This window comes from Chthoniobacterales bacterium (assembly GCA_039930045.1).
Lineage (GTDB): Bacteria > Verrucomicrobiota > Verrucomicrobiia > Chthoniobacterales > DASVRZ01 > DASVRZ01.
Genome location: JBDSQB010000002.1, coordinates 514,936 through 571,291, shown reverse-complemented (window position 1 = coordinate 571,291; position 56,356 = coordinate 514,936). Strand labels below are relative to the sequence as shown.

56 protein-coding genes (2 of these 56 running past the window's edge) are annotated in these 56,356 nt (G+C 57.6%); 22 read left to right on the top strand and 34 right to left on the bottom strand.

Annotated features, from left to right (window positions below):
- Positions 1-1,647: the 5' portion of a tetratricopeptide repeat protein gene (locus tag ABIT76_02795; protein ID MEO7932065.1), read on the bottom strand. Its footprint begins 477 nt before the window's first position; 1,647 of the gene's 2,124 nt are visible here — the first part of the coding sequence; it begins with the start codon at positions 1,645-1,647; the stop codon falls past the left edge of the window.
- A gap of 183 nt (positions 1,648-1,830) precedes the next feature.
- Here ABIT76_02795 and ABIT76_02790 point away from each other — a divergent pair, with 183 nt between their 5' ends.
- Both ABIT76_02790 and ABIT76_02785 read left to right on the top strand, forming a co-directional pair.
- Positions 1,831-2,445: an HNH endonuclease gene (locus ABIT76_02790; protein ID MEO7932064.1), complete on the top strand. Its 615-nt coding sequence runs from the start codon at positions 1,831-1,833 to the stop codon at positions 2,443-2,445.
- Positions 2,446-2,541: 96 nt separating this feature from the next.
- Complete coding sequence (locus ABIT76_02785) at positions 2,542-3,435, top strand: MBL fold metallo-hydrolase (GenBank protein ID MEO7932063.1); 894 nt, start codon at positions 2,542-2,544, stop codon at positions 3,433-3,435.
- 321 nt (positions 3,436-3,756) lie between these two features.
- Here ABIT76_02785 and ABIT76_02780 read toward each other — a convergent pair whose 3' ends face one another.
- Positions 3,757-4,671 (bottom strand): YIP1 family protein, encoded by a 915-nt coding sequence (locus ABIT76_02780; GenBank protein ID MEO7932062.1) that lies wholly within the window; start codon positions 4,669-4,671, stop codon positions 3,757-3,759.
- 9 nt (positions 4,672-4,680) lie between these two features.
- Positions 4,681-5,439 carry a ChbG/HpnK family deacetylase gene (locus tag ABIT76_02775; GenBank protein ID MEO7932061.1) on the bottom strand — a complete coding sequence of 253 codons (759 nt, stop codon included), beginning with the start codon at positions 5,437-5,439 and terminating at the stop codon, positions 4,681-4,683.
- A 31-nt stretch (positions 5,440-5,470) separates the two neighbouring features.
- On the opposite strand from ABIT76_02775, the gene ABIT76_02770 reads away from it, so the two are divergent.
- Entirely contained in the window at positions 5,471-6,472 is a 1,002-nt protein-coding gene (locus ABIT76_02770) for an NAD-dependent epimerase/dehydratase family protein (GenBank protein ID MEO7932060.1), read from the top strand.
- Entirely contained in the window at positions 6,469-7,530 is a 1,062-nt protein-coding gene (locus tag ABIT76_02765) for a glycosyltransferase (GenBank protein MEO7932059.1), read from the top strand. The genes ABIT76_02770 and ABIT76_02765 overlap by 4 nt, the downstream gene beginning before the upstream one ends.
- Here ABIT76_02765 and ABIT76_02760 read toward each other — a convergent pair.
- Positions 7,523-8,128 carry a tetratricopeptide repeat protein gene (locus tag ABIT76_02760; protein ID MEO7932058.1) on the bottom strand — a complete coding sequence of 202 codons (606 nt, stop codon included), beginning with the start codon at positions 8,126-8,128 and terminating at the stop codon, positions 7,523-7,525. The genes ABIT76_02765 and ABIT76_02760 overlap by 8 nt on opposite strands.
- Before the next feature lie 116 nt (positions 8,129-8,244).
- Between ABIT76_02760 and glgA the strand changes: the two genes are divergently transcribed.
- A complete protein-coding gene (gene glgA, locus ABIT76_02755) occupies positions 8,245-9,681 on the top strand; it encodes a glycogen synthase GlgA (protein MEO7932057.1) in 1,437 nt (478 codons plus the stop codon).
- A gap of 8 nt (positions 9,682-9,689) precedes the next feature.
- On the opposite strand, the gene ABIT76_02750 is transcribed toward glgA, so the two are convergent.
- The 8 genes from ABIT76_02750 to ABIT76_02715 all read right to left on the bottom strand — a co-directional run bounded on the left by ABIT76_02750 (position 9,690) and on the right by ABIT76_02715 (position 17,271).
- Positions 9,690-11,510 (bottom strand): tetratricopeptide repeat protein, encoded by a 1,821-nt coding sequence (locus tag ABIT76_02750; GenBank protein ID MEO7932056.1) that lies wholly within the window; start codon positions 11,508-11,510, stop codon positions 9,690-9,692.
- Between the two features lie 42 nt (positions 11,511-11,552).
- On the bottom strand, positions 11,553-11,657 hold the full coding sequence (locus tag ABIT76_02745) for an AURKAIP1/COX24 domain-containing protein (GenBank protein ID MEO7932055.1): 105 nt from the start codon (positions 11,655-11,657) through the stop codon (positions 11,553-11,555).
- Between the two features lie 21 nt (positions 11,658-11,678).
- On the bottom strand, positions 11,679-12,563 hold the full coding sequence (gene hisG / locus ABIT76_02740; GenBank protein MEO7932054.1) for an ATP phosphoribosyltransferase: 885 nt from the start codon (positions 12,561-12,563) through the stop codon (positions 11,679-11,681).
- A 51-nt stretch (positions 12,564-12,614) separates the two neighbouring features.
- Positions 12,615-14,381 (bottom strand): DNA polymerase/3'-5' exonuclease PolX, encoded by a 1,767-nt coding sequence (gene polX / locus ABIT76_02735; GenBank protein MEO7932053.1) that lies wholly within the window; start codon positions 14,379-14,381, stop codon positions 12,615-12,617.
- Between the two features lie 377 nt (positions 14,382-14,758).
- Positions 14,759-15,229 carry a DUF192 domain-containing protein gene (locus tag ABIT76_02730; protein MEO7932052.1) on the bottom strand — a complete coding sequence of 157 codons (471 nt, stop codon included), beginning with the start codon at positions 15,227-15,229 and terminating at the stop codon, positions 14,759-14,761.
- A gap of 1 nt (position 15,230) precedes the next feature.
- Positions 15,231-16,121: a bifunctional methylenetetrahydrofolate dehydrogenase/methenyltetrahydrofolate cyclohydrolase FolD gene (gene folD, locus ABIT76_02725; GenBank protein ID MEO7932051.1), complete on the bottom strand. Its 891-nt coding sequence runs from the start codon at positions 16,119-16,121 to the stop codon at positions 15,231-15,233.
- A 14-nt stretch (positions 16,122-16,135) separates the two neighbouring features.
- Positions 16,136-16,597 (bottom strand): cyclic nucleotide-binding domain-containing protein, encoded by a 462-nt coding sequence (locus ABIT76_02720; GenBank protein ID MEO7932050.1) that lies wholly within the window; start codon positions 16,595-16,597, stop codon positions 16,136-16,138.
- Complete coding sequence (locus ABIT76_02715) at positions 16,594-17,271, bottom strand: ABC transporter ATP-binding protein (GenBank protein MEO7932049.1); 678 nt, start codon at positions 17,269-17,271, stop codon at positions 16,594-16,596. Before ABIT76_02715 ends, ABIT76_02720 begins: the two co-directional genes overlap by 4 nt.
- 27 nt (positions 17,272-17,298) lie before the next feature.
- On the opposite strand from ABIT76_02715, the gene ABIT76_02710 reads away from it, so the two are divergent.
- Complete coding sequence (locus ABIT76_02710; GenBank protein ID MEO7932048.1) at positions 17,299-18,078, top strand: RluA family pseudouridine synthase; 780 nt, start codon at positions 17,299-17,301, stop codon at positions 18,076-18,078.
- 228 nt (positions 18,079-18,306) lie between these two features.
- On the opposite strand, the gene ABIT76_02705 is transcribed toward ABIT76_02710, so the two are convergent.
- From ABIT76_02705 to ABIT76_02670, 8 genes are all read right to left on the bottom strand, one after another.
- On the bottom strand, positions 18,307-19,542 hold the full coding sequence (locus tag ABIT76_02705; protein ID MEO7932047.1) for a DUF4910 domain-containing protein: 1,236 nt from the start codon (positions 19,540-19,542) through the stop codon (positions 18,307-18,309).
- Positions 19,543-19,553: 11 nt separating this feature from the next.
- On the bottom strand, positions 19,554-20,102 hold the full coding sequence (locus ABIT76_02700; GenBank protein MEO7932046.1) for a dTDP-4-dehydrorhamnose 3,5-epimerase family protein: 549 nt from the start codon (positions 20,100-20,102) through the stop codon (positions 19,554-19,556).
- A complete protein-coding gene (locus ABIT76_02695; protein ID MEO7932045.1) occupies positions 20,099-21,130 on the bottom strand; it encodes an SDR family oxidoreductase in 1,032 nt (343 codons plus the stop codon). Before ABIT76_02695 ends, ABIT76_02700 begins: the two co-directional genes overlap by 4 nt.
- 12 nt (positions 21,131-21,142) lie before the next feature.
- Positions 21,143-23,146: a glycosyltransferase gene (locus ABIT76_02690; GenBank protein MEO7932044.1), complete on the bottom strand. Its 2,004-nt coding sequence runs from the start codon at positions 23,144-23,146 to the stop codon at positions 21,143-21,145.
- A gap of 89 nt (positions 23,147-23,235) precedes the next feature.
- Positions 23,236-24,498 (bottom strand): dihydrolipoamide acetyltransferase family protein, encoded by a 1,263-nt coding sequence (locus ABIT76_02685; GenBank protein ID MEO7932043.1) that lies wholly within the window; start codon positions 24,496-24,498, stop codon positions 23,236-23,238.
- 35 nt (positions 24,499-24,533) lie between these two features.
- Positions 24,534-25,508, bottom strand: coding sequence for an alpha-ketoacid dehydrogenase subunit beta (locus tag ABIT76_02680; GenBank protein ID MEO7932042.1), 975 nt, complete (start codon positions 25,506-25,508; stop codon positions 24,534-24,536).
- A gap of 67 nt (positions 25,509-25,575) precedes the next feature.
- Positions 25,576-26,673, bottom strand: coding sequence for a thiamine pyrophosphate-dependent enzyme (locus ABIT76_02675; GenBank protein MEO7932041.1), 1,098 nt, complete (start codon positions 26,671-26,673; stop codon positions 25,576-25,578).
- 33 nt (positions 26,674-26,706) lie between these two features.
- Positions 26,707-27,288: a DUF6580 family putative transport protein gene (locus ABIT76_02670; GenBank protein MEO7932040.1), complete on the bottom strand. Its 582-nt coding sequence runs from the start codon at positions 27,286-27,288 to the stop codon at positions 26,707-26,709.
- 133 nt (positions 27,289-27,421) lie between these two features.
- Here ABIT76_02670 and mnmG point away from each other — a divergent pair, with 133 nt between their 5' ends.
- Positions 27,422-29,320, top strand: coding sequence for a tRNA uridine-5-carboxymethylaminomethyl(34) synthesis enzyme MnmG (gene mnmG, locus ABIT76_02665; protein MEO7932039.1), 1,899 nt, complete (start codon positions 27,422-27,424; stop codon positions 29,318-29,320).
- A gap of 82 nt (positions 29,321-29,402) precedes the next feature.
- On the opposite strand, the gene ABIT76_02660 is transcribed toward mnmG, so the two are convergent.
- Positions 29,403-30,617, bottom strand: a complete 1,215-nt coding sequence (locus ABIT76_02660; protein ID MEO7932038.1) for a type II secretion system F family protein — start codon at positions 30,615-30,617, stop codon at positions 29,403-29,405.
- Between the two features lie 91 nt (positions 30,618-30,708).
- Positions 30,709-30,930, bottom strand: coding sequence for a hypothetical protein (locus ABIT76_02655; GenBank protein MEO7932037.1), 222 nt, complete (start codon positions 30,928-30,930; stop codon positions 30,709-30,711).
- A 105-nt stretch (positions 30,931-31,035) separates the two neighbouring features.
- Here ABIT76_02655 and trmD point away from each other — a divergent pair, with 105 nt between their 5' ends.
- The 3 genes from trmD to ABIT76_02640 all read left to right on the top strand — a co-directional run bounded on the left by trmD (position 31,036) and on the right by ABIT76_02640 (position 36,057).
- The gene (gene trmD / locus ABIT76_02650) at positions 31,036-31,743 is read left to right on the top strand and encodes a tRNA (guanosine(37)-N1)-methyltransferase TrmD (protein MEO7932036.1); all 708 of its coding nucleotides are present in this window, start codon (positions 31,036-31,038) and stop codon (positions 31,741-31,743) included.
- 100 nt (positions 31,744-31,843) lie between these two features.
- On the top strand, positions 31,844-33,964 hold the full coding sequence (locus ABIT76_02645; GenBank protein MEO7932035.1) for a DUF6600 domain-containing protein: 2,121 nt from the start codon (positions 31,844-31,846) through the stop codon (positions 33,962-33,964).
- 137 nt (positions 33,965-34,101) lie between these two features.
- Positions 34,102-36,057 (top strand): S8 family peptidase, encoded by a 1,956-nt coding sequence (locus ABIT76_02640; protein MEO7932034.1) that lies wholly within the window; start codon positions 34,102-34,104, stop codon positions 36,055-36,057.
- A 69-nt stretch (positions 36,058-36,126) separates the two neighbouring features.
- Here ABIT76_02640 and ABIT76_02635 read toward each other — a convergent pair whose 3' ends face one another.
- Both ABIT76_02635 and mutY read right to left on the bottom strand, forming a co-directional pair.
- Entirely contained in the window at positions 36,127-36,657 is a 531-nt protein-coding gene (locus tag ABIT76_02635; protein MEO7932033.1) for a peptidoglycan-binding domain-containing protein, read from the bottom strand.
- A gap of 87 nt (positions 36,658-36,744) precedes the next feature.
- A complete protein-coding gene (gene mutY / locus ABIT76_02630; protein ID MEO7932032.1) occupies positions 36,745-37,734 on the bottom strand; it encodes an A/G-specific adenine glycosylase in 990 nt (329 codons plus the stop codon).
- A 50-nt stretch (positions 37,735-37,784) separates the two neighbouring features.
- Here mutY and rnhC point away from each other — a divergent pair, with 50 nt between their 5' ends.
- The gene (rnhC, locus tag ABIT76_02625) at positions 37,785-38,771 is read left to right on the top strand and encodes a ribonuclease HIII (GenBank protein MEO7932031.1); all 987 of its coding nucleotides are present in this window, start codon (positions 37,785-37,787) and stop codon (positions 38,769-38,771) included.
- A 126-nt stretch (positions 38,772-38,897) separates the two neighbouring features.
- On the top strand, positions 38,898-39,233 hold the full coding sequence (locus ABIT76_02620; protein ID MEO7932030.1) for an HU family DNA-binding protein: 336 nt from the start codon (positions 38,898-38,900) through the stop codon (positions 39,231-39,233).
- Here ABIT76_02620 and ABIT76_02615 read toward each other — a convergent pair.
- Genes ABIT76_02615 through ABIT76_02590 form a run of 6 tightly spaced genes read right to left on the bottom strand, consistent with a single transcriptional unit; the run spans position 39,230 to position 43,596 of the window.
- On the bottom strand, positions 39,230-40,612 hold the full coding sequence (locus tag ABIT76_02615; protein ID MEO7932029.1) for an ATP-binding protein: 1,383 nt from the start codon (positions 40,610-40,612) through the stop codon (positions 39,230-39,232). The genes ABIT76_02620 and ABIT76_02615 overlap by 4 nt on opposite strands.
- Positions 40,609-41,286, bottom strand: a complete 678-nt coding sequence (locus ABIT76_02610; protein MEO7932028.1) for a response regulator transcription factor — start codon at positions 41,284-41,286, stop codon at positions 40,609-40,611. The genes ABIT76_02615 and ABIT76_02610 overlap by 4 nt, the downstream gene beginning before the upstream one ends.
- A gap of 6 nt (positions 41,287-41,292) precedes the next feature.
- On the bottom strand, positions 41,293-41,742 hold the full coding sequence (locus ABIT76_02605; protein MEO7932027.1) for a DUF2231 domain-containing protein: 450 nt from the start codon (positions 41,740-41,742) through the stop codon (positions 41,293-41,295).
- 10 nt (positions 41,743-41,752) lie between these two features.
- Positions 41,753-41,995: a hypothetical protein gene (locus tag ABIT76_02600; GenBank protein ID MEO7932026.1), complete on the bottom strand. Its 243-nt coding sequence runs from the start codon at positions 41,993-41,995 to the stop codon at positions 41,753-41,755.
- Between the two features lie 17 nt (positions 41,996-42,012).
- Entirely contained in the window at positions 42,013-42,300 is a 288-nt protein-coding gene (locus ABIT76_02595; protein ID MEO7932025.1) for a cytochrome c, read from the bottom strand.
- A gap of 15 nt (positions 42,301-42,315) precedes the next feature.
- The gene (locus ABIT76_02590) at positions 42,316-43,596 is read right to left on the bottom strand and encodes a hypothetical protein (GenBank protein MEO7932024.1); all 1,281 of its coding nucleotides are present in this window, start codon (positions 43,594-43,596) and stop codon (positions 42,316-42,318) included.
- A gap of 142 nt (positions 43,597-43,738) precedes the next feature.
- On the opposite strand from ABIT76_02590, the gene ABIT76_02585 reads away from it, so the two are divergent.
- Positions 43,739-44,830 carry a zinc ribbon domain-containing protein gene (locus ABIT76_02585; protein MEO7932023.1) on the top strand — a complete coding sequence of 364 codons (1,092 nt, stop codon included), beginning with the start codon at positions 43,739-43,741 and terminating at the stop codon, positions 44,828-44,830.
- 1 nt (position 44,831) lies between these two features.
- Positions 44,832-45,872 carry an anthranilate phosphoribosyltransferase gene (gene trpD / locus ABIT76_02580; GenBank protein ID MEO7932022.1) on the top strand — a complete coding sequence of 347 codons (1,041 nt, stop codon included), beginning with the start codon at positions 44,832-44,834 and terminating at the stop codon, positions 45,870-45,872.
- Positions 45,873-46,021: 149 nt separating this feature from the next.
- Here the strand turns inward: trpD and ABIT76_02575 are convergent, their stop codons facing one another.
- A complete protein-coding gene (locus ABIT76_02575; GenBank protein MEO7932021.1) occupies positions 46,022-46,786 on the bottom strand; it encodes a rhomboid family intramembrane serine protease in 765 nt (254 codons plus the stop codon).
- An 87-nt stretch (positions 46,787-46,873) separates the two neighbouring features.
- Here ABIT76_02575 and gcvT point away from each other — a divergent pair, with 87 nt between their 5' ends.
- The 7 genes from gcvT to ABIT76_02540 all read left to right on the top strand — a co-directional run bounded on the left by gcvT (position 46,874) and on the right by ABIT76_02540 (position 51,403).
- The gene (gene gcvT / locus ABIT76_02570) at positions 46,874-47,956 is read left to right on the top strand and encodes a glycine cleavage system aminomethyltransferase GcvT (protein ID MEO7932020.1); all 1,083 of its coding nucleotides are present in this window, start codon (positions 46,874-46,876) and stop codon (positions 47,954-47,956) included.
- On the top strand, positions 47,953-48,333 hold the full coding sequence (gene gcvH, locus ABIT76_02565) for a glycine cleavage system protein GcvH (GenBank protein MEO7932019.1): 381 nt from the start codon (positions 47,953-47,955) through the stop codon (positions 48,331-48,333). Before gcvT ends, gcvH begins: the two co-directional genes overlap by 4 nt.
- Positions 48,334-48,519: 186 nt before the next feature.
- On the top strand, positions 48,520-48,729 hold the full coding sequence (locus tag ABIT76_02560) for a DNA-directed RNA polymerase subunit omega (protein MEO7932018.1): 210 nt from the start codon (positions 48,520-48,522) through the stop codon (positions 48,727-48,729).
- A gap of 24 nt (positions 48,730-48,753) precedes the next feature.
- Positions 48,754-49,239, top strand: coding sequence for an SsrA-binding protein SmpB (gene smpB, locus ABIT76_02555; GenBank protein ID MEO7932017.1), 486 nt, complete (start codon positions 48,754-48,756; stop codon positions 49,237-49,239).
- Positions 49,240-49,295: 56 nt separating this feature from the next.
- Positions 49,296-49,478 (top strand): DUF3008 family protein, encoded by a 183-nt coding sequence (locus ABIT76_02550; GenBank protein MEO7932016.1) that lies wholly within the window; start codon positions 49,296-49,298, stop codon positions 49,476-49,478.
- 90 nt (positions 49,479-49,568) lie between these two features.
- Positions 49,569-50,882 carry a DUF2157 domain-containing protein gene (locus ABIT76_02545; GenBank protein ID MEO7932015.1) on the top strand — a complete coding sequence of 438 codons (1,314 nt, stop codon included), beginning with the start codon at positions 49,569-49,571 and terminating at the stop codon, positions 50,880-50,882.
- Entirely contained in the window at positions 50,879-51,403 is a 525-nt protein-coding gene (locus ABIT76_02540) for a GDYXXLXY domain-containing protein (GenBank protein ID MEO7932014.1), read from the top strand. The genes ABIT76_02545 and ABIT76_02540 overlap by 4 nt, the downstream gene beginning before the upstream one ends.
- A gap of 116 nt (positions 51,404-51,519) precedes the next feature.
- On the opposite strand, the gene ABIT76_02535 is transcribed toward ABIT76_02540, so the two are convergent.
- The 3 genes from ABIT76_02535 to rimO form a co-directional block, all read right to left on the bottom strand.
- Positions 51,520-51,903, bottom strand: a complete 384-nt coding sequence (locus ABIT76_02535; protein MEO7932013.1) for a helix-turn-helix domain-containing protein — start codon at positions 51,901-51,903, stop codon at positions 51,520-51,522.
- A gap of 247 nt (positions 51,904-52,150) precedes the next feature.
- The gene (locus ABIT76_02530; protein ID MEO7932012.1) at positions 52,151-53,398 is read right to left on the bottom strand and encodes a hypothetical protein; all 1,248 of its coding nucleotides are present in this window, start codon (positions 53,396-53,398) and stop codon (positions 52,151-52,153) included.
- A gap of 23 nt (positions 53,399-53,421) precedes the next feature.
- Positions 53,422-54,861: a 30S ribosomal protein S12 methylthiotransferase RimO gene (rimO, locus tag ABIT76_02525; GenBank protein MEO7932011.1), complete on the bottom strand. Its 1,440-nt coding sequence runs from the start codon at positions 54,859-54,861 to the stop codon at positions 53,422-53,424.
- Between the two features lie 304 nt (positions 54,862-55,165).
- On the opposite strand from rimO, the gene ABIT76_02520 reads away from it, so the two are divergent.
- Positions 55,166-56,356 carry the 5' portion of a bifunctional UDP-3-O-[3-hydroxymyristoyl] N-acetylglucosamine deacetylase/3-hydroxyacyl-ACP dehydratase gene (locus tag ABIT76_02520; GenBank protein MEO7932010.1) on the top strand. It continues 129 nt past the right edge of the window, so only the first 1,191 of its 1,320 coding nucleotides appear in the window; its start codon is at positions 55,166-55,168; the stop codon falls past the right edge of the window.

The window sequence follows — 56,356 nt, the reverse complement described above, 5'->3', positions numbered from 1 at the left end:
GGCGCGCTCGGCGTCCTCGAGTTTGCCTTGTTCGAAGAACTTCTTGGCGCGGCTGACAAGCGACGCGTATTTGTCTGGAACGGTGAGGTTAGGAGTGGGGCTGGCGGAAGCCGATTTGCTGCCTGGACTGGCCGCGGGTTTGGTGTTGCCGCCAGCGGGGAGTTTGGGACGAACATTGTCGGTGTCCGTCTGCGTCATTTCCACGGAAAGTCCCGGATCGGTAGCGTCGAGGGCGGCCAGTTCGGGTTCCTTGAAAAGTTTTCTTTCGTCGTCGCTGAGCTGGAGCGTGGCTGCTCCCAAGACATCGACTTGTTCGAGCAAAGTCTGGGATTTGCCCTCGATGCGGGAGAGTTCCTCGGCAACGATTTCGCGAGCTTGGTTGCGTTTGACCTGATCTTTGATGGTTCGGAGAACGATGCCGCGAAGCAGATCGTTCTCGCTCTTGAGTTGGGCAGTTTCCTCGTTGTTGCCGTTTTTCTGGCGGGCTTCCTCCAAGGCTTTGTTGGAGGCCTCGAGCTGGCCTTTGAGCTCCTCGATGTTTGTCGCGTCGGCCTTGGTTTTATCCTGGGCAGCGGCGAGTTGCGTTTGAATGTCGGCCAGTTGCTTCTTCAGCGCTTCGACGTCGGCGGCTTGCGGGCGCTGGTTCAGCTCGGTGATTTGTTTTTCCGCCGCATCGAGTTTGGCAGTGAGCTCGGCATTGCTGGCAATGGCTTGGTCGGCGGCGGCCTTGTCTAAACGAGTTTTTTGCAGATCAGCCAGGGCGGCATCGCGAGCTTGAAGCGCATCTTGTTTTTCTTTGACAGCGGAATCGCGCTCCTGCACAGCGGCGTCGCGGCCTTTGTCTGCGTCAACGGCGCGTTGATTGGCTTCGGCGACGGTTTTGGAAAGGTCGTTCGCCTCGTCCTCGACGAGGTTCGCATCGGCGGCGCGCTCGGAAAGCTGCCGCTGCAAGGAGGCGACACTTTTCTTGAGCGTGTCGATGGCCGCGGCGTCCTTTTTCTGGGCGTTGGTCGCGCTGCGGAGGCGGTCCTCGGCTTGGGCGACTTGCGAGCGTAGCTCGGCCACGGCGACGCGGCTTTGGTCCACTTTTTTCAGCGCATCGCGGAGGTTGCTCGAGGTCAGCTCGTACTTCTGGGTGAGATCGTTGTTAATAGCCCGGAGCCGCTTGATTTCCAGGCGAGCCTCGGAAACCTGACGCCGCAATTCCGCCGCCTCGGCGCTGCCAGCGGGTCCGGTCGCAACTTCTGCGGGTGTTTCATCCGGCAAAGGCTCCGGCGTCGGCTGGCGGCTCGGGGTGGCACCGGGAATGAGAGTGTCGTCCGGGCCCGGCGGCACGAGCGTCTGGTCGCGCGCGGCGGTGGACTCCAGATTGGCGATAAACTCGGCTGTCTTTTTGGCGCGGTATTCGCGGACCAACGGCTGCCATTTCGGGGAATCGGATTTGATTTGATCAAGAAGACCGGCGGCGAAACGAAACTTCACCAGCGCCTCGCGAGTCTTGCCGTCAGCAGCCAGTTTTTCCCCGGATTGACTGGCCAGCAACGCCTGCACGAAGATGTCCGACGGGTCCTGCGCCGCAAAACACGGAGTGGCGCTCCAGAGGCAGGCTGCCAGGAAAATGGGATACAAAATGCGAGGGCGCTTCATAGAGGCGGCGGCAAAACTAGCCTATCGCCCCCGGCTTGGCAACCAGCCAAAAGGATGCGAACAAAGCTTGTTGTTGCCCGTTTTGCAGTCGAGTTTGAACACAATGGAGCGGCCATTTGACACCCCGCGAGGCGGATGTTAGCATCTGCGCATTCCCATCGGGAAAATCGCTGAGCAATTTTTATGCAGGCAACGTTCGACCATCCGGTGCTAGTGCTGAACAGGCTCTGGCAAGCTGTGAATATTTGTAGCGTAAAACGTGCGTTTACGCTGCTTTTTCAACGGCAGGCGCAAGTCGTCTTCGCAGAGACGGGCAACAATTTCGCCACCCATGATTTCGAGAGCTGGCGCGATGTCTCCGACCGCAATCCCGAGGACGAAATGGTCCATACGATCCATTTCAAAATCCGCATCCCGCGGATCATTGTTCTGATGATGTTCGACCGGATGCCGAAGAAAGAGGTGAAATTCACGCGGCACAACATCTTCGAGCGCGACAAAAACACCTGCCAGTATTGCGGCAAGGTTTTCGAGCGCAAGGACCTCAATCTCGACCACGTCATCCCGCGCGACAAAGGCGGCCTGACGACTTGGGAAAACATCGTTTGCTCCTGCATCCCGTGCAACACGCGTAAGGGCAACCGCCTCTATTACGAGGTGAACATGCATCTCATCAAGAAGCCGAAGCGCCCGAAATGGAAGCCGTTCGTCAACCTGACTTTCAGCGGACCTCAGCACGAAAGCTGGCGGCATTTCATCGATCTCGCCTACTGGAACGTGGAGCTGGGCGACTCGTAGCGAGCCAGCTGGAAAACTCCCTCGCGCCCAGATTGGAGTTAGGCTTCAACCTTTTTTAACTTGGTGACTTCGCGTCTTGGTGGTTAACTGCCCGCGATGTTTAGCGTGACGATTCTGGCCAGCAGCAGCGGGGGAAATTGCGCGCTGCTGACGACGAAACGCCGCAAATTCCTCGTCGATGCCGGCCTCAGCGCCCGGCAGATTGCCCTCCGACTCGAATCACTCGGCGTCCAGCTCGCGGACCTCGACGGGATTTTCCTCACGCACGAGCACATCGACCACGTCGCCGGCCTCCCGGTGCTTCTGAAAAAGACCGGACTTCCAGTCTATTGCAACTCGCAAACCGGCAACGCCCTGCGCTCCAGTGTGGGCGATTTCAATCGCTGGAATTTCTTCCAAACCGGCGCCGAATTCACCGTGGACGATCTCACGATCCAGACATTTCACATCCCGCACGACGCGGTCGATCCGGTCGGTTTTGCCTTTCATTGCGGAGACGATTGCATCGGCTTTCTGACCGATCTGGGTTACGCCACCGCGCTGGCCATCGAGCGGGTGCGCGACGCCCACACGCTCGTCTTGGAAAGCAATCACTGCGAAAAAATGCTTCAGGATTGCCCAAAGCGTCCGTGGTCGTTGAAGCAGCGCATTCTTTCCCGCCACGGCCATCTTTCCAATGCGGCTGCGGCCAACGTCATTCACCATTTGCTCGAGCGAAATCTGCGCCAGCTCATTTTGGGTCACCTTAGCCGCGACTGCAACACGCCCGAGATCGCCCTAACCACCATGCGCAACAAGCTAGCCGCGCTCGGCGTCGAGAATGTCGCCGTGCATTGCGCCTCGGCGGTGGAAGTCAGCCCGCGATTTGCCATGCCCGACCGGCAGTGTGCAGACGAGATACAGCCAGTTCGCCAGGAACAAAATCACCGCCGCGCCACGGACTACGTGGCCGAGCTTTTCCGGGAATTTGCCGCATCGGACGCGGCGTAACCGAAACGCCACCACCACAGCGGAGTAGGCGAAAATTCCCGCGCCCGCGAGGAGCGCGAGGAACAGGAGTGGGTTTAAGGCGAACGCATCGCTGGCATTTCCGTCCAAAACCGCCTGCACCAGACGCGTCCCACCACAGGTCGGACACGGCAGCCCCGTCCAATGCGCGAATGGACATTCCGGCAACGGCAAATGCCAGCGCAGCCAGAAAATTCCCAAACTTGCGGAGGCCAGCGACACCGCCACCCAGAGAAATTCCGCGTCCGTCTCCCCGGGAGCCAACGGTCGCAGATAAAGCTTCATCGGACTTTCAGTCGAATCTCAGTGATGCAGCGCCTTGTTGAAGGAGTTCATAAACTCTGGGTTCGACGCCAAGGATTGCCACAAAAAGTAGAAGCCCACGCCGCAAACGCCGCAGCAAAAGACGAGCGGCAGGAGAATTGCCGCGACTGCCTTGCCCGTGCTGATCTCGTGGACCTTGGACAAACCGATGGCACCCGCCACGACCCGCCAGACTAGGGCGGCGATGCCTCCGCAGCACGGCACCAGATTCACTAGGGCGGTCGAGCCGAGCACATAACAATAGACGCGATACGTCGCCTCATAAGGTTTCCGGGCACCGCCGACAATCATCAGGCCCACATGCCAGATCGCGGCACCAACGAAGGAGCCGACAAACAGGAAAATGGGAACGAGAATCAGCATGACGAGGAGCATCGCGCTCATCCCGATGCCTTGCGCGGCAAGGACTTGGGCGACCTGCGGGTTCTGCGAGGCTGCAAACGATCCCAGCACCCCCTGCATGGCGAGTTGCACGCCCATCGTCAAGACCACTCCCAACCCGGCTGCAATAAGCATATAAAAGAACGGTGTGGCGAACCCGCCGGTCTCCTTCATTCGACTGAAAGTCGCGGCGGGCTCGGTGAGGACTTCCTTCACTGTTGAGCCGAATGCAGGAAAGAATCCGATCTCACTTTTCTGCTCCCACGACGGTAGATTTTTTTCTCCGTCGGCGGTGACGAAGCCGGCTCCAACAGGCAGCGGTGCGATGATTGGAGGGACGTTTACCGGTAGCGAAAAATCGGCCCATTGGCCGAGCGGCTTCCAGTTTTCCATGCCGGCGCGCCAGGCGAGGTCGGTGCCGAGAAAACGACCGGTGTCGAGGCCGGTCTGCACCTCCGTCTGGGTAAAAATGCCGAGGTTTTGGCCGGCGCGGTTAATATGGATGTCGCTCATGCAAACTGCTTAACGAGATTCGCCGATGCCGTCAACGCTGGCGAGTTCCGCCTGCCAGTTCGTCAGCCGCAGAGCGGAATCCAACTCCGCCCGCGCTGGTCCATCGACTCCAGGATGATAATAAATCTCGGCCAGCCCGGCAGCGGCGGCGCGCTGTTGCATTTGGATGAAACTCGCATCATCCACACAGCCCGTTTCGCGGAGACCGAAGGTGCGCTCGGCGTGCTGAATGCCACCTAACTGCCGCCTGGCGCTCTGGCTGAGGCGATTAAAAATCCATCCGAGAAAACCCGCGTTCTCCGTCTGCACCAGCCGTACCGCGCCAAAACCGTGCGCCTTCGCCACCGGCAACGTCTCCCCAAAAACCACCGGATGCAGATGCAAATGCGTGTGGCCGTCCCAATAAACCGGTGGAAAACCCTCTGCTAGAAACTGCCCAAACTGCTCCTCGATCTCGGCGCGAATCGCTCGGCGCAGACGCGAGTTCCATTGATATCTGACTCCCGCCACAGCCGGGCTCGGCTCGAAGTTTCCCTGGGCATCGGTCAGCCCCGTGCGACCGACGCGTGACCCGGCGCAGAGAGTGAGATGAAGCCCGACGCAGAGCCCCGGATGTCGCTGCGCGATGCGTTTCGCCTCGGCGACTTCGCGACCGTGAATCATGAGACTTGCCTGACTCAGCCGACCCGCCTGATACTGCGCCTCGACGGCCTCATTGACTGCGTGACTCGATCCAAAATCGTCGCCGGTGATGAGCAAACGTGTCATTCGCCGCCCACTACATCACGCTCCAACTCGAATGGAAAACCTCTTTCGCGATCAAGTCGTCGTCGTCACTGGCGCGCGCGGATTCATCGGCAGCCATGTCGCGGATCAGCTCGTTCGCGCTGGCGCTCGCGTTCGTGGAATCACCCGTTCGCTGGATGCGCCGAGGGGAAACGCGCGGGAGTTGCAGTGGTATGCGGGCGACGTCACCCGGCCGGAAACGCTCGAGGTGCCATTTCGCGATGCACGCTACGTTTTTCACGTCGCGGGCGACTACCGGTTCTGGGCCCGCAATCCGCAGGACATCTACGCCAGCAACGTCGCTGGAACGGAGAACGTCCTGCAAATTGCATCGCGAGTCGGCGCGGAAAAAATCGTCGTCACCAGCACCCAAGGCGTGCTCCAGCCCGGCACTCTGGAAAATCCAGGCGACGAAACCCGGCTCGTTTCCGCGCATCACGGCCCCTACAAATCGTCCAAGCTCGCGGCCTGGAAAGTCGTCCAGCGGCATCTCCTGCGCGGCGCGCCGATCGTTTCCGTGTTGCCTGGCGCGCCGATCGGCGAGAACGATTTGCGCCCGACTCCGACCGGCGCGGTGATCGTGCAATTTTTGCGCGGCAAACTCCCGATGCTGGCGAGAACTGGGTTGTCCTTCGTCGATGTGGCCGATGTGGCGCAGGGACATTTGCTGGCCATGCAGCAGGGGAAAATCGGCGAGGATTACCTGCTCGCCGGACGCAATCTCTGGCTCGGCGAGTTTCTGCAACTCCTCGCGCCGTGGTCGCGGCATCCGGTTCCGACCCGTTATGCGCCGCATTGGCTGAGCCGGATGGCCGCCGCTGGTTGCGAAATGTGGCATCAAATCCGGCGCAGCGACGACGAGCCCTTCATCACCCGGGAAAGCGTCCGCATGTCGGAGCGCCCCTATTTTTTCTCCTCGGAAAAAGCGATGCGCGAGCTCGGCTACCAGCTTGCGCCGTTGGAAAACGCGGTCGAGCGCGCCGTCCGCGATTTCACCCAGCGCGGCTTGGTATGAACTGGGTTTGGCTCGTCCTCATCGGAGTTGGATACGACTGGATGACCTTGATGTGGCTGAAACGCTGGCTCGTTCCGCTGAAAGGAGGCGCGCCGTCGGTGCCGGTGACCATTTTCCGTCCGCTGAAACGGGGCGTGCCGGAGATTGGAATGAAACTCCGCTCTTTTTTGCAAGCCGTGCAGCCGGATGACCAGATTCTCATCGCCGTTTACGAAGACGACATTCTCACGAAAAACGAAGCCCGCGCCGCGCTTGCCGACTTTCCGCTGCTCGACGTGCAAATCATTTCCTGCCGCAGCGACGCCGCCCTGAATCCGAAGATCAACAAGCTCCTCCAGCTCGCTCCCCTCGCCCGCTGCGATCATTGGATCGTCCTCGACAGTGAATTTTTGGACGCGGCGACGTTCCTCCCGCAGTTCCGATTTGAATGGAACTCGCTTCAGTTTCCGGTGCTGAGCGCGCCGTATCGTTTTCGGAAACTGACGTTGAGCACGGCGCCAGTGCTCCACACGTTGCTGCCGGGGCTGGCCGTTCTCCAGCGTTTTGGAAAAATCGCCAATACGCTCGGGGCCGCGCTGGCTGTGACTCGCTCGCAAATCGAAAAACTCGGCGGCTGGGAATCACTCGCCTACGAACTCGCCGAAGACTTTCAACTCGGCCATCGGCTCGCCGCCATGGGAGTTCCAGTGCGCTTGTCGCGGGCCGTCGTCACGCTCGACAACGACCCAGCTTCACTCGTCTCCAGCCTAGGCCAGTTGCATCGGATCAGCGCCACGTATCGCCGCTGCCAGCCGGCTGGATTCGCCGGGTCCATCGTGCTGCATTCCGTCACCTGGAGCTTGTTTCTGGCCGTTTTCCATCCGTTCGGCTGGATAGGATTCCTACTCGCCTCACTTTCCCGAATCATTGTTTGCCAACAACGCGCCCGCGCATTGGGCTGGCCTATTTCCTACGGACGATGGCTGCTGATTCCAATTTCGAGTTTGTTAGAAACGGTCTTCTGGATCGCCGCCTGGCTGCCGCTGCCCGTGCATTGGGCGGGTCGGCGTTTTAAGTAGTTTCCAACTCGTGCAGGAGATGCTCGGCGTTGCGGGCCTGCGCCGTGCCGGGCCAGGCTTCCATGTTTTCGAGCAGAAGCTGGCGGGCCTGATCCATCGCGCCGCTGCGACCGTAGATTTCGGCCAGTTTGCAGCGGAGAAACGCCTGTTCATCGATGGGCCAGTGTTTCTCCAATTCCTTGATGAGCAACTCCGCCGCGGCTGCCGGGTCACCGAGATGTTTCATCTGCACATTGGCGATGCCATCGATGGCGGCGGTGTCGTCGGGATCGGCCGCCAGCGCCTGTCGGTAGTAGCTGATCGCCTCCAGAAAATTGCCTTCCTCGATGCATTCTCGGGCCATGAAAAACGGGTCGTGCACCGTGTCCTCGGAGCCGCCGTAAATCATGTTGCCAAGCTTCTCTCCGATGAACGGCAAAAAAGTGACCGCGACGATGATTCCCGCCGCGACGGCTGAGAGCAGCGCGCCGCCAAAGACCAGAAACAGCTTGCTGTGATCGGCAGTTTCCTGAGCTTCAATTTGTTTGCCGAGGCGGAAAAGAAAGACACACAGACACACCAGTCCAATGAGAGCAACGAGGCGCGGGAGGAGGCGCATGAAAGGATGTTGCAGAAACGTGTCGCGCGCGGCAAGGAAATTTCACGGAGCCTGCGGGCCGTTCAGTTGCGTTCCTGCTTGAGACGTTTGCCGTTTCCCCACAGTATCGAAAAACGATGAAAATCCTCATGGCCTCCAGTGAAATGTCGTCGCTAGCCCGCACGGGCGGCCTCGGCGATGTGCTCGACTCGCTGCCGACCGCGCTGCGCCTGGCGGGTCACGAAGTCAGCGTCGTGCTGCCGCTCTACCGCAATATTCGCGAAAATCCGCAGCTTCGATTGAAGGAAACAGGCGTCCATTTCAGCGTGCAGGTCGGCGAGAAAACCGTGGAAGCCGGCGTGGTGCAAACCGTCGCGGCGAATGGCACACAAGTCTTTCTCGTGCGGCGCGATGAATACTTTGATCGCTCGGGCATTTACGGCACTGAGGGCCGCGATTATGGCGACAATGCGGAGCGCTTCATTTTCTTCAGCAAGGCCGTGCTCGAACTCGCCCGCCGGATGCAGCCCGCGCCCGATGTGATCCATGTTCACGACTGGCAGACGGCGCTGATCCCAGTGCTGGTGCGGGAATGGGCGCTGCCGTTTCGCACCGTTCTGACGATTCATAATCTGGCGTATCAGGGCAGTTTCTGGCCGTATGATTTCCGATTTACGAATCTGCCGGGCGATTATTTTGGAGCGAAAGGCGTGGAGTTTTTCGGGAGTTTGAACCTGCTGAAGGCGGGCATACTTTTCGCGGACGCTGTGACGACGGTGAGTGAAACCTATCTTCACGAAATCCAGACACCGGCCAGTGGCTGCGGGCTGGATGCTGTCATTCGCGAGCAAATTGGGAAATTTACCGGCATCCTCAATGGCGCCGATTACGCGATCTGGAACCCCGCAACCGACAAACTTCTGCCACAGACGTTCTCGCCCGAAGCCCTCGCTGGCAAACGCGTCTGCCGCGACGCGCTCCTGAGTGAAATGGGACTCGACCCCAACCCGCGCGGGCCGGTCATCGGCATGATCACGCGGCTGGCCGAGCAGAAAGGCTTCGATATTTTGCTGCCTGTTTTGGATCGATTGCTCTCAGACGATGTGCGTCTGGTCATCCTCGGTGAGGGCGATCTCGCGTACGAGGCGGAGTTGCGTTATCACATGCTGAAACATCGCGGCCGCCTCGCTTTCCGGCAGGAATTCGACTTCAAGCTCTCTCACCTGATCGAGGCCGGATCGGACATCACGTTGATTCCATCGCGCTTCGAGCCGTGCGGATTGACCGCGATTTACAGTCTGAAATACGGCACGCTGCCTGTGGCGCACGCCGTTGGCGGTCTCACCCAGATCGTGCGCGACTACGATCCCGTCACGGACGACGGCTGGGGTTTTCTCTTCCAGGAATATCAAGCCGAGGCGCTCTGGGACGCGATCAAGCGCGCGCGTTTCGAGTTCCTCGATCAGACGATTTGGGCCGAACTCATGCAGCGTGCGATGCAGCAGGATTTCTCCTGGAAATTAACCGCTGCGGAATACTCGGCGCTCTACGAGAAACTCTCCGCCGCCAGCTAGCGGGCTGCCTATTTTTTCCGGTTCGCCTCGATCTTGGCGGGGAGAATTTTGTTGCCCTCGTCGAGTTTGAGCGCTTTCTGCCAATACTCGACCGCCTGGTCTTTGTTGCCGAGTTTCAGGTAAGTGTCGCCGATGTGCTCGAAGACCACGGGATCGTCTTTCTCCAGATTTTCGGCAGCCTTGAGGAGTTGCTTGAGCGCTAGATCGAAGCGGTTCGTCTTGTAATAATACCAGCCGAGGCTGTCGAGATAAGCGCCGTTGTTCGGCTGCGCCAGCAATGCCTGGCGAATGAGCTGGCCAGCGGCTTCGAGGTTTTCACCACGATCGACCCAGAGGTAGCCGAGGAAATTTTGCCCCTCGTGCGCCTTCGACGGATCGAGTTCGATCGACTTGCGAATGAGTTCCACCGTCTTTTCGATGTGCCCCGCTTTTTGCGCGGCGTCGGCGTAGCTCAGATAAAAACCAGGCGTCAGCGTCGCAGCGTCGCCCTCGTAATTCGACGCCTCGGAGATGGCCTCCTCAAACTTCGCCAGCGCTTCCTCGCCCTGCCCATTCTCGCTGTAGCAAATCGCCAGCAACGTGGTGAATTCCGGCGAGCCGAAACGCGCGCGCGCATCGATCAAAGTCGCGATGGCGAGGGGAAATTTCTTGAGTTGGATCGCGGTCTGGGCCACCCGCATGTAATTCCGCGGCTCGGTTTTTCCCGTGAGGAGCGCCTGCTGGAAACTGGCCAGCGCCTGCTCGTAATTTTGCGCGTCCACATAGATCGCGCCCAGCGTGCCGTAGGCCTCGGAGAGCAGCGGATTGAGTTTCACCAGCGCCTGCAGCATGTCGATTGCCTCGAGCCGCTTACCCTGACTCAGATACATGCGGGCGAGTTTCATGCGAACGTCCGCCTGCAACGAATCGGAAGCGCCGCTGTTTTCCTCCACCGTTCGGAGATAGAGCGGAATGGCTTTTTTCGTGTCGCCGATGCGCCCGTAATAATCCGCCACCCGCGCCTGCACCGAAGGATCGTCGGGCGAAAGCGCGAGGGCTTTCTCGTAGAGCGCGGTGACTTTTTGCAGCTTGAGCAGATCGATCTGATCCTCCGCGCGTTCTTTGCCATAAAGCCGCAGGTAAAGGTCGCCGATGCCAAACCAGAAATCGGCGTCCTGGCTCTCGATGTTCGCCGCCTGATCGAGCGCTTTCTCGGTTTTTTCATCGTCGCCAGCCGCGTCCAGCACCACAAAAAGCGCCTGATGCGTCCGCAAGTCGTATGGCGCAGCGGTCACGGCGTCGTGGGCGTATTTCAGGGCCAGATCGGGTTTGTTTAGCTCCTTGAAATAAAGATACGCCAGCGTCACATACGGCAGCGGCTCCTGCGGCTGGGCGGCAATCGCGTTCTTCAGCAGCGTCAAACCTTGGGGCACATCGCCGCGCCGGATGTATTCGCTGGCGAGGCGCACCGAGAGTTTCGCATCGACTCCGGTCGGATCGAGCGCCAGCACGCGCTCATAGGCGGTGAGCGCCTTTTCACTATTGCCGTCCTCCTCGTGAATCAGGCCCTGGACGAAATTGGCGAGCGCATCGGCCTTGCGGCTGCCTTTTTCCGAGAGCTTCAGGTCTGGCCGGGCCAGTTCGTATTCAAATGAAAGTCGCGCGTCACCCGTCGCCTTGACCGCTGGCGGAACGGGCTTGGCCGGAATGGCCAGCGCCTGGCCGCAGAAGGCCGAAAAGCCGCTGAACGCGAGTCCAGCGGCTAAAATTTTCGAGCGAGATGAGCGTTTGTGGAAGCGCACTGCGGGACTGATTGCGGGGGAGTTTTTTCTCCGAATCAGCCGGATCATGCGGCCAACGTAACGACTACGACTTGTAGCGCAAACGCGTTGTTACGATTTGTAACGCAGGCGTTTCTTGTGGCGGTTTTCTTTCATCCGCTTGCGGCGCTTGTGTTTGGCGATTTTCGATTTTCTTCTTTTTTTCAGGGATCCCATGGGAGTTCTATTTACGGTCTGTTAATACACTAATTTGTTGAGAGGATATTCGATGATTCCCTCCGCGCCCAAGGCTTTGAGCTGGGGAATAATCTCGCGGACGACTTTTTCGTCGATCACGGTTTCCACCGCGACCCAGTCGGACTGCGCTAGATGCGAGACCGTCGGATTGCGAAGGGATGGTAGGGCAGAAAGCAGGTTTTTCAACTGGTTTTCCGCGATGTTCATTTTCAAGCCCACCTTGTCGCGGGCGTTGAGCGCTCCTTGCAGCAGCAAAACGATCCGCTCCAGCTTGCCGCGCTTCCAGGCGACTTCCATTGCGCCGTGGTTTGCAATAATCTGCGGAAACGACTCCGTGAGGTTCTCGATGATGCGCAATTTGTTCGCCCGCAGCGACGATCCAGTCTCGGTAATATCCACGATCGCATCGACCAGATCGGGTACTTTCACCTCGGTAGCGCCCCAACTGAACTCCACCTCGGCCTCGACGCCGTGGGCTTGGAGAAATTTTTTCGTCAGCCCGACAGCCTCGGTCGCGATGCGTTTCCCCTGCAAATCTTTCACGCTCTGATACGGCGAGTTCTCCGGCACGGCCAGTACCCAGCGAGTCGGCTGCGCGGTCGCCTTGCTATACGGCAGCGAGCAAATCACCTCGACATCGGAGCCGTTTTCCTCGGTCCAGTCGCGGCCGGTCAGACCGCAATCGAGGTAGCCGTGTTCGACATAACGGCTGATTTCCTGCGCGCGAAGGAGTCGCAATTCGATCTCGGGATCGTCGATGCTCGGCTTGTAATTCCGCTTGAAGACAGAAATATGGAACCCGGCTTTCGCGAATAAATCCAAAGTCGGCTCCTGGAGCGAGCCGGACGGCAGACCGATCTTGAGAATATTGGGCGAGGCAGACATTTTTTGGCGGGTCGCAAGGAAAGCGTAGTTTCCACGGCGATGCCAGCAAATTTATCGTTTGCGCCGGAGTTCCATTTGAATCTTCTCCAGCGGCAGGCAGTTCACGACGTCATTTTTTTCCAGCCAGCCTTTGCGGGCCAGCGCCACGCCAAACCAGAGATGCTGCAAACTCGACGCATGATGCGCGTCGGGATTAATCGCGCAGCGCACCCCTTTTTCCCGCGCCAGTTGCCACCATCGCCAGTCCATGTCGAGACGATACGGGCTCGCATTCAGCTCAATAATCGTCCCCGTCGCCGCTGCGGCCTCGATCACCGCAGGGATGTCCACCGCATAGGCCTCCCGACTTAAAAGGACGCGCCCGGTCAGGTGCCCCAGCATGGTTACGTGCGGGTTTTCCATGGCGCGAATTAGGCGCTTAGTCATGTCCGCCTCGCTCTGGGTAAACGACGAATGCACGCTCGCCACCACGTAATCGAGCTGGCTGAGAATCTCATCGGAGAAATCCAGCGAGCCGTCCTTCAAGATGTCGCACTCGGTGCCGGCGAGGAGTTGGAATCCTTTGTAAGTGGCATTCAAATTCCGGATTTCCTCCACTTGAGCGAGGAGTTTTTCCTCCGTGAGACCGTAGGCTTGGACGGAGCTTTTCGAGTGGTCGGCGATGCCCAAATACTCCAGCCCGATCTCCATCGCGGCGTCGGCCATTTCGCTCAAACTCGAACGTCCGTCGCTTGCCGTCGTGTGGTTGTGAAACGTCCCGCGCAGGTTTTCCAGCTCGATCAACCGGGGCAATGTCCCCGCCTCCGCCGCTGCGATCTCGCCGCGTCCCTCGCGCAGTTCGGGTTCGACGTAATCGAGCCCGAGCGCCCGGTAGAGATCGCTCTCCTGGTAGATTTTCGGGATGTCCTCCGGCGTCTCGACCTCGGCATTGCGCCCCGTCGCCCGCGCTTCGACCGGGCCGAGACGGTATTCATTCAGCGTCCAGCCGCGATCCAGCGCACGACTCCGCATAATGACGTTATGCTCCTTGCTCCCGGTAAAATAGTTCAGGGCGAAGGGATATTCCTCGTTCGTCACCACCCGCAGATCGCACTGCAACCCGGATGCAAACCGCACGCTGGCCTTGGTCGGCCCCTGCGCGATGATCGTTTCCACCTGGGCATGATGCGTAAAATACCAGATGACTTCCGCCGGGTTTTTGCCCGCAACGATGAGGTCGAGGTCGTGCAAAACCTCCTTTCGCCGCCGGTAACTGCCCGCCACGCTGGCCTGCGACACATCGGGCAGCGCCTTGAGGTCCTCCAGAATCGTCTCTGCGATGGGCGCAGCGTCGCCGAGCAGGAAATAACCCGAGTGCTTCTTTCGCTGGTCAATCGCGGCGATGAGATTCGTGGCCGTTTTCTCTCCGAAACCGGGCAGCGCGGCGATGCGACCATCTTTAGCCGCCTCCTCCAATGCCATTAAATCGCTCACGCCGAGCTGCTCCCAGACGGCTTTGATTTTTTTCGGTCCGAGCCCCGGAATGCCGAAGAGTTCAAAGATGGTGGGCGGAAACTCGGCCCGCAATTTCTCGAAATAGGGCAGCGTGCCGGTGGTGACGAGTTCGGTGAGTTTGGTGGCAATGGCCTTGCCGATGCCGTCGATCGACTCCAACTCGCCCGCGCGGGCCACGGCCAGAAAATCGCCGCTAAAAACCTCGATGGTGCGGGCCGCGTTGGTGTAAGCGCGAGTTTTGAAGGGATTTTCGCCTTTCAGTTCGAGGAGAAGGGCGATGGATTCGAGCGTCTCGATCAACTTGTCGCGAGTGATGGCTGGCATGAGTGGAAACTGACGCAGATTCCCATGTAACTCGACTGGTTTTTTGCAAATCGGACGGCCAGAGCCGTGCCGCCGGAGGTTCCCGACTGCCTCCGAAAGCCCGGAGCGACTCCACCGAAGGTCCCCGACTGCTTCCGAAAGCCCAGAGCAACTCCACCGGAAGTCCCCGACTGCTTCCACGAGCCCGGAGCAACTCTACCGGAGGTTCCCAACTGCTTCCGAAAGCCCGGAGCAACTCCACCGGAGGTTCCCGACCGCTTCCGAGAGCCCAGAGCAACTCCACCGACGGTTCCCGACCGCTTCCGGGAGCCGGGAGGAACGATACCGGGGCTTCCCACACAGCCAGGTCAGCCCTGGCGGATTATCATCGCCCCATTTCAGCGCGCCGCTGGAAACGGAGGCAATCCCTGCACGCTCACGCCCGGCTTCAATCCGTGCTTTTGGAACCAACCCTGGTTCATTTCGAGCGCGTAGGCCATGTCGGCGGTGGCGCTGGGGATCGGCGTGTCGTCGAGTGGTGTGGCGGCGTGAATTTCGCGGACCCGGCCCGTGCGGTCGAGATAGGCGATGTCGAGCGGGAGGTTTGTGTTGTGCATCCAGAAACTGGCCCGCCGTAATTCGGGGAAAACGAAGATCATGCCGTGATCGTCGGGCATCGTTCGGCGATACATGAGGCCGGTCTGCATGGTTTCCGGGGTGTCGGCGATCTCAGCGGTGACCTTTTCCTTTCCGATGGTGAGCTGGGACGTCTTCAGCGCAAAGGCGGAGGACGCTGCGGGCGCTTTCTCGTGGCACGCGCTGAGTGCGATGGAACTCCCGAGCAGGAAACTGAGGAGCAGGCGGCGCATCTTAACGGAGGCCGTGGATCTGCTCGGCGGCCTGGATGGTGTTGGCGATAAGGAGGGCGATGGTCATGGGGCCGACGCCGCCGGGGACGGGCGTGATGGCGGCACATTTCGGCGCGACTTCGTCGAAGGCAACGTCGCCGACGAGCTTGTAGCCCTTGGCGGAGGTGGGGTCGTCCACGCGGTTGATGCCGACATCGATGACGACGGCTCCCTCGCGGACGTGCTCGGCTCGGACGAATTCGGGGCGTCCGATGGCGGCGATCAGGATGTCCGCCGACTGGGTGATGGCAGCGAGATTTTTCGTTCGCGAATGGGCGACGGTGACGGTGGCGTCCCCTCCCCGGCCCTTTTGCATGAGGAGAAGCGCGAGGGGTTTGCCGACGATCATGCTGCGGCCGAGGATGACGATGTGGGCTCCGGTGGTTTCGATTTTGGACTCAATCAGGAGCCGCTGGCAGCCGAGCGGGGTGCACGGGACGAATCCGCTGGGGTCGCCGAGGGCGAGTTTGGCGACGTTCTGCGGGTGGAAGCCATCGACGTCTTTGCGCGGGTCGATGGTGCGGATGACGGCGGCTTCGTCGATCTGCGGCGGCGGGGGCGATTGGACGAGAATGCCGTGGATAGCAGGGTCGGCGTTGAGGGTTTCAACAAGGGCGATGAGCTGACTTTGAGTGGTATCAGCGGGCAATTCGTGGCGAACGGAATGGAGCCCGAGCTCCTGGCACATCTTGTCTTTCGAGCGGACATAGGCACGGGAAGCTGGGTCGTCGCCGACCAAAACGACGGCGAGTCCGGGGGTGATGCCGGCAGCTTTTAACCCGGCGACTCGGGCGCGGGATTGCTCACGAATGGTGGCGGCGATGGCTTTGCCGTCGATCAAGTGATAGGCCATGAAACTGTCCCGCGTCAGGCGAGGAGGGAGTCGATGTATTTTTTATTGCCCATGCGCAGGCGGGTGACGAGGACGCGTCCGACGGCGACGAGGAGCTTGAAAGCAGCGCTGGGATAGACGCCGGCCAGGGCGCGAATGGTGGCCTGCGAGATGGCGAGCATCCGGGTGTCGCCCACGGCCAAAACGTCGGCCGAGCGTGGGCCTTCATCGACGAGGGCGAGTTCTCCAAAGAAATTGCCGGCGCTGAGGGTGGCGAGCTCGATTTGTTTCGTTTCGCCGCGATGAACGACTTTGACCGTGCCGGAGACGATGACATACATGGAGTCGCCCAGTTCGTCCTGCTTCACGATGAGCTCACCGTCGCTGTAACAGGCGCAATCGATGAGGCTGGCGAGCCCTTCGAGTTCGGATTCGCTGAATTCTTGAAAAAGAGTGAGGTCGCGAATTTTCGCCACCGTGTCTGAAATGTCGCTCATGGGATGATTTTTCCGTCCCGCAACTGGATCCTTCGCGAGGCGGCGCGGGCGACCTCCTCACTGTGGGTGACGATTATCATGGTGGCGATGCGCTGAGAAGCAATTTTCTCCAGCACTTCGAGGACGATGGCGGCGTTGCGCGAGTCGAGATTGCCGGTCGGCTCGTCGGCAAGGAGGAGCTGGGGCCGGTGAACGAGGGCGCGCGCGATGGCCGTCCGCTGCATCTCTCCGCCGCTGAGTTGATGCGGAAAATGCTGCCGCCGGTCGGCCATGCCGACGATCTCCAGAGATGCCGACGCCTGCTCGCGCGCGGTGGCCGGTTTTTGCCCTTGGAGAAGGAGCGGGAGCATGACGTTTTCGATCACGCGCATGGTCGGCAGGAGGTTGAAGAATTGAAAAACGATCCCCAGCGTGTCGCGGCGATAGCGGGTAAGATCGCTCTCCGTCGCCGTGTGCAAAGCGGTGACGCCGACGTGGATTTCGCCAGATGTCGGTTGGTCGAGTCCGCCGAGGAGATGCATCAGGGTGCTCTTCCCACAGCCGCTTTCCCCGGTGATGGCAATGAATTCCCCAGTCTCGATCTGCGCGGTAATGTGGTCGAGTGCATGAACGCGGTCTGCGGCGTCGGCGTTTTCCAAACCGTAGATTTTCGTGACTTCGTGGAGGCGTATCATGCGTTGTTCCGATAACATGGGCGCACCATGCGTCAACCGGGCGAACCCATTTTCACCAACCGGGAGTTCCATGTCATTGAAGAATCCGACGACTGGATCGTGGTCGATAAACCGCCGCATTTAGTGGTGCATCCGACTGTGCCGAACGGGACATTCACGCTCTGGCATGGGTTGCGAGAGTTGCTGGCCTTCGAACTGGCAAATGGGGGTCAGGTTTCCATTATTAACCGTCTGGATCGCGAAACGAGCGGGCTCGTTCTTATTGCCAAGCACCGCGCTGCCGCCCGGTCTCTGGCCATGGCGATGCAAGCCGGATCAGTGAAAAAGGAATACCTCGCGATCGTCCTCGGCCATCCGACTTGGACTCAAATCACGGTCGATGCGCCTGTTCTGCGAAAAGGCTCGGTGGAAACGTCGCGCATCTATCTCAAGCAAATGGTCCACTCGACGGGTGCTGCCGCCCTGACTGACTTCGAGGTTCTGGAGCGTTTTTTAGGGCCGGGTTCCATTCCTCTCTCGCTCGTCCGCGCCATTCCCCTCACCGGTCGCACCCATCAGATTCGCGTCCACGCCGCGCATCTGGGCTTCCCCTTGCTCGGGGACAAAATCTACGGTGCCGACGAAGGCTGTTATCTGGATTTCATCGAAACGGGCTGGACTGAAACCCTGGCCGCACGCCTTCTGCACCCGCGCCACGCCTTGCACTCCGCCTTTCTGAGTCTGCCCGAACTTGGCCTCGAATGGAGAAGTCCCCTCCCCGCTGACCTGCAAAAGATCGTCGATATGGGCACTTGTTCACACGCTTAATAAGAAGAGATAATCTTTTCAGAACCTATCTTATTAATCTTAAGGAAACCAATAACTCGGCCCAAAAGCGTTCCACAACGGGCAGAACCGGCCATTCCACGAACCATCCGGTTGTGAAAAACTCCCCGAAAAGCATTCAGCAAAAGCGCCTGACTACCCGCTCAGGGTAGAACCCGATGCAACTCGCCTCTTGTTGGAGCCTTATTCACAAGAGCGGCACAGCGGTTTTTAACCAACGCAATCGAGGAGTCCGGCTCCAACCAGCCGGTCAGCAGCGCTTTTGATCTGGGCAAACGGGTGCCCCGATCGATAGGCGATGTCGAGCAACGAGTGGGAGCAGTCGGACTGATTGAGCACCCAGAGAAAGGCCATGTTTTCCGCGGGATCCGCGGCATAGAACCCGCGTTTGCCTAGTTGCGGCTCGCAAAAGGGAGACAGATTTCGATAGATGCGGTTGTCGGAGAGGTTCGTGAGAATCCGGATTAACAGATCCGAGGACTCCGCCAAAGCTTCTGGTTGAAGAAAGTCGAGGTTGTCTGCGGAAGTATGATACTCCGGGTAAGTGCCGTGCGGTGTGCGCATCAGGCAACCGACCGGCAGGGCGATTCCAGGGGAGTTATATTGGCGTTCGTCGTAGCCGTAGGGAGAGAACGGCAGGATGTGAAAGGGATGTCCGCTTTCCCGCAAAGTCAGCTCGGCAACGCGATCGATCTCAGCCTTTTCCGAGCGAGTTAGCTTGTAATGAAACTCCTGTCCCGCGCCGACACCGGTGACGACGAGACCGTGTTTGATCGAAGTTAGTTGGTTAGTCGCCAACCAGGAGATCGCGCCAATGGTCCCAGGAACAAAGACGAACCGAATCGAGTAATGGTTAGAAGTGCTGGCAAAATGAAGCGCCGCATTCAGCGCCACGAGGATGCCAGAGAGGTTGTCATTCGCCAGTGACGGATGGCAGATGTGCGTCGAGATGAGAATCTCCTCAGTCGTGCGACCCGGAATAAAAAACTCGCCATAGTTCAACACTCCGGGAGCAATGTTAGTCGCAATATGGACCTCATATTCTGGGTCTAACAATGTAGCCTTCAGTTCTTCTGAAAGACAAAAGCCCCAGGCTTTTCGATAATAGCTAGTCTTGTAAGGAATCAGAGTCGGCAGATCCGGAAGCGTGTGCAGATGCGACTCTAACTCCGTTCTGCTAACCAAGCCGCTGAAAGGTTGGCTGTATTGCAGCAGATGGAGATTGTGGTTGGCGAAATCAACAACACGCTGTCCCTGTCGATCTGCCAGCCAGGCTTCACTTACATTCCATTCATCTGGCACGATCCAGTCAAAAACTTGGGTCCCCGAAGGCACGGTTTTGATTTCAATGGCTAGATGTTCCTGCAAAATCCCCAACGTCTTGCGCACACCGGCACCAGTGATGCTTCTGCAAATAGGATAGAGCCGCGAGGCCAGTTGGTGCATTTCCAAGCCAGTCATATCGCAGCTAGCAGTAGAGGATCAAACAAGGGAGCGACGGCATCCTTCGGACTAAGAATCGGATCAGCAATTGGCCAGGTGATTCCGAAATGCGGATCGCTCCAAAGAAAACCACGAGCCGCAGGAGCATGGAAGGCGCGGTTCATATGATAGTAAACCTCGACGCCATCTTCCAAGGTTTGAAACCCATGAGCAAACCCTTCAGGAATGTAAAGCACGGCTGGATTGGCCGATGTTAGCACAACAGAGAAATGCTGCAGATAAGTCTCAGACTCGAGACGCAAGTCGATAATCACATCATGAATCGACCCCGCCGTGACTCGAACTAACTTGGTCTCGCCATGCGGTGCGACTTGCAGATGCATTCCACGCAAAGTCCCGCGAAGTTTGTTCTGCGACATGCTGGCTTGTTGCAGATTAGGATCTAACTCACGTGCCAGAAACTCTTCCCGACAAATGATTCTGGAAAAAAATCCACGTTCATCGCAGATCGGCTCGGCCTCGATCAGCCATGCGCCAGGCAAAGGCAGTGGCGTGAATTTCATGCCGCAGGAGTCTTCCAAAAGAAGTCGCCGTCGATACGGCCTTCCTTGATCAGTTTTTCCAAAGCTTTCAGCCGCGTAAATGGATGCGCCAGAAACAACTCGGTTGTCAGCGGAATGGCGTTGAATAACTCCCTCAGTTGACGCACCCCTTTTGCGGCATCCCATTGGCAAATGTAGTTGGGAAACCTCTCATGAATTTTGTCGAAGGAAACACGATAACTGCGGTTGTCGCTGGGCTGCGAGCCGAAGGTTAGTTTGCAGTCGGGATACTCAGCGGCGACGAATTCCGCAATATCGCGAACCTGATAGTTATGCTGTGTGTCACCGACGTTGAAGACTTCATTATGAATCTTCTCCGCATCCGCAGTTAGCACCGTCTCGATGGCACCGGCAATATCTTGCGCATGAACCAGCGGTCGCCACGGTGTGCCGTCGCTCATCATCGCGATAGTCTTGGTCGTGTGCGCCAGACCGGAAAGATTGTTGAGGACAATGTCGAATCGCATTCTTTGCGAAGCTCCATAAGCTGTGGCGTTGCGCAGGAAGACTGGAGAGAAAGCGGCGTCGGCCAGCGGACTTACATCGCGCTCCACAAAGGTTTTGCAGATGGCATAAGCAGTCTGCGGATTCACCGGAGACTTCTCGGTCACATAGTCGCCCGTGCCGACTCCGTAAACACTGCACGACGACATATAGACAAAGCGGCTCACACCCGCTGCCTTCGCCAGAGTGGCTAGCCTAAGGGAAGCTTGGTGGTTGATCTTGTAGGTAATATCCGGGGCCAGTTCGCCAGTCGGATCATTGGATAGCTCGGCCATATGAACAATCGCATCGTGACCAACCAAGTCTTGCGCGCTGATTTCACGAATGTCTTTCTTGAGAGTGCGAATGTTAGGTTCGCTGCCATAGAGTAGGCCATCGGAGTAGAAGCCAGTGTCCACACACGTTAGTTGATGTCCTGCTGCCAACAATCGTGGTGCCAGCACCGAGCCGAGATATCCGTCTGTTCCTGTGACTAGTATGTTCATAAAATGAGAAGTTTACTTAAACCTCAGCCGCTTCGGCAGATGCTCCGTGAGAATACTAGGGAAGCACGTCCCGAGATAGGTTAGCATCATCTTGAAAGACGGATGAATCTTCAAGCCTTGTTTCAAGTAGTCGCGAGCCCGCTTCCGATCTCCCGAGCGCAGCAGTGAGACAGCCGCATCGCGATGATGGTCGGCGTAGCGTGGGATGAAGTATCGACGAAGCTCGGCCACGCGCGGATCATCGAGGATAATCTTGTAGATGGCAATGTAGGCGTCGTTCACGCGCAGCCGCTCCTTGGTGCTCTCGGAGTTTCCATGATGACGGTAGTAGGTGAGCTTTTCGTTCACATAGTAACAAGCCGCGCCATCCCGTGATGTTAGATAAGCGAGCCAGTAGTCATAGACGGAGGGAAGATCAGCAAAATCATTCCAGGCCACGCCATCTTTTCTAAATACTGTCGCCATGGCGATGGGTACGGAAAGATCGACCAGAGCCATTTTTTTGAAGGGCTGATAGAGACCTTCCTGCAGCCGTGTGCGGGCATACAGGGAGCTGTTTTTTCTGGTGACGCTCTCATTAACAACGCCGTTTCCATCCACGATGGAATGATCGCTGAAAGCCAGAACTGCTTCGGGATGAGCTTCGAGGGTTTCCACCATTCTCTCTATGAAGCGTGGTGCCCAGAAATCGTCGTCGTGCAGGTTGGTTAGATACTTCCCACGAGAATGCAGGAAGCCGTCCTGAACATTGGCGGTCATGCCGATGTTAGTCTCGTGGCGGTGATGAATGATGCGCGAGTCTGTGAAGCTGCGCACGATGTCGGTGGTGGCCTGCTCGCTGGCGTTGTCGCAAACTAGTATTTCTAGATTTTGATAGGTCTGGCTGACAACACTTTCCAAGGCCACCCGCAACAGATGCGGACGGTTGTAGGTTAGCAGAACAACCGAGACAAGCGGCTGTGTGCTGACAACTGGTTGGGGCGATGTTGTGATCGGTGTCGCCTGTCTGTCCAGGCTCTCCGCAGCGAGATCCAGGACTTTGTGGGCGAATTTCTGGATGATCTCTGTGTTCCATTGCGGCAGGGCCAGACGCCTGACGCAGGATGTTAGGAGCGTCTGGCGGCAGAGCTTAAACCGAGCGAGATGCTCCTCGTCTGTCATTCCTTCGAGGAAGGAGATCAGTGCGTCATCGGACTCAAACTCCGATGCATCGACGAAGCTGTTTGGTGGAAAGGTTTCGTAGATGCGCGTGCCCCTGCCCCAATAGACCGGAAGGCATCCGGCTGCGATGGAATGCCAGATTTTCTCTGTGCAATAATTGGGCCAGATGGTGTTCTCAAAGCAGACGTTAAAGCGGTAGTCCCTTAAAATTTCCAGCTTTCGATTCCACCAGGTGGTTCCACCGTTTTCATAACCTGATTGCTCCAGGGTACTAACTTCGTTGGGCCAGCCATTGCCAACGATGTCGGCCAGTCCACGGCGATAGAGAATTATGGCGAGAGTCTGCCGCCGTTCGTTGAGATCGATGTTGAGCCCATTGGAAACCAGTCCGGTCTCGGCTGGCTTCCGCCATGCATAAATGCAGACGCAGAATTTTTTCCGGGCAGCGAGACTGCTCGCATCCAACTCGCAGGCGGGTGGAGTTTTTAGATTGACGCCGAGATCGAGCGCGTTGTTCTGATGATAGGAGCCGAGGAAATGTAGGTTGTGCCAGAAGACGTCGCCGGTATAGACGTTCATTACCCGCTGGTGGGCGGTGGATGTGTTGGGAGGAAAAGTGACGTCGAAACGCGGTTCGTTGGTCCATATGAGTAGAGGTTTCCAAAAGAGGAGCCGCCGCAGCCATTTGAATCTAAGTCCGCTACTGGTCAGACTGAGGAGAATGTCGGCTGCGAACGGACTTGTGGCGTATTCGACGTGGTAGTTTTTTAGAAACTCCACCTCGTCTGCATTCGTGAAAGGGAGTGCGGGCGCGTCCTGCAACCAGGCAATGGAGAGTCGTCCGGGCTCAGTCATCACTGGAAGTCAGAACAAATCTTCCAGACGTCGCCGGGCAACGGGAACTCTCTCTGAGGGGCGCTGTTTTTCTGGCCCTTCCTCATGGATCAAACCAGAGCCAGCGCGGGTTGCTCGAGATACCTGCGGAGTTCCACCAAGAAGGCGGCGCCGACTGCACCGTCGATCACGCGATGGTCTGCGCTGAAACCGATGGTCATGCGGTCCCCTGCCACGATGTCGCCCTTCGGTCCGACGACTGGTTTTTTCACGATGGAGCCGATGGCGAGAATGACGGATTGCGGCGGGTTGACAATGGCGTAGAAGCTTTCGATGCCGAATGGCCCGAGGCTGGAGACGGTGATGGTGCCGCCCTGGTATTCTTCGGGTTTCAGTTTTTTGGAACGCGCACGGCTGGCGAGATCCTTCATTTCGCTGCTGATCTGGGCGAGGGTTTTGCCTTGGGCATTGCGCACCACGGGAGTGATGAGGCCGTCGTCAATAGCGACCGCAACGGAGATATCGACGCTGCCATATTCCACAATGGCGTCGCCATCCCAAGAGGCGTTGACTTTGGGCACGCGCAGGACTGCGGCCGCAACGGCTTTGAGAACGAAGTCGTTGATCGTGAGCTTGGCCTGGCCGGTGGCTTCGAGTGCGGAGTTGAGGCTGGCGCGGAGACTGAGAATTGGCGAGGCATCGACTTCCATGCCGAGATAGAAATGCGGGATGGTGGTCTTGCTGGTGACGAGTCGACTGGCGATGACTTTGCGCATGCCGGAGAGTGGAATGCGAGTCGTGGTGCCGGGTGGAAGCACGGGAACGGCGACGGGTTTTGGCTCGGCTTTGGGAGCGACGGCAGCGGGCTTGGCTTCCGGGGCGAGTTTGTTAGTACTGGCACTGGAGCTGGCGGCGAGAACGTCCTTTTCCACGATGCGGCCTCCGGGGCCGGAGCCGGTGATGGTGGAAAGATCGACGCCTTTTTCCAAGGCGACTTTTTTGGCGAGAGGCGAGACTTTGATTCTTTCCTCCGAGCCAGTGGCTGCCGCAGTTTTAGTCACGGCGACTTCTGGAGCCGCTGCTTCAGTCTTTGCTTCCGGGGCTGCAGGTTCACCTTTCGCGGGTGCTTTTTCTCCAGCAGCAACGAGCACGGCGATTTGTTCTCCTACCGCGGCTTTGCCGCCGTCCTGCACATAGATTTCTCCCAGGGTGCCGTCTTCAAAGGCTTCCAATTCCATGGTGGCCTTGTCGGTTTCGATCTCGGCCAGAATGTCCCCCACTTCCACTTTGTCGCCCACTTTTCTTAACCACTTGAGGACGGTGCCCTCGGTCATGGTGTCGCTCAGTTTGGGCATTTCAATGTAAGTCGGCATGGGAGTTTTTTTAACGATGTGAGTGGAGGTGTGGACTAGCTAATGGCCAGAACCTTGGCAATGATGCGATGGACTTCGGGAAATTGCAGCTTTTCAATTTGCGGGCTGTAAAAGGCCGGCGCGTCGAGTGAGGTCACGCGCTGCACGGGAGCATCAAGATCATCGAAACATTTTTCCTGAATCATTGAGGCGATCTGCGCGCTCACGCCGCAGAAAGGTTTGTTTTCATCCACCAGCACTGCGCGATGTGTTTTTCTAACACTCGTTAGAATCGCCTCCTCATCCAGCGGACGGATGCTCCGCAGGTCGATGACTTCGCAGCTAATATCGTGCTCGGCTTCCAGCAATTCAGCCGCTTTCAGTGCGGTCAAAATGGCGCGTCCGTGTCCGATAATGCTAACATGTTTTCCTTCGCGTTTGATGTCGGCCTTGCCGAGCGGAATGAGATATTCCTCGTCTGGAACCTCGCCTTTTTCGCCGTAGAGCAAGGTGCTTTCCATAAACATCACAGGGTCGTTGTCGCGGATCGCGGTTTTCATCAGGCCCTTGGCGTCGTAGGCTGTGGCAGCGCAAACCACCTTAAGACCGGGAATGTTAGCCAACCAGTTTTCGGGCGTGTGGCTGTGCGTGGCGCCAACGCTAGTACCGCCGTTGGCGGGCCCGCGGATGACGATTGGGCAATTGATTAGTCCCCCACTCATGTAGCGAATCTGAGCGGCATTATTGATGATTTGGTCGTAAGCCACCGTGGCAAAACTCCAGAACATGAGCTCCATGACGGGACGAAGTCCTAACATCGATGCGCCAATGCCCATTCCAATGAAACCCGCTTCTGAAATCGGTGTGTCCACCACACGTTTGTCGCCGTATTTTTTCCAGAGGCCGCGGGTGACTTTGTAGGCGCCATCGTATTGGGCGACTTCCTCGCCGATGAGGACGACATTAGGATCGCGTTCGATTTCCTCGGCAAAAGCCTGGTTGAGTGCGTCGCGGTATTCGATTAGGGCCATGTTAGTAAATCAGGTGAATGTTGGCAGCCGGCCATCGGAATTAGGACCGAACGGCGGGTGGAATTTTCTAGTCGTTGAAGAAGTGTTTCCCAGTGCGGCCCGCCTCTGTGCCGCGATCGACTTCGAAGTAAACGTCCTCAAAAATGCTGCTCGGATCTGGCAGCGGACTTTCCTCCGCGAATTTGGCGGAAGCGTCCGCCTCGGCCTTGGCCGCATCGCTAATTTTGGTGTATTCCTCCTCAGTCAGCACGCCCTTGCTGATGAGGTGACGCTTGTAGAGCTGGATCGGATCGTGGTTCTTTTTGTAGTCCTCGATTTCTTCGGCGGAGCGGTAGCCGCCCTTGTGTTTGGCGTCGGCCACGGAATGCCCGTAGTGCCGATAGGTATCGAACTCCAAAATGGTCGGACGTGATTCGTTGTGCGCGCGCTCAATGGCTTTCTGAGTGACGGCGCGGACTTCATTGATGTCTTCCCCTTTCGCCTGCGCCCATTCGATACCGAACGCCTCGCCTCGTTCCGCCAGACAATTTTTAACGACGGAAGAACGTTCCAAACTGGTGCCCATCGAATAGCGATTGTTTTCGATGATGTAAATAACTGGAAGGTCCATCAAAGAAGCCATGTTCAAGCACTCGTAAAACGCGCCCTGATTCACCGCGCCATCACCGAGGAAACATAAAGCTGCTCCTTTGAGGCCTTTATACTTGATGCCATATGCCAGCCCCAACCCTAGCGGCGTCTGTCCAGCGACGATGCCGTGTCCACCCCAATAGTTTTTGTCAGGAGCAAAAAAGTGCATCGATCCTCCCTTCCCTCGTGAGCAGCCCGTGGCTTTTCCATAAAGCTCGGCCATGCATTCATTCATCGTCATGCCGACTGCCAGAGCGTGTCCGTGGCAGCGATAGGCTGTGATCACGTGATCGTGTTCACCCATGAGGGAGCAAACGCCGGCGGCCACAGACTCCTGCCCGATGTAGAGATGAATGAAACCACTCATCTTTCCGCCTTGATATTTCGAGAGACCCACCTGCTCAAAACGCCTGATTTGCAGCATCTTGCGGAGCAGTTCTAGTTGATCAGCGGTTGTGAGCTTGCGATTGATTTCAGCCTCACTGGAATCGTGGTTTTCAGCAGACACGGCATTTTGTTTCGCAAGTATTTCCATAAATGATGTTGAGTGTGCTGCGGTTGATTCGATTTATACAGCAACAACAGGCCGGGATTGGACCGCGCTTTTCTTAGAGGTGACCGCCATACAAATCAGAAAGAGGCCTGTAAAAAGAACGTCGCTAACTAGCGAGTTACGAAAGAAAGAAATAGTTGAAGGTAGTCCCGGCAGTCCTGTTGTTAGCGCCTGAGCCCAGCCGGCAAATGTCTTCGCATAGCCGGCATCCCCTACCCAGCTAACGGTATTGGTCGCCACGTAGAAAAACACAGAGGCGGCCACAGAAGTTCCCAGCAATGCCATTGGCTTACGCCCCAGCGTTTCGCGTTTGCTAAAAGCCCACGAGCCGATCACTGCAAAAATGAAATAACGCGGGACTAGTTCCCAGCTCAACATTGGTGTGGAATAAGCGAAGATGTTGAGAGTGAAATCCGACACAAGCAAGATCAAGAATGGCACCCATGCGGCCATTCGCTTGGGAAAGAAGACTGCGCCGCACAACACCAAAGACGCCAATGGGGAAAAATTTCCCATCCAATCGTGGTGCACATGTAGCAATGGCGGAACGATTCGGATCAGTATCGCTACAAAAATGAGGAAGAGGGCTGCGGGCATCAGCTTTATAGTGTTTGGAAAGGCGAAAAAATCAACCCCGAAGTGTATCTAATTTACAGTAAAAATTATCGGCAATGAAGTTAAGGAGGCGTCATGTTCCACGTGGAACGTGGCTGCTCTTTTGATTTGAACCATGGCTTCTTCTAACGCATTGTTCAGGGTGTTTGTTTATCCAAAGAGATACGACGTTGTGGTCGTAGGGGCTGGTCATGCCGGCGTTGAGGCCGCCATGGCTGCGGCGCGCTTAGGTTGTATAACTGCAATTTTGACCCAAAATGCCGATACGGTGGCTCAAATGTCTTGCAATCCAGCCATTGGTGGTTTGGCCAAGGGTCACATCGTGAGAGAAATCGACGCATTGGGTGGTGTTATGGGTCTCAATACGGATGCAACTGCCATTCAGTGCAGGATGTTGAATGCCAACAAAGGTGCAAGCGTGCGTGCTCCGCGTTCCCAGTGCGATAAAAAGGCGTACCAGTTTCGGATGAAGTGGATGATTGAATCCCAAAAAAACCTCGACTTTATTCAGGGAAATGTAACCCAAATCTTGACGTCCGACGATCAAGTTACGGGGGTTAGGACGAATTTGGGTCTCGAGATCCGCACGGGAACAATTGTGATCACGACGGGAACATTTATGAGGGGTCTGCTCCACGTCGGTATGCAAAACGCTACAGGCGGTCGAATGGGGGATAGTGTTTCAACGCTTAGCGACAGCCTGCGCACTCTCGGCTTTGAAATAGGTCGTTTTAAAACGGGGACACCTTGCCGCCTCAATGGTCGATCGATCGATTTTAGTCGATGCGAGCGTCAGGAAGGTGACGAGCCGGCGCCATTGTTCACATTTCTGGAGGATTTCCTAAAGGCAGGCGAAAATGACATTTTCAGCTTAAACCGCTTTCACGGTGGGAAGTTCCATGTGGAACAAATCCCTTGCTGGATTACGCACACGAATCCAAAAACGCACGGTATTATCCGTCGAAATCTCCATCTTTCTCCACTGTATGCGGGAAAGATTGAGGGAGTGGGGCCCCGATATTGTCCATCGATTGAGGACAAAGTGGTTAAATTTTCAGAAAAGACCCAGCACCAGCTCTTTTTAGAGCCGGAGGGACGGCAAACTCACGAATATTACGTGAATGGCATCTCTACGAGTCTGCCTTACGAGGTGCAATATGCCTTTATTCGGTCGATTAACGGTTTGGAAAATGCCGAAATTATTAGGCCAGGATACGCAGTGGAATACGACTACTGTCCGCCAACGCAGTTGAAGTCTACTCTCGAAACGAAACGGGTGGGTGGATTATATTTTGCAGGGCAAATCAATGGGACCTCTGGCTACGAAGAGGCTGCTGCTCAGGGATTAATGGCGGGCGCAAACGCCGGGTTGAAAACCTTGGGACGTGCTGAGTTCATTCTAACTCGCGATGAAGCTTACATCGGTGTGATGATCGACGATTTGATTACCAAGGGAGTGACGGAACCCTACCGCATGTTTACCAGTCGGGCTGAATTTCGGCTTCTATTGCGCCAGGATAACGCAGATTTGCGTCTCACTCCCAAGGCGGCTGAATTTGGATTGGTTTGTTCGATGAGGCAGAAGAAAGCAGAGGAGCGCCGTTCATCTCTGACTGCGGCCTTGGTGATCTCCCAACAACAAAAATTTGAAGGAGTCCGTGTCGAAAAGCTGCTCCGAAGGCCTTCATTTAGCCACAAAGATTTGCCTGTTGAAATACTTGGCGGGATTGATTCATCCATCTGGGAAATGCTGGAAACTGACTTAAAATACGAGGGCTACATTCGACGTCAGGAGAGTGCGGTGGCTCAAGCGCGCAAGCATGAGACGCGCAAATTTCCAGAGTGGCTGGACTTTGATGCGGTTCATGGTTTGAGGCTGGAGGCGCGGCAAAAATTTTCCGCGATTAAACCCGAGACTCTAGGGCAGGCGGGTCGAATCAGCGGAATTACCCCGTCAGATATTGCGCTTCTCACGGTGTGGATGGAGCGGGGGAGTATTCCCATCGACGATTGATTTCAGAGGAAGACCAAACTCCTACCAAAGCAAAAGGGTTGCGCTGTTCGACGCAACCCTTTTGCTTTGAATGACTTGTAGTTTACTTTGAAACCACGTCGCTGAGCTTGAAGATAGGCAGGAAAAGAGCGAAAACGATAAAGCCAACAATGGCACCCAGAAAGACGATCAGGAGGGGCTCGATCAAAGACGTTAATGCATCGAGCAACGCCTCAATTTCCTCATCCCAGAAATCGGCCATTTTTTCCAACATGCTATCGATTTTACCGGTGGCCTCGCCGGCGGATACCATGCGCAGAAGCATTGGTGGGAAAATAGGTTCCTTGGCCAGCGAAGTTGCCAGGGGATCGCCTTTTTCCACCAGAATGCTGGTTCGGCGAATCGCTTTTTCCACCATCACGTTGCCAGATGTTTCTGCAATGATTTCCAAAGTCTCCAAGATCGGGACACCGCTGCGAATCATCTGTGCGAAAGTGCGCGCCATGCGGGACATGCAGATTTTGTGAATGAGCGGGCCGAAAATTGGCATCTTCAGGCACCATTTATCCCAAGTTTCACGACCGGACGGCGTTTTCAGCCAGGATTTTAGCGCGTAGTAAACAGCGCCGATGACGCCAAAAAGTATATACCAGTAGGCGCGGAGAAAGTCGCTGATATTAATCAGAACCTGCGTTGGACCAGGTAGTTGCGAACCGAAGTCCGCAAAAATCTCCGCGAAAACTGGGACCACCTTCATAACGAGGAACAGGCTGATCCCCAGCGCAATACAGATGACGACGGCCGGATACGTCATGGCGCTTTTAACCTTTTTCTTCAGGCGCGCGCTGGCCTCCAGAAACGCGGCCAGACGATCCAAGATTTCCGAGAGCAAACCGCCAGATTCACCAGCGCGCACCATGGCTATGTAGAGCCGCGAAAACGCATTGGGGAATTTTGCGACCGCTTGGTTGAATTGGTCACCGCCTTGCACAGACGCGATCAACTCGGCGGTAATCGTGTGCATCGCCTTTTGCTTTTTAGGGTCCATCTGCTCGAAAAGGGCCGACAAGCCCGTGACCAGTGGCAAACCGGCATCGACCATGGTGGCGAGTTGGCGGGTAAAAATCACCAAATCTGTCTCTTTGGGACTGAGAAACTTCGAGGAAAGCTTCTTGCCCTGCGCTTTTTGCTGAATCGAGAGCACCATCAAACCGCGGGACATGAGATTGCTGATGGCGTTGTCCTGGCTGACAGATTCGATAACGCCGGAGAGAATTTTCCCCCCGTTGTCGCGAGCTTGATAGGCAAATGTGATCATAATTGAAAAAATCAGGCCGTTAGCAGCCTGTCTTTCAGTTAAGCACATCCGATGCCAACGTTAGATTACGATGGAACTCGACTCACGCCGCTTATTCCAGATCTTCCGCCACCACGCTGGTCTGCTCGCGCGCTCCGAGAAGTTCCGCCTGGGAAATGACCCGCTGGGGAGTGCCGTCGAAGCGGTAGCCGTGACAATTCGGGCAATTTACCACGCGCTCCGCCACGATCGACTCGCAGCCCTCGCACACTTTGTAGCGTTCGGCTTGGGCGGCGATTTCGCGGGCTTTTCGGGCTCGTTCTTCCAGAGACATTGCCATAAATACCACAGGACCGGAGGAGCGACAAACCGGGAGCCTAGCGGTGGCGTCTGGCGCGTTGCATTCGCTCTGGGAGGCACGTTAGCTTGGGCGGACTTCATGAAACCTCTCCACATCGATCTGCTGACGCTGTTCCCGGGAATTTGCACGGGCCCGATGACGCAGAGCATGATGAAACGCGCCCAGGAAAAGGGGCTTTTCACGTTTCAAGCCCACGACATTCGCGAGTGGACGACAGACAAACACCGGCTGACCGACGACGCGCCGTTTGGGGGCGGGGAGGGCATGGTGATGAAGCCCGAACCGATCTTTGCGGCGGTGGAACAGCTTCGACAGGCGAGTTCCAAAGTGATCTTGATGACGCCCAGCGGCACGCCATTTACCCAGTGCCATGCAACTCAACTCGCTGGGCTGCAACATCTTCTCATTATCTGCGGCCACTACGAGGGAATCGACCAACGGGTGATCGACCAACTGGTGGACGAGGAAATTTCCATCGGCGATTACGTGCTGACGAATGGCGCGCTGGCTGGTCTGGTCGTGGTGGACGCGGTCACGCGATTGATTCCGGGCGTGCTGGGGAATGATCAATCGGCTGCGCAGGATTCCTTCAGCCACGGCTTACTGGAATTTCCCCAATACACCCGGCCTGCGGAGTTTCGCGGATGGAAAATCCCAGAGATTCTTCTGAGCGGCAATCACGCGGCCATCGCGGCTTGGCGGAAAGAGCGGAGTCTCGAAAAGACGAGACGAGTCAGACCTGACTTGCTCCCGAACGACGGGCGGGGCACGGAAAGCGGATCCTGATTAGGTTCAACTAAATACATACACCGCGCACCATTGCGATTTACGAATCTGTGAATACACCGGATTCCCCCGCGTCCATCCCAGAACTCACCCCTCATTTATGAAAACTCCCACCCCATCCCGCATTCCCTTGGTCATCGCCAGTTGCGTCGCCATGGCACTCGCTGCCTGCGATCAAAAATCTGCCAGCACCGATCCGGCGAAGGAGCGCCAGTTGCAAGACATGCAGACCAAACTCGACCAGCTCAGCGCCCAATCTACGGAGTTGAATCGCCAGTTGGCCGACCGTGATGCCGCCGACGCTGAGTCGAAGCGCGAGCAGTTAAAAAAGGAGCAGGCCGACCTCGACAACCAGCGCGTCGCATTGGAGTCCGAGCGTAATGCGCTGGCGTCGAACCAGAAAAAGCCCGTCTATGTTCGCACGGAATCGACCACCACCGATGACGCCCCGGAGCCGGTTTATCAGGGAAAACCAGCCACTTACGAAGTCTTCTACGACAAGCTGCAAGACGACGGCGACTGGATCGAGTCCGATGATTATGGCTACATCTGGCAGCCTCGCGTGAGTCGCGACAATCGCCGCTGGCGTCCTTACACGGATGGCCGTTGGGTCGAGACAGATCGCGGCTGGACGTGGGAATCGAACGAGCGTTTCGGCTGGGCGACCTACCACTATGGACGCTGGGTGAATCTGGCGGACACCGGCTGGTGCTGGGTGCCCGGTGACGAATGGGCGCCGGCCTGGGTATCCTGGCGGTCGAGCGATAGTTATGTCGGCTGGGCGCCATTGCCTCCCGAGGCTCGCCTCCAGCGCGGCGGCAGCATCACTGCATCGGTCGATGTGGGCTACGACACGGGTCCGGAGTTTTATACTTTTGTGGACACCCAGGATTTCGGTGAAGAAACTTACGTGGGCCGCGTGGTCGAGCCGGAGCGGAATGTGACGATTATCAACCAGACCGTTAACGTGACGAACATCACCTACTCCGAGACGAATATTTACAATTACGGACCCGACGTGGAAGTCATGCGCCGTCACAGCCGCCGTCCTATTCAACGCTATGAGTTGGAGTTGAATCGTGATCCGAGATTTGATCGCGACTCGGCCCGTCCGCAGGCTCGCGGGGATCGTCTCAGCATTGTCGCGCCTCTTTTTGCGGCAGCTAGCCAGCGCGGTGGAAATAACGATGTGCGTCCGGCGCGGGTGGAGCGGAAAGTGGCCAAAGTCGAGCGCGACAACGGCTGGCGCGGAGTGCGTCCTGAGCAGCGCGAGGCGGTAAAAGCGGATTTGCAAAAACAAGCCGATCGTCAAGTGCAAACGCAGCAGGCCGATCGCGAACGCCAGCGTTCACTAAAAGCCCGGAACGACGCTCGCCAGGCACAACGCGAGCAGTCCGCCGCAGTCGCCACCCCAGCAGCAAATCCAACTCCAGCGAACTCATCGGAGCGGACGCAGCCAACTCCCACCGTCGCGCCGCGAGCCACTCCAGAACGTTCTCCGAATGCCCAAACCAAGGCGCGTCGTGAGGCCATGCAACGGCGTCAGGCCGAACAACAAGCCGTACAAGCGACGCCCACGGCGACTCCAGAAAGAAGCGCCACTCCCGATGCGACCTCGCAGCGGCCAGAGCCGAGTGCAACTCCCGTGGAGCGGCCCACGCCGTTGGTCATGCCGAAGCCAGATAGGAGCACTACACCCACCCGCCCGGACGTGACGCCAAGTCGTCCCGAACAGGCCAATCGTCCGCCAATAAACGAACAGCAGAAAGCGCGTCGTGAGGCGGCCCAAGCCACATCGCCCGTCGAGGCAACTCCGACTCGTCCCTTGCCGACACCGTTTGTCCGGCCCAGCGCGCCGGCCGATGTTCCAGAAACCACTCGTCCGCAGCGTCAGCCTCAAGCGCAACAAGCTGAGCCCGACACCAGCCGCCAGCAAGCTGCCGCCCAAGCCGCGCGTGAGCAGCAACAACGAAACGCCCAGGCTCAGGCATTGCGCGAGCGCAGACAGGCCGCGCAGCAGCAAGCCGCGCCTGTCGAACGTGAAGTCGCCCGGCCACGGCAGCCCGACACCTCCACAGACCCTGCGCCAGCGGCCCGCCGCCAGCAGCAGCCCGACACGCAGCGTGAGCGTGCCGCCCGACCCGAGCGTCCCGCCCAGCGCCAGCCCAAAGTCACCCGTGGCAATCCAGCGGAAGCCACCGAGTCGCCGACTCCGCAGTGAGTTAGAGCGAAATCATCCTGGGCGGCTTTGCCAGAAATGGTGGGCCGCCCATTTTCGTTTTGGAAACAGGGCGGACTTCCATTCGTATCTGGCTCAAAGCATTCGCGGCCTCTCACCTCCAGTGCTATCTAACTCCCATGCGAAAACTGCCGCTTCTCCTCGGGCTCCTGCTTCCTCTCGTCGGCTTCGGGCAGACCGCCAGTCCGCTCCCGGCTGAAATCTCCGCCGCCGATCACGGCCAGACGAAATCCTACATCATCGCTGCCGACGAAATTGCGCGGCAACAGGAGGACGGACGTTTCCAGGTGCAGCCAGAGAACGTCGCCAAGGCCGTCAAAGACAAAATCATCGCGTCCGACACGCGGCTGGTTTTGTATCCGGCAAAGGGTCCGCGCAACGAGGCGACCCGGCGTTTGCTCACGGAGAAAATCATGGTTCAGCTCCAGCCCGGAACCGATGTCGCCGCGCTCGCCAACCGGCTGGGAATCACGAAATGGGAACCCGCGGCTGCGTTGCCGGAGCATTACATTTTCTCGACCACGTCGGCCAATGCGTCCTTGAAAACACTCGCGCCGCTCCGTGCCGAGGCGGGCGTCGTTTCCGCGGAATACCTTCTGGCTCGAATGCAAAAACGGCGCGGACGTCCGAACGATCCGCTCTTTAGCCAGCAATGGCATCTCTACAATACCGGCCAGCACGGAGGTTTGCGCGGGATCGATGCCGGCGTCGTCGGCATCTGGGGCAGCTTTTCCGGGTCCGGCATCCGGGGCAGGGGAGTGCTCATCGGCATCGTCGATGACGGCGTGCAATTTACCCATCCCGACATCAAGCCAAACTACGACACCACACGCGACTACGATTGGAATGACAGCACGCATTACGATGCGAGGCCGAGCCAGTACAATGGAGATTTTCACGGCACGAGCGTGGCCGGAGTCGCGGCTGCGCGCGGGGGAAATCGCACCGGCGTCTGCGGTGTCGCGCCACAGGCACGTCTGACGGGATTGCGTCTGATCGCCGATTACGTAGACGACAACACGGAGGCGCAGGCGTTTCTCTATCGCTCATCGCAGATCGCGATCAAAAACAATAGCTGGGGCCCCGATGACGATGGACAAACCATGGAAGCCCCGGGCCCGATCGCGACCCAGGCTCTGGAGGACGCGACGAATTCCGGACGTGGCGGGCTGGGGACGATTTTCGTGTGGGCCGCAGGCAACGGACGCGAGGAAGGCGACAATTCCAACTACGACGGTTACGCAAATTCGATTCACACGATTGCCGTGACGGCGATCAGCAATCGCGGACGCGCGACCTATTACGCCGAGGGAGGCGCGAACATTTTGATCGGCGCGCCGAGCGACAATTACACCAGCAGTGGCATCGTCACGACCGATCTCACCGGCTCGAATGGCTACAATTATTCCGGCGCGCGCGGGGAACTTTCGGATCGCAATTACACGAAAACCTTCGGCGGTACGTCGTCTGCGGCACCGGTTATTTCCGGGGTTGCGGCGCTCATGCTCCAGCGCAATCCGCGTCTCGGCTGGCGCGACGTGCAGGAAATTCTCATCCGCACCGCCCGCCAAAACGATGCGGGCAATCCCGGCTGGATTACCAACGGAGCCGGGTTCCATTTCAATCAGGATTACGGCGCGGGCTTGGTGAGCGGCGGCGGCGCGGTCCGGCTCGCGGCGAACTGGACGAATCTCGGCCCGCAGACCGAGCAATCGCAATCCAACTCGATTCCGCAGAGCATTCCCGATGGCTCGGGATCGGTGACGAGGCCGTTCGTTTTCACGACTGAGCAACGCGTCGAGCATGTGACGGTGAAGCTCGACATTACGCATCCCAGCCGGGGTCAGCTTCGCATTCGACTCACCTCGCCAGCGGGCACGGTGAGCGAACTCGCCAGTCCGCATGGCGACGGGAATAACGACATCGACTGGACTTACATGACAGTGCGCAACTGGGGCGAAAGCGCCGTCGGCACCTGGACGTTGACCATCGAGGATCTCACCGCAGGCAGCAGCGGGACTTTGAATAACGCGACCGTTACGCTCTTTGGAACGGACGCGCCTCTGGCCAATTAAGCCGGTACGCGAAACGTGGCAGCGCATCGGAATGCAACTGCCACGGATTTTTTTCGCTGAGAGCGAGGCTTAGTAACCGAGATTGAAATTAACAATCAGACGGCCATCGACTTCGCCGTCATCGCGCCAGCCGTGGTCGCGTTGGTAGCGGATGAGCGCGGACCGGCTGCCGGGACCCCAGTCGCCGTCGAGCGGACCGCGATAGTAACCCTCGCGCCGCAGCACGACTTGGAGATCGTAGTAATTATAGCCGTAGGGACGATTCTGATAAACGATCACACGCCGAGGATAACGCTCGCGGTAGCTGTAAGCCCGGTCATCGCGGCCCGAGCGGTAGGAACGATAATCGCGCCCATCATCCTCGCGAATCTGGCGGGTCACGACCCGGACATTCGAGCTGCGGCTGACGCTGTAATTGCGGTCGCCGCTGTGGGCATCGCGATAGCCATCGCTGTGGCCGTTGCGATCGACGGATTCGACCCGGCGGTCATCGTCGTGATGCTTCTTGTGCTTGTCCTTGTCTTTCGCAGAAGCGGAGACAGGGGTGAGAACGGCCGCCATGCAGACAGCCGCCAGTAAGGGGAGGGTGAGTTTTTTCATGTTTAAGTGCGACGCAGCGAATGGCGTCTGTATTCAATAACGTTCTTAACGCGTCTCATGCGGGCTTTTATTAAGAAATTTGATTTTTTAACGAACCGGTAGCAGAAGCGCTTCCAGCACACGGCGATGCGGGGATGGGATTGGGAGTGACTCGAGTTCCATCGGATTGCACCAGCGGACCTCGGCAGAGGTGGACTTCGCGGGGTAAATTTCGAGGGTCACCCGGTAGCGCGTGATGCCGTATTTATGCGAGACAAGGGGCATTTCGAGCACATCGGGCTCATGTGTCATCGGCGGGAGAACCCACATGTTTTCCCACGGATTTTGTGTGCGCTGAACGAGGGCGATAAGTTCGCCGTTGCTGAGAAACAGGGCGCGCTCGACTTTTTGCGTGGTGGCGGCTTTCGGTGATTTCACTGGAAGTCGCATGGGGTCGCCGGTCTGGATGGCGCGGCAATGGTTGATCACCGGGCACGAGTCGCACTTCGGTCGTGGCGTGCAAACGAGAGCGCCGAGTTCCATCAGAGCGGCATTGAACTCGCCCACGTTTTCCTTGGGCAACAATTGCGCGGCGTAAGCCCAGATCTTGGCGCGCCCGTCGGCGGAATCGATCGGTTGTTGGAAATTGAAAAGCCGGGCGAGAACGCGGGCGATGTTCGCATCAACGATGGGGACGCGAGCATTTCCCGAAAAAGTAAGGATCGCGCCCGCCGTGTAATCGCCCATGCCGGGGAGTTTTTTCATGTCGGCGAGATTGTCGGGAAAACGCCCCAGACCTTCAGCGATTTGAATGGAAGTCCGATGTAAATTTTTCGCGCGCGAATAATATCCGAGCCCCTGCCAATGGCTGAGCACATCTTGTTCGCTGGCCGCAGCAAGACTTTGCACCGTGGGAAAACGGGCCATCCAGCGGTTGAAATACGGTATGACTGTGGCGACCTGTGTCTGCTGGAGCATGAATTCCGAGACCATGATGGCATACGGATCGGACGCGCCGCGCCAGGGGAGTTGGCGGGCATTCAGACGAAACCAGTCGCGGAGTTGCTGGTAAAAGGTTTCGGGAAATAACGCGGCCACGGCAGTTTAACCTTTGCGTCTTTGTTCCTTTGCGCGAGAACATTTTTCCGATGTCCCTCACCACCCATACCGCCGCGCTGACGACCAAACAGGCCGCGAAGCTGAGGGAATTATTGAAGTCGGATGGGTTTGAGTTTGTGGAAAAACCCTACACGCTCTACGCCGCGAGCAAGGGCAAGCTGAATGTGGCGGTATATGAGAAAGGGCCGAAAGTCGTTTTGCAGGGGAAAGACACGGAGGAATTTCTGACGTTTCGGCTGGAGCCGGAGATTCTGGGCGAGGCGAAATTTGGCTATGAGGAGGAGCTGAACCCCGAGATGTATGCGCCGCATTTCGGGATCGACGAAAGCGGGAAAGGGGACTTCTTTGGCCCGCTCGTCATCGCCGGCGTCTATGTGGATCGCAATCTGGCACACGCTTACAAGACGGCGGGCGTGCAGGACAGCAAACGGATTACGAGCGACGCCAGCATTCGCAAATTGGCGAAGATCATTCGCGAAACGCCGGGGGCGAGTTTCAATGTCATCCGGCTCGCGCCCGAGCGTTACAACGAGATGTACGAGTCCTTTTCCAAGCAGCGGAAAAGCCTCAACCACCTGCTCGCCTGGGGCCACGCGGCGGTCATTTCCAACCTCGTTGAAATGCAACCCGACTGTCCGCGAGCGCTTTCGGATCAATTTGCCAATCCCAAGCTCATCCAGCAGGCGCTGAAGGATCGAGCGCAAACCATCGTGATCGACCAGCGAACGAAGGCCGAGTCCGATATCGCTGTGGCAGCAGCTTCGATTCTGGCTCGCGACGCCTTCATTGACTGGATGGATCGCGCCGGAAAGAAACTCGGGCTTCTGACTTTGCCACGCGGGGCTTCGTCCATGGTGCGTTCGCTGGCGGAAAAGCTCGTCGCCGAACGCGGCCCGGAATTTCTCCTGCTCTCGGCGAAAACGCACTTCAAGACGGCCCACGAGATCGCGCCGGAGTCGTATCGTTTGCGGACGAAGCCGTATTTCAATAGAAAAAATAACTCATCGCAATTGTGAGCTTGCCTTGCGACTGGGTTCTTTCTTAGTTTCTTCGCCGAACGAGGGCTTTCGAGGGAATCGCTGATGGATTTTCCACACGAAAACTGCCGCAGACGAACCTAAAAAAACAACTAGAACAACACGATGGCCAATCTAACCAAGCGGGACATAGTGGTAAAAATCAGCAACGAGACCGGAGTTGTGCAGCATCAGGTCTTCGAAATTGTGCAAAAAACCCTCGATCTGATCACGGAAACGCTGGCCAGCGGGGACGATGTGGAGTTGCGGAACTTCGGCATTTTTGAAGTGCGACTAACCAAGGCCAGAATAGGACGCAACCCAAACCAGCCCGGGAGTAAATACGATATTCCCTCGCGTGCCACGGTAAAGTTCAAGGCAGGAAAAATTATGCGCGACCGCGTGGCGACGCTTTCCGGCAGCATGAAACGCGCGGAAGCCGCCGCCGAGACTCCGATCTAACTCCGGCTGACTGCGCCGCCACGGGGACATTGCAAAGGCAGTCGCAAGACAAACTCATTGAGTGGCGTCGTGTCTGGGGAAAAGGAAATATCGCCCCCGTGCGCCCTCGCGATTTCCCGACAAATACTGAGTCCAAGGCCATGGCCGCGCTCGCTGCCCCGGTTGCCAGCCCGATAGAAACGCTGGAAAAGGAATGCCGCCTGCCCAATGGGGATGATAGGGCCGCTGTTGGCGATGCGGAGTTCGAGGGTGTGGTTGTCTGCGGTGAGGGAAACACGGATCAAGCCGTGCGGCTGGTTATATTTAACGGCATTTTCCAGCAGGTTGAGGAGCATTTGACGCAGCAGATCGGGGTCGCCGACCACAGGCAGCCATTCTGGCAAATGGGTTTCCACGGTGAGGAACTGGCTGCTGCCGAGGATTTCGATGTCTTCGATATTGCCGTTGAGTAATTCGCAAAAATCAAATCCCGACGACTGGATGACCAAATGACCCACATCGGCCCGGGAGAGCAGGAGCAGTTTGTCGATGATTACGGAAAGACGGGTGATTTGCTCGAGATATTCCACGAGTTGCGCCTGAATCTCGGGATCGCGCTGGCTCAGGTTGAGATGGTGCTCGAGGTCGTTGCGCAAGATGGTGAGCGGTGTGCGTAATTCGTGCGAGGCATCGGCAGAAAAGCGAGTGGCCTGCTGGAAACCGATCTCCATTCGCTCGATCATGCTGTTCACGACGCCGGTCAATCGCCCGATCTCATCGGTCGTGCCACTGGCGGGGAGACGTTCGTGGAGGTTTTGCGTGGTGATGCGTTCCGCCGCCGAGACGATTTGTTCCACCGGACGAAATGCGCGCCGCAAAAGCAGCCAACTCCCAAAGCCACCCAGAAGGAGCATGACGGGGCCGGCGAAAAGGAAGCTGGAGACGAGATCGAAGCCGATTTCGTCCACATTATCGACGTCGCCCACGATGCGCAGAAGGATGTCTTTTCCCGCAAAAACACCGATCACATACTTGCGTCCCTGGTCGTGCCAGGGGTGGTAACCAGGCGCGTTGGAAACGGTGGCGAGCGACATTCGCCCCATGCCGAGCGAGCGAAACAACGGCTTCCCCTCGAGATCGCAGACCTCGAAGGGATGGAACATCGGCACGTCGCGCAGATCGTTGCGCACGATGCGCGGATCGTCCCAATTGATGGGGCCGGGGTGTTTGTCCAAGGTTTGAAAAAACGCAATGGATTCATCATGCAAATCATCATGCAGCGACGAGAGAATCTCGTAGTAAATGTGCAGCGAGACTCCCACTCCGAAGGCGCTCAGGACGAGCCCGAAAGTGAAGGCTGCCCAGAAGGTGAGCTTGGCTCGCAGCGTGAGGCTTTTCACGGTTTGTCGGCCTGGATCAGGTAGCCAACGCCGCGAACGGTGTGGATGAGCGGCACCGATTCGCCATCGTCGATCTTCCGGCGCAGACGCTGAATATAGACATCGACGAGATTGGTTCCGGGGTCGAAATGGTAGTCCCACACTTTTTCACAAATCTGGGTGCGCGTGATGACCCGGCCCGGCGAACGCGCGAGAAATTCAAGCACGGCAAACTCGCGGGGCGTCAACTCGATTTTGCGTTCGCCGCGAAGGACTTTGCGCTGGGCGAGATGGATGGCGAGATCGGCGATTTTGTAGAACGAGAGCGTTTCCCCGGAAGATCGCCGCAGGAGGGCGCGGAGTCGGGCGACGAGCTCATCCATGGAAAAGGGTTTGGCCAGATAGTCATCCGCTCCGAGGTTCAGCCCCTCGATGCGCTCAGCAGTCTCGCCACGGGCGGAGAGCAGCAGGATCGGAGTGGTGTTTTTGCTTTCTCGCAAGGACCGCAGAACGCTCAGGCCGTCGCGATCCGGCATCATGATATCGAGAATAGCGGCGTCGTAGGGAATCGAAGTCAAATGCTCCAGCGCCAGATTGCCGGTATGCACGACATCGACCGAAAAACCCTCCTCAACGAACCGCTTGCGGAGAAATCGCGCGATCTTTTTCTCATCATCAGCAATCAGAAGGCGCATGCCTGATTATTTCAAACTGAAATGATAAAAGTCGAGGCCGTAAACCAGCAGCCCGCCGAGGTGACCGGCCAGCGAAACGCTGATCGCCCCGGCAAAGAGCACTCCGCGAAATGTCCAGAGCCGCCGTTTCGTCATCTGGGCCCGATGATAATGCCAGAGCGCGAGGGCCGCGACCGCCAGCACGGCGGAACTGGTTCCCAGCCAGCGATGCCAGAAAAGGGTGCTTCTCAATTCTGGTTCGATGCCAGTGACTGTCGCCAAAGCCCATCCGAGGACAGCGGCACCGATGGCCGAGGCGGCGGACAGATGCAAATTCAGCGAGACGGCGTGCTCCAGAAAGGGTTTGCGCCAAAGGATGTAACCCATTTCCGCCAAGGCCGCGACCAGTAACAGGGCCACCGGAAAATGCACGATGGCGGGGTGAAATTGACCCAGAAAATGCCAGAGTTCTTGCAAGATGCCTTTCTTATTTGGCGGCAGCGCCGTCGAGGATTTTGACGTATTTTTCGGGGTTGGCGTTGAACTTCCGCACGCAGGATTTGCAGCAAAGTTTGATCAGACGTCCCTTGTAATTGATCTCGATGGGAGGCCCGAGATCACCGCCAAAAGTGTCGCCGGTGACGACGCAGGTTTTGAGCGGATAATCAGCGGCGTGAACTTGGCTGAAAACAACGCTGACGAGAACGAGTGAAGTGAGTATTTTTTTCATATGGCTGTGGATTGGGATCAGTTGGCCTCCTGAAGGAAGCTGAGAATGGCGCGTTGCTCCTCGCCAGTAATGTGGGCGCGCAAACGCATGTGATGAACTACCAGCCGAAGCTGCGTGTCGCTCATGGAAGTCGCCGGGCGCAGGTTGTGGCATTGCTGGCAGTTTTGCGCCCAGAGTTTGGCGGCATCGGGACCGGCGGTTTCCTGGAGGTCCTTGACTGCGGGTTCGCCACCGAAAAGTGAGAGAAGAGAAACGGCTGCGAGCGTGATCGGAAGGCCGATTTTGAGGAAAATGTCGTGTTTCATAGTTTGATTGGAAGGTTAGAAACCACTGGAGAACTGCAGGAGAAATCCGTTTTGATTGGGTTCGCCATTGTTGCGCTCGTCGAGTTCGTAGGCCGCCTTTACGACCGTGGCCGAGAGCAAATAATAATTGAGACCAACGGTGAGGCGTTTCTCATCAAAAGCACCGGGAGCATCGGACGGCGCGTTGACTTCATCTGCCCTGACGACCGCCTCAAAGTGATTCAAAAACTCACTCAACTGCTTCGGACGATAGGAGAGCTGGAGATAGCCGCCGCTGCGTTTGTTGTCGAACGTCACCGGGCCCACGCCCAGCGAGCCGTCGGCGTCATAGGTTTCGCGACCGACATCGGTCCAGGCATATTGACCGAGCAACGTGAAGCCGCCTTTGAAAAATGGGGAGTCGCGTTTCACCCGCAGATCGACCGATTGCAAAAGCGCACGCGGCGAACCCACCAGCCCATCCGCGTCGGAAACATCCGACACTTGCGCCCCGTAACCGACCTCCAGCCAGGGCAACGGCTCGAAACCGATCCGTCCGCCCACAGCCTTGTCGTTGCTGAGCGAGGAAAAATTGTCGAACTGTAGCTGTCCGAGCGCCTCAGGATCGTTAGCGATCAGACGCGGAGCATTGGCCACATAAGCCGCGAAATTCACCCGCGACACACCCAGTGGAATGACTCCACGAATTTGGGCGCCTATGTGAGATTCGGGCAGGATTCCGTCGTAAATCGCCAGCGGCGTATCAGGCAGTTTATTGATCCAGCCCGGCTCGTAGCGTTCGACGAAATTGTTCAGCGGACTGAGAAATTTGCCGACGCCCAAGGTCAGATAATCATTCAGCAAATACGACATCTGCGCGTATTCGACCTTCACGACGGTGTCGGAATTTTCCAACTCCATCTCGACTTCGCCCTCAAACAAAAGCCGGTCGGTGATCTCCCAGATAAATATGGGACTGAACTTCGCGGAGAAGTTCGAGTTGTCGTTCGCATAGGTGCTGAACGTCGTGCTCATGCTTCCCGCGATATGCATGTTAGTCGTACCGGGGCGGGTCAATTCAGCGGCAGATTTCAAATCCGTGACATCGCGTTGCAAGCTGGCGATGGCCGAGGACGAAGTGGTCGAAGTTGATGCTGGAGTTTCCACCGTATCGCGGGTGGCGATTTGCTTTTGCAGGACCGCAACTTGTTTCTTCAATGCCTCATATTCTGCCCGCGAAACGGTGTCTGCCGCATGCGCCACCGAGGTCAGCAGGGATGCGCCGAGCAGCAGCCAGACTTTTGTATGTCTTATCATGTCCCCACTTTTCCGTCGCAAAGTGACAAAACATGACGCCATTGGATGACGGTTTCGTCATTTCTCAAAACCTGCGGCGCAAAGCCTCCTTTTCCGCCAAATGCTTTGCGCTTTGTCCGGGAATCGGAAATAACTGGCCGCTGTGTCCGAAGTCGTCGCCGCCCCCAAGCATAATTGCCCCGCATGCGGTGCGCAGGCGCAATGGGAGCCCGCCACGCAGACTTTGCGCTGCCCGTTTTGCGGCACGGTTTCGCAGTTTGAGGAGACCGTCACCGGCGAAATCAAAGAGAATGACCTCGCCACCGCGCTGCGCAACATCCCGGAATCGCAGCGGGGCTGGGCTCCCGAGCAAATCACGGTCAAATGCCAGAGCTGCCAGGCGATCAGCGTGTTTTCGGCGGGTCGAGTTGCACAGAAATGTGACTTTTGCGGCTCGCCCGCGCTGGTGCCTTACACGGAGATCCAGGCACCGATCCGGCCCGAGAGTTTGCTGGCGTTCAAGATCGCTGAAACAGCCGTGCGCGAGACCATTCGGAAATGGTACGGGTCGCATTGGTTCGCGCCGAACAAGCTGAAAAACCGCGCCCTCACCGACACACTGCACGGCGCGTATTTGCCTTACTGGACCTTCGACGCGCAGGCGCACGCCGAGTGGACCGCCGAGGCCGGCTACCATTATTACGAGACGGAATCCTACGAGGACGCGAATGGAAAAACCCAGACGCGCCAGGTCCAGCGCACCCGCTGGGAATACGCGGCCGGCTCGGTGGATCATTTTTTCGACGACACGCTGGTGGCCGCTTCCAAGGGAGTTCCAATCGACTTGCTCACCAAGGTCGAGCCGTTTCCCACGACGGAACTCGTTCCCTACAACACCGCGTTTCTCTCGGGCTGGGTCGTTGAGCAATATCAGATCGACCTCATCGCCGCCGCCGAACGCTCCCGCGTCCTCATGGACAACGCCCTCGAAACCATGTGCAGCCGCGAAGTCCCCGGCGACACGCAGCGCAATCTGCAAGTGGATGCCGACTATTCCGCCCAGACTTTCAAGCACATCCTCGTGCCCGTCTGGCTGCTGACCTACACCTACGGCTCGAAAAATTTCACCGTCGTCATCAATGGCTTCACCGGCCAGATCGCGGGAAAATATCCGTTGAGCTGGATCAAAATTATATTGGTGACACTCGCCGTGCTGATCGTTATTGGCATCATCATTGCTGCCAACCAGAGATAAAATGGATTCCCCGCTAGCCAAAGCCCTCCTCATCGACCGGGAACTCCAGCCCTTGGAAATCCCCGTTGCCGCCAAGGCGCTGCTCTCGGTTAACGTGGACGACGCGACCAAGGCCCGGTTTCTGCGAGCGGCTCGTGAGCGCGGGGAAACGGTCAACGAACTTGCCGGCTTCGTGGAGGCATTTCTCGATTGCGCGGTCGATCCGCAACTCGAGTTAGACCCGAATCTGCCCACGCTCGACATCTGCGGAACCGGCGGCGACAACCTGCAACTTTTCAACGTCTCCACCGCCGCGATGTTCGTTTTGGCGGCGGGCGATGTCACCGTCCTGAAGCACGGCAACCGGGCCATCACCTCGAAATCCGGCGGGGCCGATGTGCTCGAAGCACTCGGGATTCAAATAGAGGCGAGTTCCATCGCGATCAAGAAATGCGTCGCCGAGGCGGGCTGCGGATTTCTCTTCGCGCCGGCCTTTCATCCGTCTTTCAAAACCATCGGGCGCGTTCGTCGCCAACTCGCCAGCGAAGGTCTGACAACGATGTTCAACCTCCTCGGACCGCTGCTGAATCCGGCGCGCCCGACGCATCAACTCGTGGGCATTTTCGACGGCCAGATGCAGGAAAAATACGCCGCCGTCTTGCAAAAGATCGGACGCAAAGCCGCTTGGGTCGTTCACGGCACCACCGCCGACGGACGCAGTATGGACGAACTTTCCACCCTCGGCCCGAGCCGGGTGTTTGCCCTGGAGAATGGCGAAATGAGGCGGTTCACGGTGCAGGCCGATGTCCGCGAGGTGCGCGACTTGCATTCGCTACGCGGCGGCGATGCCCGAGCGAACGCCGTGATTCTTGAAAAACTACTGCGCGGCAACGACAAGCTCGAGCCATTACGGGAGATCGTCTCGCTCAACGCCGGAGCGGGATTTGTCGTCACCGGAGCCGTGCCCGACCTCAAGACCGGCATCGAAAAAGCCTGGAAAATCATCGAAAGCGGAGCCGCCTGGCAACGCGTCGAGGCGCTGCGCAAACTCAGCCGCGGCTAGAGCTGGCGAGGGGATGTCTTCGGGAGCGCACGCGTCTCGTGTGCTCCCTTTTGCGTCTCGCGAAAGGGCCTGGATGTAAGTGGTCCACATCTGAAACAGCTTTGAGACGAGACGTCTCAAAGAACACGCGAGACGCGTGCGCTCCCCACTCAGCTCACCCGCGACGGCAGGTGTTCGGTGCAATATTCCTCGCCATCGGCCGAGACGCGAAACTCCAGATCCGGGTCCGATATTTCTGTGCGGCCGCAGACTTTGCAATGATGCAGCGTTTCCTCGTCGGGCTTGGCTTTTTCGCGAAACTCATGCCGCCGCTTCGCGATTTGCTGGGTCGTGTGGAAGGATTTCACAAGGTCGAAGCCGAAGAAGAGCAGGTAATTTCCGAGGCAAAGCGCGAGCGTGGCGTAGCCATTAAGTCCTCGCGCCAGAGCGATCGCGATGGCCAGCGAGACGAGCGCGACCCATTTCACCTTCACGGGGAAAATGAAGTAAATGGAGATCTGCGAGTCGGGGAAATACGTAGCGAACGCGAGGAGGATCGCGAGGTTGATATAAATGGGACTCCCGATGCCGCCGAAAAGAAACGTCGCCGCGACCGTCGCCAGCCAGCCGAGCAAATAGAAAACCGTCAGCCGCGTCGCGCCCATCGAGCGTTCCAGGGAGTCGCCCATGTAGAAAAGAAACATCAGCGCAAAAATCCAGAACAGACCGTAACTCGACGGCACAAAGGCAAACGTGAGCAGGCGCCACCATTCGCCGGCAAAAACCGCGCCGCGCTCCAGCGGCATCAGCGCCTGCGTGCCCGGCATGGCGAGCCCCACGACAAACGCGGCGGAACTCAAAAACGCCACGTAGCGGATAATCCCCGGCACGGCGATGGGGGCGGCGATGCGATCGAGTTTGTTGAGCCAGGACATGCCCGTATTCGATAGCAGCAGTTTGGATTTTGTCGCCACACTTTATGCGGTTTGACTTCGATGGAAGTGGTCCCTATTTTTTTCGCCGTGTCCGAAACAACCAACGTCCAGCGCACTCCACTTTACGATGAGCATGTGCGGCTCGGCGGAAAATTGATCGAGTTCGGTGGCTGGGAAATGCCGGTTTATTACACGAGCATCATGGAGGAACACCTCGCAGTCCGGCAATCAGTCGGGATGTTCGACATTTCCCACATGGGCCAGATTTTGGTCTCTGGACCGGACGCGGCAAAATTTCTCAATCGCCTGCTCACGAACAACATCACGAAGCTCGCCGTCGGGCAGGGACAATACACGTTGCTGCTGAATGAAGTCGGCGGCGTGATCGACGATCTGATCGTTTATCGGCTGGACGAGCACCTCTATTTCCTCGTCGTGAACGCGGCGAAAATCACCGAGGACTTTGCCTGGATCGAGTTGCATCACACTGGCGACGTCGAGATTTCCAATCAAAGCGACGACTACGCAGGCATCGCGGTGCAGGGTCCAAATGCGGTGGCGCTGCTGACGAATTTCCTCGGCTCCGATCTCCCGCCGCGCAGCGGAATGATCGAAGTCGTGGCGCACGGCGTCAGCTTTCTGGTCGGTCGCACCGGCTACACGGGAGAGGACGGTGCGGAGATTTTCTTTGCGTCCGAGGAAGCGGCGGGCGTCTGGCAAAAGTTGCTCGCGCTGCGGGCAAAACCTTGCGGACTCGGCGCGCGCGACACGCTGCGGCTGGAAGTTTGCTACCCGCTGAATGGCTCCGATCTAAGTCCGACTCGCACGCCGCTGGAGGCGGGCTTGGGATTCTTTGTGGATGTGGAAAAAGGCGATTTCATCGGACGCGAAACTCTGCTCACGCAAAAACAGAGCGGAGTTCCATTGAAATTGACGCCCTTCACCATGACCTCCAAAGGACCGCCGCCGCGCTCGCATTATCCGGTCTTGATCGGTGGCGAAGTCGTCGGCGAGACGTGCAGCGGTGGACTTTCCCCCAGCCTGGGCATCGGAATCGGCATGGCTTATTTGCCCGTCAACGCTGTCATTGGAACCGAACTCGAAATCGACGTGCGCGGACGCAAATTCCCCGCTGTCGTTGCCAAGAAACCTCTCTATCGAAAATCATGAACGTCCCGGAAAATCTTAAATACGCCGAATCCCACGAATGGGTGCTCCTCGAAGGGGACACCGCCACCGTCGGCATCACCGAACACGCCCAGGCGGAATTGACCGACATCGTTTACGTCGAGCTGCCCAAGGTCGGCCGCCCGGTTGTGGCGAAGGAAACCATCGCCGTTATCGAATCCGTAAAGGCGGCGAGCGACATTTATTCCCCGGTCGGCGGCGAAGTGGTGGCCGTGAACACCGCGCTCGACGGCAATCCAGCGCTGCTGAACACTGATTCCTTTGGCGAAGGCTGGATTTACAAAGTGAAAATCTCCGATCCCGCCGAACTCGACGCGCTGAAAGACGCCGCCGCCTATCGCACCCAGATCGGAGTCTGAGACTTTCCTCGGAAGCGCACGCGTATCGCGAAAGGGCTCTGACGTTCGTGATTCTCGTCTGACATAGCTTTGAGGCGAGACACCTCAAAGAACACGCGAGACGCGTGCGCTCCCGAAGACTCTCTCCCGTTGACAGAGGGGACTTTCGCCCCTATTTATCCGGTCCGTTTTACTCCGCCATTTCCTATGAACAGTCTGCTCGTCGAAGAAGCCCATAAAATCATCACCAACAGCCAGGTGCTCATCAACGTCGTCTCCAAGCGTGTGCGCCAACTCAGCGCCGGCGCTCGTCCGACCGTCGAAGTCGGTCCGAAAATGGGCCTTTCCGACATTGCCCTCCAGGAAATCATCGAAGGCAAGCTGAAGCTCGATCTCTCCGAGCCAGCCGCAGTTTAATTTTTTTCAACTCCCGGCCAGATTATGGCTGAAAAAGAGAAGCGGGCGAAAACCCCCGAGATCACCACCAACCGCAAGGCGCTGCGGGATTATTTCATTATTGAGCGCTTCGAGGCCGGCATCGAACTCAAAGGCACCGAGCTTAAGTCGATTCGCGCCGGATTCGCCAATCTGACCAACGCCTTTGCCCGCGTGGACGACGGCGAGGTGTTCCTGATGGACGCCGACATTCGCGCCTATGACAACGCCAGCCACGAGCAGCACGCGCCGAAGCGCCCCCGGCGGTTGCTCCTGCATAAAGCGGAGATCTTAAAACTTTTCAGCGCCACCGCCATCGAGGGCCAGACCATCGTCGCCCTCGGGATGTATTGGAAAAAAAGCCGGGTGAAAGTCGAGATCGGCATCGGCAAGGGCAAGGTCTCGCACGACAAACGCGCCGATTTGAAGGAAAAAGCCAGCAAACGCGAGACAGATCGCGAAGTGGCCCGCTTCAACAAGCGGCACCTCTAAACACATCGGGTTTCGTTCAACACATCCGGGTTTCATTCCGCTGGCGAAGAACGGTTATGTCTGCGAAATCCAAAAAACAGCAGATGGCCGCCGGAGCCGCCCTCTCCGCCAAGCGCGGCGAAACCCCCAAGAAATCCCTCAAAGGCGCCTCCAAAAGCATGGCCGAATCCATGAGCGAGAAGCAGCTCGAAGACCTGGCCGAGACCAAACGCTCCGGTTTGCCCACGAAGAAAAAGTAGGGCGGAGTTCCAATCCACTCTGTGCGAAGGGGAAGTTCTCCCGTTGATTTTTCCCGTGTCATCGCACTCTGGAACGTTTAATCCTTCCTCGTGAACGAACCGCAGGCCGCCCGCTGGTTGATTGATCAGCTTCCAAAACTGATCGCTCAAGGCGTGATCGGCGAGGGTTCTGCAGAAAGCTTGCGAGCGCATTATGCAGCCGTTGCCGGGACAGGAACCGGGTCTCGGAACATCATGGTCATTATTTTTTCGGTGTTGGGCGGGTTGCTGGTCAGTGCCGGAATCATCCTGCTTTTCGCGCACAACTGGGATCAACTGGGGCGGCCCGCACGCGCCGTGCTTTCATTTTTGCCACTCGCACTCGGCGTGGTTCTGTCTGGGATAGCGATGACCCGGAAAAACAACTCTGCCGCGCTGGCAGAAGGAGTCGGGGCATTTCATTCGGTGGCGATCGGTGCTTGCATCGCCTTAATCGCGCAGACTTACCAACTCTCCGGCAGCTTCCCCGCCTTCATTCTCACCTGGGCGCTGCTCGCTCTGCCCCTGGTTTATCTGCTTCGCTCCACATCGGTCGCGATCCTCTACGTTGCCGGAATTACGACTTGGGGAGCGGATTTGGTGATTCATCGTGACTCGATGTTATGGTTTTGGCCGTTGCTCCTCCTCGTGCTGCCACATTACTGGCTGCTGATTCGAGAAAACCGCTTCTCCGGACGTGCCTGGTGGATGTCGCTCGCCCTGGCGCTGGCGATTCCCGTGAGTGCCGGGTTTCAATGCGACCGCGCGGTGTTCGCCCTCTGGCCGCTGGTTTTTTCCGGGATTTTCGCGTCACTTTATCTGGCGGGATGCACGTGGTTTCGGAAAACCGAAGCGCCGCGCGTGGGACATCCCTTCGTCTTTGTGGGCCAGCTTGGAATCGTCGTGCTGGCGATCTGGTTGAGCTATCGGTTCGCGTGGGAAGATCGCGTTTCCGACATTTATTCCGAGCCCGTCTGGTCGGCTGGGGCGGTGGCGAACACGATCAACTACGGTTTCCTCATTCTGTCGGTCATCCTCCTCACGTTCGGTTGGCTGCGTAAAACTCCCCTCAACCCCGCGGCCGGTTTGCTGCCGGTCGTGGCCCTTTGCGGCACCTTTCTGCTCCGCACCGGCACAGGATCCACTTTGATTTTGATGAATCTCTACGCCCTCGCGCTCGGAATCGTCACGATTATCCGAGGCACGCGCGATCTGCGTTTCACCACGCTGAATGCGGGATTGCTTCTCGTGGCCACGCTCATCATTTCGCGATTCTTCGACAGCGACGTTAATTTTTTGCTGAAAGGTGTGGCCTTCATCGTCGTGGGAGCCGGTTTCGGTGGAGCGAATGTTTTCCTGCTGAAAAAGCGAGGGAGAACGAAATGAAACTCCGCGTTTTCCTGCTTTCGCTCGTCGCGACGGCCCAGTTGGGAGTCCCTGGTTTCATGATTTACCAGCAGGAAGCCGCCCTTGAGCATGGACGGGTTTTCAAATTCCACACGGCTCCCGTCGATCCTTACGACGCCTTCCGCGGTCGTTACGTGGCTCTTTCGTTCCAGGACGACACCGTGACGACGAAGGATAAATTTCCACCAGACACTCAGGTCTGGGCCACTCTCGAAGAGGACGAAAAAGGGTTCGCCAGAATCCAGTCCATCAGCCGCGAAAAGACGGCAGGCGATAACGTCATGCCCGTCGAAGTGCAATGGGGCGACGCCACCACCACGACGGTCAAGTTTCCTTTTGATCGTTACTACATGAACGAAACCGCCGCCCCCGCAGCGGAAGCGGCCTATCGCGCCAGTAATCGCAACGGACAGCAAAACTCCTACGTCACCGTCCGCGTCCTTCACGGAGTCGCGGCCTTGGAAAAACTCTACGTCAACGACAAGCCTGTCGGGCCGTAGCCGAAGCTAAACGCCTTCGCCTACCCGGTTATACCGCCGTCACAGAGTTTTATTTCAGCCGGCCGCCCCTCAGTGAGCTCTGTGCTCCTCCGTGCGAACCTTTTTCTCCAGCGCAATCAATCAGCCTTCTGCGCTGCGGGAATTTGGCAATGGCCGTAATCCGCCACGCCGGGCGTCCGGAGAAATCGCGATGGAATGTTATACAACCGTGCCCGGCCCACTTCCACGAGACCCGCCTCGCGCAATCGGGCGATATGTTTCGAGATCAAACCGGGCGAACGCCCCAGCCGCGTGGCCAGTTCGCTCACCATCAGCGGCTCGCCTTTCGCGAGTTCGGCAATCATCCGCCAGCGCGTGGCATCGCCCCAGAGCCGGGGCAAACGTCTCGAGTGACAGCAGATCGAGCGGGGCTGTCGAAACGGCGGTGGCAGGGGCAGGGGAGTTTTCCATGGGAGTTGCAGTTGAATGTCGAAATAACGCTCCGTAAAGAGCCATTGCACTCTTGTCACACGCCAATGCATTCCGCAACCAACCGATTGCATTCCACTCAGCCGCTGTTGTATTCCTGTGGACGGCAATTGTGTTCCGATCATGCGCCAACACGTTCTTGTTAGCGGCCATTGCATTCCACTCATACACGATTGTGTTCTTGTTAAACGCCGTTTCGTTCCTGTATCAAGCCATTGTCTTCCGGTAAAACTCCATTGCGTTCCGCGAAAGGGCGGTATCTGCACCCGCAGAGCGCGTTTATGGAGCCGTCGTCGTCCCCTTTTCGCCCCGACGGAAGGTCAGCGACACGGGTTTGCCCTTGTGGAGCACAGTCGATTGCAACTGGAATGCGTTTTGGTCGTCCATCACGCGATACTGAAACGTTTCCCCGTTCAGCGGATCGGGAAAACGAGCCAGTGCTGCCATGCCTTCGTCCATGAGCGCCAAGCCGGCGGCAGTCATGGCCCGTTGCCTGAGTGACGTCCGCAAATCGCGGCGAATACCAGCAAACGTCTGGATCGGGTTGGATCCATCTTCCCACGTCGGCATGTCTGCGACTTGCTGGCACCATTGATCAAACTTCTCGTCGGACCAAAAGACGCTTTCGTCTGCAACCCGAGCTAATTTTTCGAAGCCTTTGCGGGTTCTTTTCTGCGTTGCGGAATCACTCCCAAAGAGGCCTGCGCCCATGCGTTTGGTCCATTCACTCAGAGGCTTGCCCTCAAAGTCCACCCCCGACTTATAAAGATCTATCAACTGGAGATTTGTTTCGATTTCGGAGCGGTTACACGATTGGGCAACGGCTAGAAAATCTGGCTGGATCCACATTGTTAACAGTTCACGCCTATCTTGCGCAGGGAGTTCGGCTGCCCAGTCTTTGATGAACTGGGAGATTAAAGCTTGAGTTCCGAGATGATTTAACGAACTCCCTGTTCCAGCATCCATGCTGTTCGATAACTGATTGAGAGCCCGCACATCTGCGACCGAACTATTCGGCTGATCATGAACTCTTTGTTTTGCGTCCCAAAAGGCTATCTGCGCCAGATCCCATGCCTTGGACATGTGTGTAGTCGTAGTCAGCGTGCGTAAATCGTGAAGTCGCCAATCGCAGGCCGGTTTAGCGGCGCCTTCTCGGAGAAGAGCAATGATGGGCTCGATCTTGGTTAGCAGAGCTTCTACTTCCACTGCCGAAGGCTCTTCCTTGAGCACAGCCCGGTAGCTCATCATATCTTTTTCCCGCTTTGTCAGTTTTTCGAGGAGGGCGAAGGCGCGGCGGTAGTCGTTGGCGGCGTTGTCTTTGGCGCTGAGGCGGGTTTCAGCCGGATCGGCCTCGATCATGCGCGAACGCACAGCGGTTCCGAATGGAATGGCAACGGGACGGGCCGAGGGGGGATTTTTTTCCTCCATTCTCTGTCTTTGAGTGCCCTGATGAATGGAGAACCACATGGTGCACCAGAAAATGATTTGTCCTCCGACGATCAGGAGGAGACGCCGTTTTTTGGTCATGCCGGCCCAGAGTCCAATGGAACTTAGATGACTTCGCCGACGAGGTCGTACACTTGGGTGCCGGTGATTTTGACTTCGACCATCGCGCCGACCGTGGCGGGGGCAGTGAGGAGGATGCGGGCGTCCACGTCGGGGGCGTCGGCTTCGCTGCGGGCCACGAGCGGGCTATCGACGATGGCGCGAATGGTGCGGCCGATGTTGGCGGCGGCGATCTCACCGGCGATGCGCTGCTGGAGTTTCATCGCTTTGCGGTAGCGGGCCTGGCGGACTTTGAGCGGAATCTGATTTTCCATTTTCGCGGCGCGGGAGCCTTCCTCCTGACTGTAGGTGAAGATGCCGAGGCGCTCGAAACGGGTGTCGCGGATGAAGTTGAGGAGGGACTCGAAGTGTTCCTCCGTCTCGCCGGGGAAGCCGACGATGAAGGTGGTGCGAATGGCGATGCCAGGGATGCCGGCGCGAATGCGGGCGATGAGGTCGATGATGTGCTGGCTGGTGGTTTCGCGCCGCATGGTGAGCAACATCTCGGGGTGGATGTGTTGCAACGGCATGTCGATATAGCGGGCGACGTGCCGGGAGCGGGCGATGGTGGCGATGAGTTCGTCGCTCCAATGCGCCGGGTGGGTGTAGAGGAGGCGAACCCAGAAATCGCCTTCGATCTGGTCGATGGCTTCGAGCAAATGAACGAGCGAGACGCCTCGTTGCGAATCGACGGGCTGGGTGGGGCCAGCTTTTTGTTCCCAGAGATCCATGCCGTAGTAGGTGGTGTCCTGGCTGATGAGATTGAACTCTTTCACGCCTTCGGCGACGAGGTTTTGGATCTCGGTGACGACGCTATGGATGGAGCGGGAGCGGTGTTTGCCGCGCATCTGGGGGATGACGCAGAAGGAGCACGGGTGATTGCAGCCCTCGGCGATTTTGACGTAAGCCGAATGCGACGGGGTGAGGCGGAAGCGCGGCGTGTCGTAGTCGGGGATGTAAACGGGCTTGCGGGTGACGAGGTTGAGCGGTTGCCAGCTTTCGTCGGTGAGAGTGGGATTGGATTCGACTGCAATACGAGGCCGCGCGAGGACTTGGGCAACGATGTCCCCGGCCTGGGCGACCTGGTCGAGGCCCATGAAGGCATCGACTTCGGGCATTTCGCCGCTGAGTTCCTTGGAGAAACGCTGGGCCATGCAACCGCTGACGATGAGTTTCTGGCCGGGACGGCGTTTCATTCCGCGGGCCTCGTGCGCCTCGAGGATGGCCTCGATGGATTCCTCCTTGGCTGAGTCGATGAAGGAGCAGGTGTTGACGATGAGCACGTCGGCCTCGTCGGCGTCGGAGGTGACTTCCATGCCATTGGCAAGGATGCTGCCGAGCATGAGTTCCGCATCGACGAGGTTTTTGGCGCAGCCGAGGGAAATCATTCCCACCTTCGGGGCGGCGGCAGCAGGGGAGGAAGGGTCGATGAGGATGGCGTTCATTTTGCGGGCGCAATACTAGCGCATTTTCCCCCTCTGGACAAGGCGCGGCGGCCACGGTCGAGTTTCATTCCACTCAGGCTGAAAAACACGAAGGCCGCAGAACACTCATTCTGCGGCCTCCGCTTGCCTTGTTCCTTAACCTCACTAACAATTTTTGTGCAGTCGCACTGAGGGTTTTGACACCACGTAAGCGTCTGCGTTCACATAATCCTTCGCAAACAAAGCGACGAGTGGACTTGGATTTTATTCGAGAAATGCTTTGCCGTTGGCAATCGGGCTTTTCGGATGATAAAACAGCGCTCCCATGCCTTCTTCCGACTCCGTATTCCAAGCGACCCTGGCCAGCAGCGCCTCCCTCGCCGGCTCGTCCCTGCACACCGGCGAAAAAGTCACGCTAACCATCCAGCCCGCGCCTCCGGGGCACGGGTTTAAGTTTAAGCGCACCGATTTGCCCGATGGGCCGACCGTGGACGCCAAAGTCGAAAATGTGAAATTTGTCGAGCGCGCCACCACGCTGGCCGAGGGAAATGTGAAAGTCCACACCGTCGAGCACGTCCTCTCCGCCCTCGTCGGCATGGGCGTGGACAACGCGCTCATCGAGATGGACGCCAACGAGCCCGCCATCGGCGACGGCAGTGCGCGGCCTTTCGTGGAGTTGATCAAGAAGGCAGGCATCGTCGAACAGGACGTGCGCCGCAGCGAATTCTGGGTGCGCGAGCCGATCCATATTGAAACCAAGAGCGGCTCGCTCCTGACCATTGTGCCAGACGACAAATTTCGGATTTCCTGCACGAACGTCGGACCTGAGGGACGGTTTACCCAGTTTTACAGCACGGAGATTACGCCGGCGATTTACGAGAAGGAAATCGCCTCGGCGCGGACGTTTGTTTTCTACGAGGACGTGCAGCAACTGATGGAAAAGGGGCTGATCAAGGGCGGCAGTCTGGAAAACGCGATCGTCGTGCGCGGCGACGCCGTTCTCAGCAAGGAGCCACTGCGTTTCCAGGAAGAATTTGTCCGTCACAAGATCCTCGACATCGTGGGCGATCTCGCCCTTTCCGGGCAGCGCCTGCGGGGTCACATCATTGCGATCAAACCCGGCCACGGCCCGAACGCGGAACTCGCCAAAGCCATCTCGAAACGCGCTGCAGAGCTGGTCGCGCTCACGCCGCCCACGGTCATCCCGCGCGGCGACGACGGCATGGGAATCAAGGAAGTGATGGCCACGCTGCCGCATCGTTATCCGTTTCTCATGGTGGACCGCATCGTCGGCTTCACCGGCGAAACCAAGTGCACCGGCATCAAATCCGTCACCATTAACGAGCCGTATTTCCAAGGACATTTTCCGGGGCATCCGGTCATGCCCGGCGTGTTGCAAGTCGAGGCGATGGCGCAAGTGGCGAGTATTTTGCTCAAAAAAATAACCGGCGACGGTCGCATCGGCTATTTCATGAGCGCGGACAAGGTGAAATGGCGCAAGCCCGTCATGCCCGGC

Excerpts from the sequence above, each read along its gene's own strand:
- ABIT76_02790 (MEO7932064.1), top strand. The coding sequence starts at position 1,831 with ATGCAGGCAACGTTCGACCATCCGGTGCTAGTGCTGAACAGGCTCTGG.
- ABIT76_02785 (MEO7932063.1), top strand. The coding sequence starts at position 2,542 with ATGTTTAGCGTGACGATTCTGGCCAGCAGCAGCGGGGGAAATTGCGCG.
- ABIT76_02780 (MEO7932062.1), bottom strand. The coding sequence starts at position 4,671 with ATGAGCGACATCCATATTAACCGCGCCGGCCAAAACCTCGGCATTTTT.
- ABIT76_02775 (MEO7932061.1), bottom strand. The coding sequence starts at position 5,439 with ATGACACGTTTGCTCATCACCGGCGACGATTTTGGATCGAGTCACGCA.
- ABIT76_02770 (MEO7932060.1), top strand. The coding sequence starts at position 5,471 with ATGGAAAACCTCTTTCGCGATCAAGTCGTCGTCGTCACTGGCGCGCGC.
- ABIT76_02765 (MEO7932059.1), top strand. The coding sequence starts at position 6,469 with ATGAACTGGGTTTGGCTCGTCCTCATCGGAGTTGGATACGACTGGATG.
- ABIT76_02760 (MEO7932058.1), bottom strand. The coding sequence starts at position 8,128 with ATGCGCCTCCTCCCGCGCCTCGTTGCTCTCATTGGACTGGTGTGTCTG.
- glgA (MEO7932057.1), top strand. The coding sequence starts at position 8,245 with ATGAAAATCCTCATGGCCTCCAGTGAAATGTCGTCGCTAGCCCGCACG.
- ABIT76_02750 (MEO7932056.1), bottom strand. The coding sequence starts at position 11,510 with ATGATCCGGCTGATTCGGAGAAAAAACTCCCCCGCAATCAGTCCCGCA.
- ABIT76_02745 (MEO7932055.1), bottom strand. The coding sequence starts at position 11,657 with ATGGGATCCCTGAAAAAAAGAAGAAAATCGAAAATCGCCAAACACAAG.
- hisG (MEO7932054.1), bottom strand. The coding sequence starts at position 12,563 with ATGTCTGCCTCGCCCAATATTCTCAAGATCGGTCTGCCGTCCGGCTCG.
- polX (MEO7932053.1), bottom strand. The coding sequence starts at position 14,381 with ATGCCAGCCATCACTCGCGACAAGTTGATCGAGACGCTCGAATCCATC.
- ABIT76_02730 (MEO7932052.1), bottom strand. The coding sequence starts at position 15,229 with ATGCGCCGCCTGCTCCTCAGTTTCCTGCTCGGGAGTTCCATCGCACTC.
- folD (MEO7932051.1), bottom strand. The coding sequence starts at position 16,121 with ATGGCCTATCACTTGATCGACGGCAAAGCCATCGCCGCCACCATTCGT.
- ABIT76_02720 (MEO7932050.1), bottom strand. The coding sequence starts at position 16,597 with ATGAGCGACATTTCAGACACGGTGGCGAAAATTCGCGACCTCACTCTT.
- ABIT76_02715 (MEO7932049.1), bottom strand. The coding sequence starts at position 17,271 with ATGATACGCCTCCACGAAGTCACGAAAATCTACGGTTTGGAAAACGCC.
- ABIT76_02710 (MEO7932048.1), top strand. The coding sequence starts at position 17,299 with ATGCGTCAACCGGGCGAACCCATTTTCACCAACCGGGAGTTCCATGTC.
- ABIT76_02705 (MEO7932047.1), bottom strand. The coding sequence starts at position 19,542 with ATGCACCAACTGGCCTCGCGGCTCTATCCTATTTGCAGAAGCATCACT.
- ABIT76_02700 (MEO7932046.1), bottom strand. The coding sequence starts at position 20,102 with ATGAAATTCACGCCACTGCCTTTGCCTGGCGCATGGCTGATCGAGGCC.
- ABIT76_02695 (MEO7932045.1), bottom strand. The coding sequence starts at position 21,130 with ATGAACATACTAGTCACAGGAACAGACGGATATCTCGGCTCGGTGCTG.
- ABIT76_02690 (MEO7932044.1), bottom strand. The coding sequence starts at position 23,146 with ATGACTGAGCCCGGACGACTCTCCATTGCCTGGTTGCAGGACGCGCCC.
- ABIT76_02685 (MEO7932043.1), bottom strand. The coding sequence starts at position 24,498 with ATGCCGACTTACATTGAAATGCCCAAACTGAGCGACACCATGACCGAG.
- ABIT76_02680 (MEO7932042.1), bottom strand. The coding sequence starts at position 25,508 with ATGGCCCTAATCGAATACCGCGACGCACTCAACCAGGCTTTTGCCGAG.
- ABIT76_02675 (MEO7932041.1), bottom strand. The coding sequence starts at position 26,673 with ATGGAAATACTTGCGAAACAAAATGCCGTGTCTGCTGAAAACCACGAT.
- ABIT76_02670 (MEO7932040.1), bottom strand. The coding sequence starts at position 27,288 with ATGCCCGCAGCCCTCTTCCTCATTTTTGTAGCGATACTGATCCGAATC.
- mnmG (MEO7932039.1), top strand. The coding sequence starts at position 27,422 with ATGGCTTCTTCTAACGCATTGTTCAGGGTGTTTGTTTATCCAAAGAGA.
- ABIT76_02660 (MEO7932038.1), bottom strand. The coding sequence starts at position 30,617 with ATGATCACATTTGCCTATCAAGCTCGCGACAACGGGGGGAAAATTCTC.
- ABIT76_02655 (MEO7932037.1), bottom strand. The coding sequence starts at position 30,930 with ATGTCTCTGGAAGAACGAGCCCGAAAAGCCCGCGAAATCGCCGCCCAA.
- trmD (MEO7932036.1), top strand. The coding sequence starts at position 31,036 with ATGAAACCTCTCCACATCGATCTGCTGACGCTGTTCCCGGGAATTTGC.
- ABIT76_02645 (MEO7932035.1), top strand. The coding sequence starts at position 31,844 with ATGAAAACTCCCACCCCATCCCGCATTCCCTTGGTCATCGCCAGTTGC.
- ABIT76_02640 (MEO7932034.1), top strand. The coding sequence starts at position 34,102 with ATGCGAAAACTGCCGCTTCTCCTCGGGCTCCTGCTTCCTCTCGTCGGC.
- ABIT76_02635 (MEO7932033.1), bottom strand. The coding sequence starts at position 36,657 with ATGAAAAAACTCACCCTCCCCTTACTGGCGGCTGTCTGCATGGCGGCC.
- rnhC (MEO7932031.1), top strand. The coding sequence starts at position 37,785 with ATGTCCCTCACCACCCATACCGCCGCGCTGACGACCAAACAGGCCGCG.
- ABIT76_02620 (MEO7932030.1), top strand. The coding sequence starts at position 38,898 with ATGGCCAATCTAACCAAGCGGGACATAGTGGTAAAAATCAGCAACGAG.
- ABIT76_02610 (MEO7932028.1), bottom strand. The coding sequence starts at position 41,286 with ATGCGCCTTCTGATTGCTGATGATGAGAAAAAGATCGCGCGATTTCTC.
- ABIT76_02600 (MEO7932026.1), bottom strand. The coding sequence starts at position 41,995 with ATGAAAAAAATACTCACTTCACTCGTTCTCGTCAGCGTTGTTTTCAGC.
- ABIT76_02595 (MEO7932025.1), bottom strand. The coding sequence starts at position 42,300 with ATGAAACACGACATTTTCCTCAAAATCGGCCTTCCGATCACGCTCGCA.
- ABIT76_02590 (MEO7932024.1), bottom strand. The coding sequence starts at position 43,596 with ATGATAAGACATACAAAAGTCTGGCTGCTGCTCGGCGCATCCCTGCTG.
- trpD (MEO7932022.1), top strand. The coding sequence starts at position 44,832 with ATGGATTCCCCGCTAGCCAAAGCCCTCCTCATCGACCGGGAACTCCAG.
- ABIT76_02575 (MEO7932021.1), bottom strand. The coding sequence starts at position 46,786 with ATGTCCTGGCTCAACAAACTCGATCGCATCGCCGCCCCCATCGCCGTG.
- gcvH (MEO7932019.1), top strand. The coding sequence starts at position 47,953 with ATGAACGTCCCGGAAAATCTTAAATACGCCGAATCCCACGAATGGGTG.
- ABIT76_02560 (MEO7932018.1), top strand. The coding sequence starts at position 48,520 with ATGAACAGTCTGCTCGTCGAAGAAGCCCATAAAATCATCACCAACAGC.
- smpB (MEO7932017.1), top strand. The coding sequence starts at position 48,754 with ATGGCTGAAAAAGAGAAGCGGGCGAAAACCCCCGAGATCACCACCAAC.
- ABIT76_02550 (MEO7932016.1), top strand. The coding sequence starts at position 49,296 with ATGTCTGCGAAATCCAAAAAACAGCAGATGGCCGCCGGAGCCGCCCTC.
- ABIT76_02540 (MEO7932014.1), top strand. The coding sequence starts at position 50,879 with ATGAAACTCCGCGTTTTCCTGCTTTCGCTCGTCGCGACGGCCCAGTTG.
- ABIT76_02530 (MEO7932012.1), bottom strand. The coding sequence starts at position 53,398 with ATGACCAAAAAACGGCGTCTCCTCCTGATCGTCGGAGGACAAATCATT.
- rimO (MEO7932011.1), bottom strand. The coding sequence starts at position 54,861 with ATGAACGCCATCCTCATCGACCCTTCCTCCCCTGCTGCCGCCGCCCCG.